The 55,651-nt window shown below is 61.4% G+C and carries 57 protein-coding genes, 3 pseudogenes and 1 riboswitch (1 of these 61 cut by a window edge); of the genes and pseudogenes, 36 read left to right on the forward strand and 24 right to left on the reverse strand.

Features of this window, described 5'->3' with window-relative positions:
- Positions 1–679 precede the first annotated feature (679 nt).
- The 4 genes from DT23_RS07415 to DT23_RS07430 all read left to right on the forward strand — a co-directional run bounded on the left by DT23_RS07415 (position 680) and on the right by DT23_RS07430 (position 3,669).
- The gene (locus tag DT23_RS07415; protein WP_051697114.1) at positions 680–1,225 is read left to right on the forward strand and encodes a type II toxin-antitoxin system PemK/MazF family toxin; all 546 of its coding nucleotides are present in this window, start codon (positions 680–682) and stop codon (positions 1,223–1,225) included.
- A 71-nt stretch (positions 1,226–1,296) separates the two neighbouring features.
- Positions 1,297–1,704: a hypothetical protein gene (locus DT23_RS07420; RefSeq protein ID WP_038130041.1), complete on the forward strand. Its 408-nt coding sequence runs from the start codon at positions 1,297–1,299 to the stop codon at positions 1,702–1,704.
- Between the two features lie 217 nt (positions 1,705–1,921).
- Positions 1,922–2,101, forward strand: coding sequence for a hypothetical protein (locus tag DT23_RS07425; protein WP_038130043.1), 180 nt, complete (start codon positions 1,922–1,924; stop codon positions 2,099–2,101).
- Positions 2,098–3,669 (forward strand): recombinase family protein, encoded by a 1,572-nt coding sequence (locus DT23_RS07430; protein ID WP_038130045.1) that lies wholly within the window; start codon positions 2,098–2,100, stop codon positions 3,667–3,669. Before DT23_RS07425 ends, DT23_RS07430 begins: the two co-directional genes overlap by 4 nt.
- A gap of 379 nt (positions 3,670–4,048) precedes the next feature.
- On the opposite strand, the gene DT23_RS07435 is transcribed toward DT23_RS07430, so the two are convergent.
- The 6 genes from DT23_RS07435 to DT23_RS07460 all read right to left on the reverse strand — a co-directional run bounded on the left by DT23_RS07435 (position 4,049) and on the right by DT23_RS07460 (position 11,978).
- Entirely contained in the window at positions 4,049–5,605 is a 1,557-nt protein-coding gene (locus DT23_RS07435) for a trimethylamine methyltransferase family protein (RefSeq protein ID WP_420804681.1), read from the reverse strand.
- 71 nt (positions 5,606–5,676) lie between these two features.
- Complete coding sequence (locus DT23_RS07440) at positions 5,677–6,765, reverse strand: ABC transporter ATP-binding protein (protein ID WP_038130047.1); 1,089 nt, start codon at positions 6,763–6,765, stop codon at positions 5,677–5,679.
- Between the two features lie 18 nt (positions 6,766–6,783).
- Positions 6,784–8,415, reverse strand: coding sequence for an alpha-glucosidase (locus DT23_RS07445; protein WP_038130049.1), 1,632 nt, complete (start codon positions 8,413–8,415; stop codon positions 6,784–6,786).
- Complete coding sequence (locus DT23_RS07450) at positions 8,415–9,572, reverse strand: carbohydrate ABC transporter permease (RefSeq protein ID WP_038130050.1); 1,158 nt, start codon at positions 9,570–9,572, stop codon at positions 8,415–8,417. Before DT23_RS07450 ends, DT23_RS07445 begins: the two co-directional genes overlap by 1 nt.
- Positions 9,572–10,549 (reverse strand): carbohydrate ABC transporter permease, encoded by a 978-nt coding sequence (locus DT23_RS07455; protein ID WP_038130051.1) that lies wholly within the window; start codon positions 10,547–10,549, stop codon positions 9,572–9,574. The genes DT23_RS07450 and DT23_RS07455 overlap by 1 nt, the downstream gene beginning before the upstream one ends.
- A 64-nt stretch (positions 10,550–10,613) precedes the next feature.
- Positions 10,614–11,978 (reverse strand): ABC transporter substrate-binding protein, encoded by a 1,365-nt coding sequence (locus DT23_RS07460; RefSeq protein ID WP_038130054.1) that lies wholly within the window; start codon positions 11,976–11,978, stop codon positions 10,614–10,616.
- Positions 11,979–12,236: 258 nt separating this feature from the next.
- Here DT23_RS07460 and DT23_RS07465 point away from each other — a divergent pair, with 258 nt between their 5' ends.
- The 12 genes and pseudogenes from DT23_RS07465 (at position 12,237) to tig (ending at position 22,417) form a co-directional block, all read left to right on the forward strand.
- A complete protein-coding gene (locus DT23_RS07465) occupies positions 12,237–13,268 on the forward strand; it encodes a substrate-binding domain-containing protein (RefSeq protein WP_038130055.1) in 1,032 nt (343 codons plus the stop codon).
- 14 nt (positions 13,269–13,282) lie between these two features.
- A complete protein-coding gene (locus tag DT23_RS07470) occupies positions 13,283–14,605 on the forward strand; it encodes a GH1 family beta-glucosidase (protein WP_038130057.1) in 1,323 nt (440 codons plus the stop codon).
- Between the two features lie 2 nt (positions 14,606–14,607).
- A complete protein-coding gene (locus DT23_RS07475) occupies positions 14,608–15,579 on the forward strand; it encodes a glucokinase (protein ID WP_156023884.1) in 972 nt (323 codons plus the stop codon).
- A gap of 105 nt (positions 15,580–15,684) precedes the next feature.
- Positions 15,685–15,960: an STAS domain-containing protein gene (locus DT23_RS07480; RefSeq protein ID WP_038130063.1), complete on the forward strand. Its 276-nt coding sequence runs from the start codon at positions 15,685–15,687 to the stop codon at positions 15,958–15,960.
- The gene (locus DT23_RS07485; RefSeq protein WP_038130066.1) at positions 15,957–16,322 is read left to right on the forward strand and encodes a response regulator; all 366 of its coding nucleotides are present in this window, start codon (positions 15,957–15,959) and stop codon (positions 16,320–16,322) included. The genes DT23_RS07480 and DT23_RS07485 overlap by 4 nt, the downstream gene beginning before the upstream one ends.
- A 10-nt stretch (positions 16,323–16,332) precedes the next feature.
- Entirely contained in the window at positions 16,333–18,546 is a 2,214-nt protein-coding gene (locus DT23_RS07490) for a chemotaxis protein CheA (protein ID WP_038130069.1), read from the forward strand.
- A 4-nt stretch (positions 18,547–18,550) separates the two neighbouring features.
- Positions 18,551–19,021 carry a chemotaxis protein CheW gene (locus tag DT23_RS07495; RefSeq protein ID WP_038130072.1) on the forward strand — a complete coding sequence of 157 codons (471 nt, stop codon included), beginning with the start codon at positions 18,551–18,553 and terminating at the stop codon, positions 19,019–19,021.
- Positions 19,018–19,215: pseudogene (locus tag DT23_RS20300) on the forward strand (hypothetical protein); the annotation flags it as partial. The gene DT23_RS07495 and the pseudogene DT23_RS20300, both read left to right, overlap by 4 nt.
- Positions 19,216–19,251: 36 nt before the next feature.
- Positions 19,252–19,902 (forward strand): CheR family methyltransferase, encoded by a 651-nt coding sequence (locus tag DT23_RS07500; RefSeq protein WP_240473564.1) that lies wholly within the window; start codon positions 19,252–19,254, stop codon positions 19,900–19,902.
- Positions 19,893–20,279, forward strand: coding sequence for a response regulator (locus DT23_RS07505; RefSeq protein WP_038130079.1), 387 nt, complete (start codon positions 19,893–19,895; stop codon positions 20,277–20,279). The genes DT23_RS07500 and DT23_RS07505 overlap by 10 nt, the downstream gene beginning before the upstream one ends.
- A gap of 2 nt (positions 20,280–20,281) precedes the next feature.
- Positions 20,282–20,665 carry a hypothetical protein gene (locus DT23_RS07510; RefSeq protein ID WP_038130081.1) on the forward strand — a complete coding sequence of 128 codons (384 nt, stop codon included), beginning with the start codon at positions 20,282–20,284 and terminating at the stop codon, positions 20,663–20,665.
- A gap of 417 nt (positions 20,666–21,082) precedes the next feature.
- Positions 21,083–22,417, forward strand: a complete 1,335-nt coding sequence (gene tig, locus DT23_RS07520; RefSeq protein ID WP_038130087.1) for a trigger factor — start codon at positions 21,083–21,085, stop codon at positions 22,415–22,417.
- A gap of 96 nt (positions 22,418–22,513) precedes the next feature.
- Here the strand turns inward: tig and DT23_RS19845 are convergent, their stop codons facing one another.
- The 9 genes from DT23_RS19845 to DT23_RS07560 form a co-directional block, all read right to left on the reverse strand.
- On the reverse strand, positions 22,514–22,891 hold the full coding sequence (locus tag DT23_RS19845) for a hypothetical protein (RefSeq protein WP_051697115.1): 378 nt from the start codon (positions 22,889–22,891) through the stop codon (positions 22,514–22,516).
- Between the two features lie 207 nt (positions 22,892–23,098).
- The gene (locus DT23_RS19850; protein ID WP_051697116.1) at positions 23,099–23,332 is read right to left on the reverse strand and encodes a hypothetical protein; all 234 of its coding nucleotides are present in this window, start codon (positions 23,330–23,332) and stop codon (positions 23,099–23,101) included.
- 486 nt (positions 23,333–23,818) lie between these two features.
- The gene (gene rplI / locus DT23_RS07530; protein ID WP_038130088.1) at positions 23,819–24,445 is read right to left on the reverse strand and encodes a 50S ribosomal protein L9; all 627 of its coding nucleotides are present in this window, start codon (positions 24,443–24,445) and stop codon (positions 23,819–23,821) included.
- Between the two features lie 12 nt (positions 24,446–24,457).
- Positions 24,458–24,682: a 30S ribosomal protein S18 gene (rpsR, locus tag DT23_RS07535; protein WP_038130090.1), complete on the reverse strand. Its 225-nt coding sequence runs from the start codon at positions 24,680–24,682 to the stop codon at positions 24,458–24,460.
- A gap of 21 nt (positions 24,683–24,703) precedes the next feature.
- A complete protein-coding gene (gene rpsF, locus DT23_RS07540) occupies positions 24,704–25,057 on the reverse strand; it encodes a 30S ribosomal protein S6 (protein ID WP_038130091.1) in 354 nt (117 codons plus the stop codon).
- A gap of 206 nt (positions 25,058–25,263) precedes the next feature.
- Positions 25,264–25,767: a nucleotidyltransferase family protein gene (locus DT23_RS07545; protein ID WP_205618223.1), complete on the reverse strand. Its 504-nt coding sequence runs from the start codon at positions 25,765–25,767 to the stop codon at positions 25,264–25,266.
- A gap of 201 nt (positions 25,768–25,968) precedes the next feature.
- Positions 25,969–26,967: an LLM class flavin-dependent oxidoreductase gene (locus DT23_RS07550; RefSeq protein ID WP_038130095.1), complete on the reverse strand. Its 999-nt coding sequence runs from the start codon at positions 26,965–26,967 to the stop codon at positions 25,969–25,971.
- Positions 26,968–27,091: 124 nt separating this feature from the next.
- A complete protein-coding gene (locus tag DT23_RS07555; protein WP_038130148.1) occupies positions 27,092–28,693 on the reverse strand; it encodes an APC family permease in 1,602 nt (533 codons plus the stop codon).
- A gap of 206 nt (positions 28,694–28,899) precedes the next feature.
- A complete protein-coding gene (locus DT23_RS07560; RefSeq protein ID WP_051697122.1) occupies positions 28,900–30,333 on the reverse strand; it encodes an aldehyde dehydrogenase family protein in 1,434 nt (477 codons plus the stop codon).
- Between the two features lie 301 nt (positions 30,334–30,634).
- On the opposite strand from DT23_RS07560, the gene DT23_RS07565 reads away from it, so the two are divergent.
- The 5 genes from DT23_RS07565 to DT23_RS07585 all read left to right on the forward strand — a co-directional run bounded on the left by DT23_RS07565 (position 30,635) and on the right by DT23_RS07585 (position 34,545).
- Positions 30,635–31,783: an acyl-CoA dehydrogenase family protein gene (locus DT23_RS07565; protein ID WP_038130098.1), complete on the forward strand. Its 1,149-nt coding sequence runs from the start codon at positions 30,635–30,637 to the stop codon at positions 31,781–31,783.
- Positions 31,780–32,826: an enoyl-CoA hydratase/isomerase family protein gene (locus DT23_RS07570; RefSeq protein WP_038130102.1), complete on the forward strand. Its 1,047-nt coding sequence runs from the start codon at positions 31,780–31,782 to the stop codon at positions 32,824–32,826. The genes DT23_RS07565 and DT23_RS07570 overlap by 4 nt, the downstream gene beginning before the upstream one ends.
- Positions 32,823–33,695: a 3-hydroxyisobutyrate dehydrogenase gene (gene mmsB / locus DT23_RS07575; protein ID WP_038130105.1), complete on the forward strand. Its 873-nt coding sequence runs from the start codon at positions 32,823–32,825 to the stop codon at positions 33,693–33,695. Before DT23_RS07570 ends, mmsB begins: the two co-directional genes overlap by 4 nt.
- 111 nt (positions 33,696–33,806) lie before the next feature.
- Positions 33,807–34,004 (forward strand): YgaP family membrane protein, encoded by a 198-nt coding sequence (locus DT23_RS07580; RefSeq protein WP_038130108.1) that lies wholly within the window; start codon positions 33,807–33,809, stop codon positions 34,002–34,004.
- Between the two features lie 121 nt (positions 34,005–34,125).
- Positions 34,126–34,545, forward strand: a complete 420-nt coding sequence (locus tag DT23_RS07585; protein ID WP_038130111.1) for a hypothetical protein — start codon at positions 34,126–34,128, stop codon at positions 34,543–34,545.
- A gap of 15 nt (positions 34,546–34,560) precedes the next feature.
- Here the strand turns inward: DT23_RS07585 and uvrA are convergent, their stop codons facing one another.
- Complete coding sequence (gene uvrA, locus DT23_RS07590) at positions 34,561–37,428, reverse strand: excinuclease ABC subunit UvrA (protein WP_038130112.1); 2,868 nt, start codon at positions 37,426–37,428, stop codon at positions 34,561–34,563.
- Between the two features lie 267 nt (positions 37,429–37,695).
- Here uvrA and DT23_RS07595 point away from each other — a divergent pair, with 267 nt between their 5' ends.
- From DT23_RS07595 to DT23_RS19965, 4 genes and pseudogenes are all read left to right on the forward strand, one after another.
- Positions 37,696–38,079 (forward strand): rhodanese-like domain-containing protein, encoded by a 384-nt coding sequence (locus DT23_RS07595; RefSeq protein WP_240473565.1) that lies wholly within the window; start codon positions 37,696–37,698, stop codon positions 38,077–38,079.
- Positions 38,080–38,239: 160 nt separating this feature from the next.
- Positions 38,240–40,753, forward strand: coding sequence for a cation:proton antiporter domain-containing protein (locus DT23_RS07600; RefSeq protein WP_038130116.1), 2,514 nt, complete (start codon positions 38,240–38,242; stop codon positions 40,751–40,753).
- Between the two features lie 168 nt (positions 40,754–40,921).
- Entirely contained in the window at positions 40,922–41,155 is a 234-nt protein-coding gene (locus DT23_RS18490; protein WP_051697117.1) for an NAD(P)-binding domain-containing protein, read from the forward strand.
- A gap of 5 nt (positions 41,156–41,160) precedes the next feature.
- Positions 41,161–41,478: pseudogene (locus DT23_RS19965) on the forward strand (class II aldolase/adducin family protein); the annotation flags it as partial.
- Positions 41,479–41,514: 36 nt separating this feature from the next.
- On the opposite strand, the pseudogene DT23_RS20305 reads toward DT23_RS19965, so the two are convergent.
- The 5 genes and pseudogenes from DT23_RS20305 to DT23_RS07610 form a co-directional block, all read right to left on the reverse strand.
- Positions 41,515–42,296: pseudogene (locus DT23_RS20305) on the reverse strand (aldehyde dehydrogenase family protein).
- A gap of 48 nt (positions 42,297–42,344) precedes the next feature.
- Positions 42,345–42,557: a hypothetical protein gene (locus DT23_RS20255; RefSeq protein ID WP_051697119.1), complete on the reverse strand. Its 213-nt coding sequence runs from the start codon at positions 42,555–42,557 to the stop codon at positions 42,345–42,347.
- Positions 42,558–42,567: 10 nt separating this feature from the next.
- Positions 42,568–42,729 (reverse strand): hypothetical protein, encoded by a 162-nt coding sequence (locus tag DT23_RS19975; protein ID WP_240473566.1) that lies wholly within the window; start codon positions 42,727–42,729, stop codon positions 42,568–42,570.
- Positions 42,717–43,028 (reverse strand): enolase C-terminal domain-like protein, encoded by a 312-nt coding sequence (locus DT23_RS20155; RefSeq protein WP_276202213.1) that lies wholly within the window; start codon positions 43,026–43,028, stop codon positions 42,717–42,719. The genes DT23_RS19975 and DT23_RS20155 overlap by 13 nt, the downstream gene beginning before the upstream one ends.
- Positions 43,029–43,054: 26 nt before the next feature.
- The gene (locus DT23_RS07610) at positions 43,055–43,780 is read right to left on the reverse strand and encodes an enolase C-terminal domain-like protein (RefSeq protein ID WP_276202214.1); all 726 of its coding nucleotides are present in this window, start codon (positions 43,778–43,780) and stop codon (positions 43,055–43,057) included.
- A 190-nt stretch (positions 43,781–43,970) separates the two neighbouring features.
- Here DT23_RS07610 and DT23_RS19980 point away from each other — a divergent pair, with 190 nt between their 5' ends.
- The 4 genes from DT23_RS19980 to DT23_RS07625 all read left to right on the forward strand — a co-directional run bounded on the left by DT23_RS19980 (position 43,971) and on the right by DT23_RS07625 (position 46,037).
- The gene (locus DT23_RS19980; protein WP_240473568.1) at positions 43,971–44,120 is read left to right on the forward strand and encodes a hypothetical protein; all 150 of its coding nucleotides are present in this window, start codon (positions 43,971–43,973) and stop codon (positions 44,118–44,120) included.
- 82 nt (positions 44,121–44,202) lie between these two features.
- Positions 44,203–44,478: a LysR substrate-binding domain-containing protein gene (locus DT23_RS19985; RefSeq protein WP_081846993.1), complete on the forward strand. Its 276-nt coding sequence runs from the start codon at positions 44,203–44,205 to the stop codon at positions 44,476–44,478.
- 240 nt (positions 44,479–44,718) lie between these two features.
- On the forward strand, positions 44,719–45,687 hold the full coding sequence (locus DT23_RS07620) for a DnaJ C-terminal domain-containing protein (protein ID WP_038130120.1): 969 nt from the start codon (positions 44,719–44,721) through the stop codon (positions 45,685–45,687).
- A complete protein-coding gene (locus DT23_RS07625) occupies positions 45,684–46,037 on the forward strand; it encodes a hypothetical protein (RefSeq protein WP_038130121.1) in 354 nt (117 codons plus the stop codon). The genes DT23_RS07620 and DT23_RS07625 overlap by 4 nt, the downstream gene beginning before the upstream one ends.
- A gap of 21 nt (positions 46,038–46,058) precedes the next feature.
- Here the strand turns inward: DT23_RS07625 and DT23_RS07630 are convergent, their stop codons facing one another.
- Positions 46,059–46,622 carry a cytochrome b gene (locus DT23_RS07630; protein WP_038130123.1) on the reverse strand — a complete coding sequence of 188 codons (564 nt, stop codon included), beginning with the start codon at positions 46,620–46,622 and terminating at the stop codon, positions 46,059–46,061.
- A gap of 129 nt (positions 46,623–46,751) precedes the next feature.
- Between DT23_RS07630 and DT23_RS07635 the strand changes: the two genes are divergently transcribed.
- The 7 genes from DT23_RS07635 to DT23_RS07665 all read left to right on the forward strand — a co-directional run bounded on the left by DT23_RS07635 (position 46,752) and on the right by DT23_RS07665 (position 54,495).
- Positions 46,752–47,525: a CDP-alcohol phosphatidyltransferase family protein gene (locus DT23_RS07635; protein ID WP_081846995.1), complete on the forward strand. Its 774-nt coding sequence runs from the start codon at positions 46,752–46,754 to the stop codon at positions 47,523–47,525.
- Positions 47,522–49,135, forward strand: a complete 1,614-nt coding sequence (locus DT23_RS07640; RefSeq protein ID WP_038130125.1) for a sulfatase-like hydrolase/transferase — start codon at positions 47,522–47,524, stop codon at positions 49,133–49,135. Before DT23_RS07635 ends, DT23_RS07640 begins: the two co-directional genes overlap by 4 nt.
- On the forward strand, positions 49,132–49,992 hold the full coding sequence (locus DT23_RS07645; RefSeq protein WP_038130128.1) for a lysylphosphatidylglycerol synthase transmembrane domain-containing protein: 861 nt from the start codon (positions 49,132–49,134) through the stop codon (positions 49,990–49,992). The genes DT23_RS07640 and DT23_RS07645 overlap by 4 nt, the downstream gene beginning before the upstream one ends.
- A 63-nt stretch (positions 49,993–50,055) precedes the next feature.
- Positions 50,056–51,048, forward strand: a complete 993-nt coding sequence (locus DT23_RS07650) for an ABC transporter substrate-binding protein (RefSeq protein WP_038130129.1) — start codon at positions 50,056–50,058, stop codon at positions 51,046–51,048.
- Positions 51,038–51,820 (forward strand): ABC transporter ATP-binding protein, encoded by a 783-nt coding sequence (locus DT23_RS07655; protein ID WP_038130132.1) that lies wholly within the window; start codon positions 51,038–51,040, stop codon positions 51,818–51,820. The genes DT23_RS07650 and DT23_RS07655 overlap by 11 nt, the downstream gene beginning before the upstream one ends.
- Positions 51,817–53,400 carry an ABC transporter permease gene (locus DT23_RS07660; protein WP_051697120.1) on the forward strand — a complete coding sequence of 528 codons (1,584 nt, stop codon included), beginning with the start codon at positions 51,817–51,819 and terminating at the stop codon, positions 53,398–53,400. The genes DT23_RS07655 and DT23_RS07660 overlap by 4 nt, the downstream gene beginning before the upstream one ends.
- A 21-nt stretch (positions 53,401–53,421) precedes the next feature.
- A complete protein-coding gene (locus DT23_RS07665) occupies positions 53,422–54,495 on the forward strand; it encodes a glycosyltransferase family 4 protein (protein ID WP_205618224.1) in 1,074 nt (357 codons plus the stop codon).
- Here the strand turns inward: DT23_RS07665 and DT23_RS07670 are convergent, their stop codons facing one another.
- Positions 54,496–54,960 carry a 6,7-dimethyl-8-ribityllumazine synthase gene (locus DT23_RS07670; protein ID WP_038130136.1) on the reverse strand — a complete coding sequence of 155 codons (465 nt, stop codon included), beginning with the start codon at positions 54,958–54,960 and terminating at the stop codon, positions 54,496–54,498.
- Positions 54,961–55,027: 67 nt separating this feature from the next.
- Positions 55,028–55,156: riboswitch (FMN riboswitch) on the reverse strand.
- A gap of 77 nt (positions 55,157–55,233) precedes the next feature.
- A protein-coding gene (gene aroQ, locus DT23_RS07675) for a type II 3-dehydroquinate dehydratase (RefSeq protein ID WP_038130139.1) crosses the window boundary here: on the reverse strand, positions 55,234–55,651 show its 3' portion. It continues 26 nt past the right edge of the window; only the last 418 of its 444 coding nucleotides appear in the window; the start codon falls outside the window, past its right edge — the gene reads right to left on this strand; its stop codon occupies positions 55,234–55,236.

Here is a 55,651-nt window from a genome sequence, read left to right on the forward strand (position 1 = left end):
CCCTCCGGTAAACCCGGGGCGGTTCAATGCTAGATGAGACTGACCTTGCAAATGGTGCTTTCTGCGCATCGCGCACTTCTGTCTGGGCGTAAGCTACTTCTGCTTTATCGCTATCGCGTCGTAGGTCTTTCTTGTGGTCTTCGATCGGTTTCGTGAGACGACGTTTAATTCATGATCTTTTGCAGGATCTACCCCATCGCGCCACACCATTACTCACTAAGCATCTGACACTCCGGGCCGTTGGCCCTGCGTATCATATGCCGTTCGCCGGGGCGCTGCCCCGGACCCCGCGCCGTCCGCGGGACCGTTGGGGCGTCGTTCGCCACTCCCCCTCCGGCCTCCCCCTGGCGTCTTCCGACGGACCATAGGGGCGCTCGCCGCCCCCTCTGGACATCCCAGGCCGCTGTCTGCGCGACCAGAGGGTCGTCGTTCTGCACTCCCCCTCTGGACACCCCCTGCGCCCGGGGGAGGCCGCTTGGGCGCGCCTCCCCCGACCCCCCACCAGCATTGCGCCGAAACCTGACGGACCGCGGGCCAAGGCCCGAGCGGTTGCGCATGAATTGCCGCCGAGGCGTCCGGGTTTTGGTCGCACGGTCGGGATGACGCGCGACCAAAACCCGGACACCCCGTGGGGAACGGAACGGGAGCGTGTCGATCTTTCCCAAAAATGGAGAACCCCATGTTCGACAACCTTCCTGCTGTGTCTGAGAAAGCAACGCAGGCTTGGTCCGAGACCGTGCGCTCTGGCGACATCGTCTCGTTCCGCTTTCCCGCCAACGAGGGCAAGAGCGGCCCCGCACCAAAGGCCCGTCCTTGTCTCGTCCTTGCGGCAGCCACGATTGCCGGGCAGCGCTGGCTCACCATCGCTTATGGCACCTCGGTGACCGAGAAGGTCCGCAAAGGCTATGCGATCCCGCTTGGCTCACGCGATGCGCATCTGGCTGGGCTTGAACGCGCGACGGCGTTTCGTGGCGATCGCATCGTGATTGTGCGCACCAACCATTCCGCTTTCGCCATCAGCCCGATCTTTCGCACCCCGGTTCTGGGGCGGCTGTCCGGACGACCGCTGGCACGGATGCGTGCGATTCAGGCGCGGCTTCAAGCCGAGGCCGATATCGCTGCCGATCGTCGTGCGGAACGCCGCCGTGCCCGCGTCGATGAGCGCAAATCGCTGATCCAGGCAAGAGCCCGGGCTGCGGCGCGCGCGGTCATCACCGGCACCTGACGCTAACTCCTTCCGGCAGCGTCAGCTCGCCCGACGCTGCCGCCTTTCCCTCTCTCAACAGGAGTTCCCAAATGCGCGTTCCCAACATCATCCCCAGTGGAAATACCCACCGGATCATTCTTTCATCCCCCGATCAGCGGACACCGGATATCGACCGGATCCAGGACATCGCAGCCGATGCGACCGGCGCCCTGCGTGCGGCTCTGCAATCGGTCTCCGAGCTATCAGAAGGGGTCGCCGAAGACATCGCCACCGAGCTGACTGCGCTCGAACGCAGACTCGAGTTGCGCGACACGATCCGCGACGGGGCCCGGGCCGAGATTACGCTCTGCATCGACCGGCTCGAAGCCTTCCTTCCCGACGAAACGGTGGAGGCGTTTCGCGATGCTCTCACGAGGGCGCTGACCCTCTCGCAACGCGTCGCGGATCTAATCGCGGCGGAGCAAGATCTCCGCCGTATTCGGTGGGGTGGCAGATAAGCCAAACCACCCAACTTGGGGCGCGGTTTCAGTAAGGGATCTGCGCCCCCTTTCTCGAGGGGTCAAACTCAAAAATCCAAATAATTTCGAATTTTCTTTCGTTATTAAAACAATACTTTACGGCGAAATTAGACGCCTCCGCCCAAGTTTTTGCTTCTGCAACTCGGGGAGCCGAACACGTTCAATCCACCCAAAATTTAGACCACGAGGCGCACCCATGCAGGCACCAAAAACCACACTGACCGCAGCCAACGAAAACCCCGGCGGACCCACCCGGATCGAGATCGCGCCGACCGGCCTTGTCTCGCTTCTCGGCCGGGCTGCCGCTCGCCGTTTTGTCGAGGCCGCCACGCCCGCCAACAGCACCACCGCCCCGACCGAAAGGACCGCCCAATGACACGCGCCGCCATTTACGCCCGCTATTCTTCCGACCGCCAGAAAGCCACCTCGATCGAAGACCAGATCGCCATGGCGCGTCGCGAATGCGACCGCAAAGGTTGGACCGTTGTCGAAGTCTTCGATGACCGCGAGATGACCGGTCGCAACATGCGCCGCCCTGGGTTGCAGAGATTGAAGGACGCAAGTGCGCGCGGCGAAATTGATGTCGTCGTGGTCGAGGCGCTGGACCGCCTGACCCGCAAGGTCGCTGATGCTCTCAACCTATTCGATCTTTACCAGTTCCAAGGCGTGGAGCTTTATTCTGTTAATGAGGGCAAACAGGACTTCATGCGTGTCATGCTGCTTGGCTTTGGTGCTCAGGAAGTTTCGGCGAAGATCTCGGTTCATACGCGCCGTGGTATGCAGGGGGCTATTTCGCGCGGGCGCTTGCACACCAGCGCCTATGGCTACCACAAGCGGGAGGAGCCGGCTAACACGAACCGCGAAATCGCCCCGGAAGAGGCTCGGGTCGTGCTTCGGATCTTTCGCGAAACTGCCGAGGGGCGTTCGGCTATGGCGATTGCAAAAGGGTTGAATGCAGATCGTATCCCGGCACCCAAAGGCGGCACTTGGGAGCCCTCGACGATCCGCGGCCGCAAAGATCGCCAGGAAGGCATTTTGAACAACCGCCTCTATATCGGCGAGGCCTCGGTGTGCAAATTCGGCCGCCGCTACCATCCCGAGACCGGTGCAAAGGCCATCTATTCGACTGAGGAAGATATGGTGCAGAAAACCTTCGAAGAACTGCGGATCATCCCGCAGGATCTTTGGGATCAGGTGCAGGCCGAGCGCGCGACGCGCACGCGCCGCGCAACCGTCTCGGGAAACCCGCAGGCGGCGCGTCGTTCCAAGCACCTTCTGAGCGGCCTGCTGGTCTGCGACTGCTGCGGCGCCCCTTATATCAAGACGAGCAGGAACCGCTTTCAGTGTCGCGAAGCCCGCAAGGGGGCCTGCAACAATAAGGTCACGATCCGTCAGGACCGGATCGAGGCGCGTGTCTTCGACGCACTGCGCGCCGAGCTTCGCAACGCGGATCTGATGGGGCAATTCGAGGCTGCGTTTCAAGCCGAGCTGCGCGCGCTCGAAAGCACCGATTTCGGCGCTGCGATCAAGGCTGCAAAAGCGCAACTTGCGTTGGCTCGCAAGGCGCGCGACGGCATCATGCGCGCGATCGAACAGGGCGCTGATTTTGCGGATTACAGCGCGCGCGACAAGGAACTCAAAGCCGAGATGGCGGCACTCGAAGATCGGATCGCGCATTTGGAGGCCCAACAGGCCGAGAAAGACGCCACACCGCCCGATATTCCCGCGATCTTCGAGGCGGCGCTAAAAGACCTTGAAGCGTTGCTCGGCGATCCCGATCTCGTCGCGCGTGCCAACGAAGAACTCGCAACCTTGGTCCGAAGTATCACCCTCCTACCGGACCCCGAGTCCAAAGACGGCCTGGCTGCCGAGATCCACATGGATCTCGGCAGTTTGCGTTCGAGGGCATGGGATAGGGATATGTCGCAAGGGCAATCGTCGTGAGGCGGGGTCGAGAGATGCAAGGCGGGCCATCGCTCTTCGCCTCTGTCGAAGCGCAAGGGAGGCCATGTGGCGCTTCGATGCGCTGCCTGCGCCCGCACCAGGCCTAAGATGTTCGCCAGAGAGCGATCAACGGGCTGCGCGATGCTTACGGGTTGGCAAACCAAGCCTTCATTGTCATTCTAGCCCTTCAACCATCAAAGCCCGGAGCAAAAACGACAATCAACGGTCGGGCAAGGGGCGCTGCCCCCGCCTGCAGTGCAGGCTCCCCCGGGATATTTGCAAAGAGCGAAATGGGGGGGGCGCGCCTTGGGTTTCGCTCTTGAGAAATATCCCGGGGGTGAATGGCGCAAGCCAGAGGGGGCAGCGCCCCCTTTCCCGCTTACAAAAACGCGTCCGGTACGGCGGCTTTTTTCTGTGCCACATAGGCATCAAGCGCCTCGGCGATCGCGGGGTCAAGCGCCGGGGGTTGGTAGTCGCCCAGCATCTTGGCCACCCGTTTTTCCGCCAGCGCCATCGTGTCAGGTGCGCCCTGCTCGTCCCAAGTCTCGAAGGGGCGGTAATCCAACAGGTTGGTACGCCAGAAGGCGTCGATGTAGTTGGCTTGGGTGTGGGCGCAACCAAGGTAATGCCCCCCCGGCCCGACCTCACGGATCGCATCCAGGGCTTGGGCGTTTTCACTCATATCGATGCCAGCGGCGAGCTTGTGCAGATAGCCAAGCTGATCGGCATCCATCACGAATTTCTCATAAGATGACACCAGCCCGCCTTCGAGCCAACCGCAGGCGTGCAGCATGAAATTCACCCCTGCCAGCAGCCCGGTATTCAGCGTATTGGCGCTTTCATAGGCGGCCTGCGCATCGGGCAGTTTCGAGCCGGTAAAGCCCCCCGCCGAGCGATAGGGCAAGCCTAGGCGGCGCGCCAGTTGCCCCGCACCCAGCGTGATCTGTGCCGCCTCAGGCGTACCGAAGGTGGGCGCGCCGGAGTTCATGTCGATCGAGGTCACAAACGCGCCGAAAATCACCGGCGCACCGGGGCGGATCAGTTGGGAATAGGCGACGCCGGCCAGCACCTCGGCCAGCACCTGTGTCAACGTGCCCGCGACAGACACAGGCGCCATCGCGCCGCCCACGATGAAGGGCGAGATGATACAAGCCTGCCCTGCCCTCGCATAGGTTTCCAGCGCGCCCATCATCGTGCCGTCAAAGGTCAGCGGCGAGTTTATATTGATCAGCGAGGTCATCACTGCGTTTTCGTCAACGAACTGATCGCCAAAGAGAATTTTCGACATCTCGACGGAATCTGCGGCGCGCGAGGGCTCGGTGACCGACCCCATATAGGGCTTGTCGCCCAGCGTCATATGCGCGTGCAGCATATCCAGATGACGCTTGTTCACGGCCACATCGGTGGGCTCGCAAACGGTGCCGCCGGAATGGTGCAGCCATTTCGACATCTGCCCGAGTTTCACGAAATTGCGGAAATCGGTGATCGTGGCGTAGCGCCGCCCGTTCGCACTGTCGCGCACAAAGGGCGGGCCGTAAACCGGGGCCAGCACAAGGTTGCGTCCGCCGATCTCGACGTTGTGATCGGGGTTGCGAGCGTGCTGGGTGAACTGGCTGGGCGCAGTGGCGCATAGCTTGCGCGCCAGACCACGCGGGATGCGCACCCGCTCGCCGTCGATATCGGCCCCGGCCTCGCGCCAGAGCGCCAAAGCATCGGGATTTTCGACAAAATTGACGCCGATCTCTTCGAGAACCGTCTCGGCATTGGCCTCGATGATCTGGAGCGCCTCTTCGTTGAGCACCTCGAGATTGGGGATATTGCGCGTGATGTAGCGGGCAAATTCGATCCGCACCGCCGTGCGTTCGGCACGTCGTGCAGCCCCGCCACCGCCGCGTGCGCGCCGACCCGTGCGTTCACCCAATTCCGAATCGGCCATGCTTGCCTCCGCCCGTTGCTTTCCCCTGAAACTAGCCGGGGCATGCGAGCGCGCATGGCCTGCTTGCGACATCAGCGGTAAAGAAGCGACCGCCCGTCCGCGAAGAGATGGATCTTTTCAGGATCAGCCGCCAGCGTCACCGTGGTGCCGCGCAGCCCGTTATGGATGCCCGGCAGCTTGGCAATCACCGCATCACGCCCGCCTTGGGGTTCGAAATAGAGCAGCGTCACCTCGCCCAGCTTTTCGGTGATCGCGACCTTGCCGGTATAGCAGCAGTTTGTCGCGTCACCGGGGACGAAATCTTCGGGGCGGATACCGATGTTCACCTGACGGCCCATATCGCTATCGACCGTGGCCACATGCGAGCGCGCCTTGACGCCGTTTTCCAGCGTGACCTCGGTTTGCGCGCCCGTCCCGGTGATCTTGCCGGGGATCAGGTTCATCGCGGGACTGCCGATGAATTGCGCAACGAACTCGTTTTCGGGGCGTTCATACAGATCCAGCGGGCTGCCGACCTGCGCGATCCCCTTATTGGCCAGCACCACGATGCGGGTCGCCAAGGTCATCGCCTCGACCTGATCATGGGTGACGTAGATCATCGTCCGGTCTGGCATGGATTCCTTGAGCTGGGCGATCTCGATCCGGGTGGCCACGCGCAGCGCGGCATCAAGGTTGGAAAGCGGCTCGTCAAACAGGAACACCTTGGGATCGCGCACGATGGCGCGGCCAATTGCGACGCGCTGGCGCTGCCCGCCCGACAGCGCCTTGGGCAGGCGATCCAGATAGTCGGTCAGTTGCAACATTTTCGCCGCCTTCTCGACAGCGGCGTTGATCTGATCCTTGCTTTGCTTGGCGATCTTAAGCGCAAACGCCATGTTATCGCGCACCGTCATATGCGGATAAAGCGCGTAGGACTGAAACACCATCGCGATGCCGCGATTGGCGGGGGGCACGTCATTCACCCGCACCCCGTCAATTTCCATCGTCCCGCCGGTGATCTTTTCCAGCCCCGCGATCATGCGCAACAGCGTGGATTTTCCGCACCCCGATGGCCCGACAAACACGACCAGTTCGCCCGATTTGATGTCGAGGTTGATGTCTTTGAGGACATTCACCTCGCCATAGGATTTCGAGATATTTTCCAGTTTCAGATCGGCCATTCTTTCCCCCTCTGCGTCTTATGTATCGAGATGCAGGATGCTTGGTTGCCACGGGCCCAGATGCAGCGTGTGATCACTCATTGGCCGGATCGAGCCAAGCTCCCCGCCAATCGTAACCCAGTTGCCCGGCGGCACGGTGGCATTCACCGGCTGGTCGGACAGATTGAAGTAACACAGGATCGTTTCCTCGGCGTTTTTGCGCGTGAACACCAGCAGGTCGCCCGAGACATACATGTCCTCTAGCGTGCCATCGCGCAGCACCTGATGATTGCGCCGGAACGCGATGGCGCGGCGATAGTGATGCAACAGCGAGGCCGGGTCGTGTTCGGCCTGATCGGCGGCAAGGTTGTAATGCTGCGACGGCACAGGCAGCCACGGCCGCACGGGCGAAAACCCGCCATGCGCGCCGTCGCGTTCCCACACCATCGGCGTGCGACAGCCATCGCGGCCCTTGAATTCGGGCCAGAATTCCTTGCCGTAGGGGTCTTGCAGATCCTCGAATGTCAGCTCTGCCTCGGGCAGGCCCAGCTCCTCGCCCTGATACAGACAGACCGAGCCCTTGATGCACATCATCAAGGTTGCATAAAGGCGCGCGGCGGCAGGCGTCAGGTTCCAGCGCGAGATGTGGCGTTCGACATCATGGTTGGAATAGGCCCAGCAGACCCAGCCATCAGCGGCAACTTTCTCGACCCTGGCGAAGACATCATAGAAAAACTGCGCGCTGAGCGGTTCGTGGCCCGACAGAAATTCGAACGCGTAAGACATCTGCACCTTGTCCACGCCCGAGGTATATTCGCCCAGAATCTCAAGTCCGCGCTGGCTGTCGCCCACCTCGCCCACGGCTGCGGCGTTGTAATTGTTCATCAAGGTGCGCAGCTTGCGTAGAAAGCGCAGGTTCTCGGGGTTGTTCTTGTCGTAGATGTGGTTCTGGTGATTGTAGGGGTTCACCTTGGGCGCGGTCTGATCGTTGCGCTCGTTGGGCGGCAGCGCCGGATTGTCGCGCAGCTGATCGTCATGCATGTAGAAATTGATCGTATCAAGGCGGAACCCGTCCACCCCGCGCTCTAGCCAGAACTGCGCGACGTTGAGCAATTCCTGCTGCACTTCGGGGTTGTGAAAGTTCAGGTCGGGCTGCGACACAAGGAAGTTGTGCATATAATACTGCTCGCGGCGCGCATCCCATTGCCAGCCCGGCCCGCCGAAAATCGACAGCCAGTTATTGGGCGGCGTGCCATCGGGTTTCGGATCGGCCCAGACATACCAATCGGCTTTCGCATTGTCGCGGCTGACGCGGCTTTCCTGAAACCAGAGGTGCTGATCGGACGTATGGCTCAGCACGAGATCGATCATCACTTTCAGACCCAAAGCATGCGCCATCGCGATGACCTGATCGAAATCGGCCAGATTGCCAAACATCGGATCGACATCGCAATAATCGCTGACATCATAGCCGAAATCTTTCATCGGCGAGGTGAAGAACGGCGAGATCCAGACCGCATCCGCCCCGAGGCTGGCCACATGGGGCAACCGGCGCACGATGCCCAGAAGGTCGCCCACGCCATCGCCATTGCTGTCTTGAAAGCTGCGCGGATAGATCTGGTAGATCACTGCTCCGCGCCACCAGTCGTCACTCTTTTGTAGGGTATTCATCAGCCGCCTTTCACCGAGCCCGCCAGCAGGCCCCGCACCAGATATCGTTGCATCGAGAAGAACACCAAGAGCGGCACGGCGATCGACACGAAGGCGGCGGCGGCCAGAATGCCCCAATCCCCCCCGCGCGATCCCAGCAGATCATCGGCGATCTTCACGGTCATCACTTTGGAGCCGTCATTGGCGGGCAAAAAGACCTTGGCCACCAAAAGGTCGTTCCAGACCCAGAGAAACTGGAAAATTGCAAAAGAAGCGAGCGCCGGGAATGACAAAGGCAGCACAATCTTCATGAAAATCTGGAAATCGGTCGCGCCATCGACCTTGGCTCCCTCGATGATATCGCGCGGCAGGCCGACCATGTAGTTGCGCAGCAGATAGATCGCAAGCGGCAGGCCAAAGCCGGTATGGGCAAGCCAGATGCCAAGGAAACTCTGCCCGATCCCGACCTCTTGGTGAAGGCGCAACAGCGGCACCAGCGCCAGTTGCAGCGGCACGACCAACAGGCCAACGACTGCGGCAATCAGCAAGCCGCGACCGGGAAACTCCATCCACGCCAAGGCATAGGCGGCAAAGGCCGCTACGAGGATCGGGATGATCGTGGCCGGGATCGTGACCGTCAGCGTGTTGATGAACGCCTGCCCCATGCCGTCGGAAAACAGCACCTCTTTGTAATTCGATAGCGTAAAGGCCGGCGGCATATCGGCCACGAAATAGACCCGCGGGCCGCTGCCCTCGAAACTCGTGGCGCTGGTGGCGGTGTAGCTGCCATCCTTGTTCACAACCAACGTGCCGCCATCGCCCAAGTCAGCGACCTCGCCCGCCTTGTATTTATCCGGCTTGATCCCCGAGGTGCCAAAGGCCTTGATCACCGTGCCCGATTTCAGATCGGCTGCGTTTTGCCCGTTGGTCAGCAGATCGCCCGTCAGCACATATTTGCCATCCACCTGCGTCTCGCCATCGCCCGGAATACGGTCGCGAAACGCCTTTTCCACCGGAAAGGCCGCATCCCACCAACCCGACTGGCTGATCTGGTCGGTGGTGCGAAACGAGCTGACCAGAAGCCCCACCGTCGGGATCAGCCACGCCACAACCATGATCACGACCGAGATATTCACCGCCCAGGTCAGGCGCGATTTCTGTCCAGCAATAGCGGCCATCAGCGCAACTCCTTACGGGCTTGGATGATGTTCCAGATCATCACCGGCAGCACGATGATCATGATGACAAAGGCCACCGCCGTCGCACGCCCGTCATCGCGGAACATATATTGCATCATGTAACTGGGCAGGATCTGCGTGCCGAAATTGCCCCCCGTCGTCGCGTAGACGATATCAAACACCTTGAGCACAAGGATCGTGATCGTCGTCCAGACCACCACGATTGTAGGCATGATTTGCGGCACTTTGATCTTGAAAAACAACTGAAAGGAATTGGCCCCGTCCAACACGGCCGCCTCGACAGTTTCCTCGGGAATGCCCCGCAGCGCGCCCGACAGGATCACCATCGCAAAGCCGGTCTGGATCCAGATCAGGATCACCATCAGGAAGAAGTTATTCCAAAACGGAATTTGCAGCGGATCAACCGGGATCAGGTGGAAATAATCGCGCACCGCATTGATCAGACCAATCGTGGGATTGTTGGCATAGACGAATTTCCAAATCAGCGAGGCGCCCACAAAGCTGATCGCCATCGGCATGAAAATCAGGGATTTCGCAAGGTTTCCCCATTTCAGCCGATCCGTCAGCTGCGCCGCCATCAGACCGAAAAACGTCGCCAGCGCAGGCACGAACAACACCCAAAGGAAGTTGTTGAATACCGCTTGGCGAAACGTGCCGTCGCCTGCAAGTTTCTCGTAATTGCCCAGCCCGATAAACTGGGACCCATCGCGGTTAAACAGCGAGCGCCAGAACGAGCCGACCACCGGATAGGCCAGATAAATTCCCAGTGCCAAGATCGCGGGCAAAAGAAACAGCCACGGGCGCACCATGTTGGCGCGGTTGATATTGCGCCCCGGATTGGCCCCCTTGGGCGGGAAGATAACTTTGTCGAGCACCAGATTGGAGGCGTAGAAATACGCCACGCACCCCCCGACCCCCAGCACGATCGTAATCAAACCTTGCAAGATCGGTGACATCCGGCCCTCCCCCGAAACCGTTTAAAATACGCCCCCGAGGGTCATCCCCCGGAGGCGCAGCGTCTTATTTCTCGATGCTGTCCCAGCGCTTCTGGATCGCATCGGCGGCTTGCTCGGCGGTCTCGTCGCCAGTGGTGTAAGCGACCATACCTTTCCAGAACGCATCGGTGCCGATTTCGCCCGGCATCTGGTCCGACCCGTCAAAGCGGAAGGTCGTCGCATCCAGCAAGATCTTATTCATATCGCGCTGAACGTCATTGGCAAAGGCCGCGGGGTTGGCCTTTTTGTAAGGCGTCAAAAAGCCCGATTGCGCCATCCAGATTTCCGACGCAATCGGCGTTTCGAGGAACTTCACGAATGCCTCGGCAGCCGGGCTGTCCTTGGTGATGCCAAACAACGTGCCTGCGCCCAGAACCGGCTTGCCCAGATCCTTGCTTGCATAGGCGGGGAAGTAGAAGAAGTTCACGTCCTCACCCACTTTCGTCCCCTTGGGGAAGAAGGTCGGAATAAAGCTGGCTTGTTTATGCATGTAGCATTTGGGCGGGAAGTCGAACAAACCCTTGGGGCTGTCACGGAAATCGGTGGTGGCAACGGCTTGCGGACCACCTTCGACGTATTTCGGATTGGTTGCGAACCAACCGTAATCCTTGATCGCATCGACGACGCGGGGATCGTTGAACTTCACCGTGTTCTTGACCCAGCCATCATAGACCTCGGGGGGCTGGGTGCGCAGCATGAAGTCTTCGACCCAGTCGGTTGCAGGCCAGCCCGTCGCCGCGCCTGACCCCAGACCGATACACCACGGAGTGCCGCCATCTGCGACGATCTTCTTGGTCAGCGCCTGCAACTCTTCCATGGTTTGGGGCACTTTATAGCCCGCTTCCTTGAAGTTTTCGGGCACATACCAGACCAGCGACTTCAGATCGGCTTTGAACGGGAAGGTGTAAGTGTGTTTCTCACCATCTTTGCCGGTATAGGTCGACAAGTCTTCCCAGCTTTGACCGGCAGCGTAATTGTCCTTGATCCACGCGCCAGTGCCTTTGGGCATCGGGGTCAGGTAGCCTTGCTTTGCCAAATCGGCCGCCAGACCGGGCTGGGGAAAGACCGCAATGTTGGGGGGCGTGCCCGCTTTGGCGGCAATCACGATATCTTGCTCAAAGCTCTCCGAGCCGGAATAGTTGATCTTGGCTCCCGTCGCGGCCTCAAAATAGGCCAGCACGCTTTCAAACAGCTTTTTGTCATTGCCCGTCCACGGCCCGGTGATCGTCAGCGTCTGGCCCTTGAGGTCGGTGTCCTTGGCGAATTGGTCGTAGCTTTGCCAATCGAACCGGTCGGGCTGATCGCCCGGCTTGAACTTTAGGTCCTGCGCGCTGGCAAGCCCTGCCGAAAGCGCGAGCGCCGCGATGCCAAGCATCAGATGTTTGGTCATGAATTCCTCCCAGAATGGAGCGCTTCCCGATCGCGACGACTCGCCAGCAATTCAAAGCGCTTTGGACGGGCGAAGCGTTTCAGAGCAAGCCCCGCTTGTCAATGCAACCCCGGGTCGCAGAGATCAATTTTGCTTTAGTTCTCTGACCTTTGTGACGGATCAAATGCTGCATTGCAGAATGGCGCTCGCTGCACACGCATTATTGACGCTCATATCTCGTGCCTCTAACCTCAAAGCCTTCCAAAGCGGTTTGGCGCCATGAATCTCAAGACACTCGCACAAGAATTGGGGCTGTCGCCCACCACGGTGAGTCGCGCGCTCAACGGCTATCCCGAAGTCTCGGAGGCCACCCGCGCCCGCGTCACCGCCGCCGCCAATGCTGCGCATTATCACCCGAATACTCAGGCAAAACGGCTGGCAACCGGGCGCGCGATGGCCATTGGCCATATCATCCCGATTTCGGATCGCCACGAAATTGTGAACCCGGTTTTCGCGGATTTTATCGCAGGCGCGGGCGAGGTCTATGCCCGCTCTGGCTATGATATGGTGCTGACGATCGTTCCCGATGCAGACGAGGCACGCGCCTATGGCGAGCTGCGCTCTAAGGGCAATGTCGATGGCGTGCTGATCCACGCCCCGCGCGTCAATGATCACCGCATCACCATGCTGGAGTCGCTTGGCCTGCCCTATGTGCTGCACGGGCGCATCAGCGGGATCGAGAGCTCGTATAGCTGGGTCGATGTGAACAACGTGCGCGCGTTCGAGCGGGCGACAAATTTTCTTCTGGATCTGCGCCATCGACGGATCGCGCTGATCAACGGCATTGGCGATATGGATTTCGCCCGCAGACGCAGGCGCGGCTATGAGCGCGCGCTTGCGGCCCGTGCGATCGCGCTTGATCCGCAGTTGATCACCGAGGGCGAGATGACCGAGGCGCAGGGCCATGACCAAGCGCGCGCAATGCTGGCCTTGCCCGATCCGCCCACAGCCTTTCTGACGGCCTCGCTGCTATCGGCAATGGGCGCGCGGCGCGCTGTCGAAGAGGCGGGGCTGGTGATGGGGCGCGATGTGTCGATCCTGACCCATGACGACGAGTTGGGGTATTTGAAAAACGGCACCGCGCAAGAGCCGATCTTTACCGCCACGCGGTCGTCGGTACGCGAGGCCGGACGGCGCTGTGCGGCGATGTTGATTGCGCAGATCGAAAGCGGCAACCGCCAGCCCATATCTGAGTTGATGGAGGCCGTTCTGGTCCTCGGACAGTCCACGGGGCCCGCCCCCTCTCGTTAAGAAAAAGGTTTAAGATGCTTCCAAAACGCACTGATTTCCCTAAAGATTTTCTGTTCGGGGTTGCGACATCCGCCTATCAGATCGAGGGCCACGCACAGGGCGGTGCCGGGTCCACCCATTGGGACACGTTCGCGGCCACGCCGGGCAATGTGGTGCGCGCCGAGAATGGCGATCTGGCCTGTGATCACTACAATCGTTGGGAAGAAGACCTCGATCTGATCGCGGGTGCCGGGTTTGATCTTTATCGCTTTTCGACGTCTTGGGCGCGGGTAATGCCCGAGGGGCGTGGCGCGGTAAATGCGCAGGGGCTCGATTTCTACGACCGGCTGGTGGATGGCATACTGGAGCGTGGGTTGAAACCCGCGCTGACGCTGTATCATTGGGAATTGCCCTCGGCCTTGGCCGATCAGGGCGGCTGGCAGAACCGCGATATTGCCGGTTGGTTTGGCGATTTCACGCAGGTGATCGCGGACCGTCTGGGCGACCGGATCTGGTCTGCCGCGCCGATCAACGAGCCGTGGTGCGTTGGTTGGCTTAGTCATTTCCTTGGCCATCACGCGCCGGGCCTGCGCGATATTCGCGCCACCGCGCATGCGATGCACCATGTTTTGCTGGCCCATGGCACCGCGACGCAGGTGATGCGCAGCAATGGCATGACCAACCTCGGGGCCGTGTGCAACTTTGAGGCCGCCCTGCCCGCCGATGACAGTCCTGCCGCCGCGCAGGCCGCGCGCCTCTATGACGCCTATTACAACCGCTTCTTTGCCGAGGGCATCTTCAAGGGCGCCTATCCCGACGAGGTGATGGAGGGCTTTGCCCCCCATATGCCCAAGGGCTGGCAAGATGACTTCGCCACGATCCAGACCCCGCTCGACTGGTTCGGGCTGAACTACTACACCTGCAAGCGGATCGCGCCCACCGGCGGCGCTTGGCCCGCTCATCATGAGGTCGACGGCCCGCTGCCCAAAACCGCGATGGGCTGGGAGATCTATCCCGAGGGGTTGTCCGAGTTCCTCATCAGGGTTGCGCGCGACTATACCGGCGATCTGCCCCTCTATGTGACCGAAAACGGCATGGCCTCGCCCGATCAGGTGATCGGCGGCAAGATCACCGACCCCGAGCGCATCGGCTATTACGCCGCCCATCTTGAGGCCGTGCAAACCGCCATCGCCCAAGGCGTGCCGGTTGCGGGTTATATGGCATGGTCGCTGATGGACAATTACGAATGGGCCTTGGGCTATGAAAAGCGTTTCGGTCTGGTCCATGTCGATTTCGAAACCTTGCAGCGCACCCCGAAAGCGTCCTATCTGGCATGGAAAGACGCGCTGGGGAGCTGATGATGACCAAGGCCGACCACCTGACTCTGCTTGCCGATATTGGCGGCACGAATACCCGCGTGGCGCTCGCGCAGGGCACGGACATGCTGCCTGAGACGATCAAGCGCTATGCCAATGCCGGGCGCGATGCACTTGAAGACATCCTCAGCGACTATATGACGGCCCAAAACGTGCAGGATCTTGCAGGCGCGTGCGTGGCTGCGGCTGGCCCGGTGCGCGATGACGTGGCCACCATGACCAACCTGTCCTGGGTGATTAAAGCCGAGAACATCGCCCGCGTCACCAAGGCGGAACAGGTCTTTGTGCTTAATGACTTGCAGGCGCAGGGCCATGCGCTGGGTTACCTCGCCCCCGATGCCGTGCGCGAGATCGTGCCCGGTCAGCCCGCGCGCGCGGATGCTGCGCGTCTCGTGGTTGGCGTAGGCACCGGTTTCAACGCAGCCCCCGTGCATGAAGGCCCCGGCGGGCGTGTGGTTCCGCCCTCTGAAGCCGGTCACATCACCCTGCCCTGCCAGAGCGACGAGGATTTCGAACTCAAACGCTATCTTGAAGCCAAGCATGAATTTGCCAGCGTCGAGCATGTGGTCTCGGGGCGCGGGATCGAGCGTGTCTATGCCTATATGCAGGGTCAGGACGAGGCCACCGTGTCGGGTGCCGATATTCTTGCCGCGATCAGCCGCGGCGATGTGACGGCGCGCGCGGCGGGCGAGATGTTTGTGCAGGCGATGGGGCGCGTCGTAGGCGATCTGGCGCTGACTCACCTGCCCTTTGGCGGCATATATTTGGTTGGCGGCGCGGCACGGGGCGTGGTGCCATGGCTGGAAGAGTTCGGCTTTTCTGCTGCAATGCATGACAAAGGCCGCTTCTCAGATTTCCTACAAGCCTTCCCGGTTTTCGTGATCGAAGATGACTACGCCGCCCTGCACGGCTGCGCAGCCTTTTGCCAGTCCCGGATTGACGCGCAAGAACTCTGATCTCGTCAAGCTTATTTTAACGGCTGCGCGCTAAACCTCTTTCATCACCGCATGAAAGGGGATGCCAGTGCGTGGAAATTTGCCAGACCGCCCGGGGGCGTGCCGATGAGTGCGCTCTCTTTGCCCGCCAAGCTTGATCTATCCACGGTTGAGGCGTTTTGCGATGCGATCCGGGCACGCAAAGGCGGCGATCTTGTGTTGGACGCAGGCGACGTGACGCTACTGGGCGGGCTTGGGCTGCAAGTGCTGGCCGCGGCCGCTGCTGATTGGCGTCAAGCGGGTCATTCCCTATCCATTACGCCGCGATCCGAGAGTTTTGATAACGCGCTTACCCATCTCGGCGTGACCCTCAATGATTTGCAATCCACGGAGGCCGCATGAGCCTGAAAGTTCTCGCGGTCGATGACAGCCGCACCATTCGTGACATGCTCAAGCTTGCGCTTAGTAGTGCCGGGATTGAGTTGTATCTCGCCGAAGACGGGGTGCACGGGCTTGAGGTTCTTGAGGGGATCGAACCCGATGCCATCATCTCCGATATCAACATGCCACGCCTTGACGGCTTTGGCTTTATCGAGGCGGTGCGCGGTCAAGACAAACACCGCGCAACCCCGATCTTGGTGTTGACCACCGAATCCGCCCCCGAGCTAAAGGCTCGCGCACGCGCCGCCGGGGCCACTGGCTGGATCGTGAAACCCTTCGATCCCAGCAAACTTGTCAAAGCGCTCAATATGGTCGCTGGCTAAGGAGAGAGCTATGTCCAACGATCCGATGGCAGAAATCAAGGCCTCATTCTTTGTCGAATGTGGTGAGTTGCTCGAAAGCCTGCAAGATGCGCTCACCGACATGGATGAGGGCGCTTATGACAACGAAACGATCAACGTTGTCTTTCGCGCCGTGCATTCCATCAAGGGCGGCGCGGGGGCGTTTGGACTGGATGCGCTGGTCGCTTTTGCCCACCGCTATGAAACCGTCATGGATGAGGTGCGTTCTGGGCGCCTAGAGATTGATCACGACTCCCTGAAACTGTTCTTCCACACCGCCGATTTTCTGGCCGATCAGGTCGCGGCTGCGCGCGACGGGCTGCCCGAACCCGACGGATCCGAGGCGTGCCTGCAAGAGCTGGAAGCCCTGATGGGCGATGCCCTTCCCCCCCCCGAGGAAGAGGATATCTCTGATTTCCAACCGATGGGGCTTAGCCTTGATCTGGGCATTTCCGATGCCGAATTCGGCGATTTCGGATTGCCGCCACAGCTCGAAGATATGCCAGATGAAAGCGCTCCGTGGTCTTTGACCTTCACCCCCAGCAGCGCGCTTTATGCGTCGGGCAATGATCCCACACATTTACTGCGCAACCTACGTGATTTGGGCGAGGTTGTCCTGCGCTGTGATCTTGCTGCGCTTCCCGATTTTGACACGCTCGAGTCGCAACACTCCTATCTTAGCTGGCACGCAACTTTGCCGGGCGAGCTGGATGAAGGCGATATTCGCGACATCTTTGAGTTTGTTGAAGACGTTTGCACGCTAGAGCTGACGCGCACCTCACAAGACGCGCGCGCCGAGACCACAGAGTTCACTCTGCCCGACCTCTCTGATCTCGCTCCGCTCGGTGCAGATCCATCCAGTATGGCTGAATCGGTAGAAGCTGGCCCGGCTCAACAGGCCGATCCCGCGCCCGACACACCGGCCCCGGCAGAAACGCCCCCCCCGGCTGTCGATCCCCCCGCCGCCAAACCCACACCTCAAGCCAGTCCCAACGCCGAGGCACCGGGCGCGACCGTGCGCGTCGATCTTGAACGCATCGACCGTTTGGTAAACCTCGTGGGCGAATTGGTGATCAATCAAGCGATGCTCGCGCAATCCGTCGCCGAGGCGGGTCTGCCCCAAAATTCCAAGGTGATGACCGGGCTGGAAGCCTTCATGATGCTGACCCGCGACATCCAAGACAGCGTCATGATGATCCGCGCCCAACCCGTTAAACCGCTGTTCCAACGGATGGGACGGATCGTGCGCGAAGCCTCGGCTGCCGTGGCAAAAGAGGTGCGTTTACGCACCGAAGGCGAGGCGACCGAGGTTGATAAAACGGTCATCGAGCGCCTCGCGGATCCGCTAACACATATGATCCGCAACGCGGTCGATCACGGTCTTGAAACACCCGACATTCGTGAAGCTGCCGGAAAACCGCGCGAGGGGATCATCACCCTCTCGGCGCAGCACCGATCCGGGCGTGTGGTGATTGAGATCATCGATGACGGTGCGGGCATTAATCGTAAAAAGGTGCTGGAAAAGGCGATTTCAAAAGGGCTTGTGCCGGCGGATGTGCAACTCTCGGACGCCGAAATCGACAACCTCCTGTTCCTTCCCGGGTTTTCGACGGCCGATCAGATTTCGGCCCTTTCGGGGCGTGGTGTTGGCATGGATGTCGTGCGCAGCGCGATTCAGGCGCTTGGCGGGCGCATTGCGATCACGTCTGAGCCTGGAAAGGGAACGCGTTTCTCGATTTCGCTACCGCTCACCCTCGCGGTGCTCGATGGCATGGTGATCAGTGTCGCGAACGAAACCCTCGTTGTTCCACTGTCCGCCATCATTGAAACGGCGACCCTGACAACCGAAGATATTCGCTCGCTCGGCCCGCAAACAAACGTGATCCATGTGCGTGGCGACTTCGTTCCGCTTTACGATCTCGGGGCGGAACTGGGCTATCGCGCGCCGAAATCCTCTTATGAAGGCGGCATCGTCTTGCTGACGGCTCAGGATAATGGCGAACGCTCGGCCCTCGTGGTCGACGCCATCATGGAGCAACGTCAGGTCGTGATCAAAGGACTGCAACAGTCCTACGGCCACATTCCCGGCGTCGCTGCCGCCACAATTTTAGGAGACGGGCAGATCGCTCTGATCCTTGATCCCGCCGACCTCGTCCACAACGCATCCGGCCGCACCCGCGGCTTGGAAACCGCCCTTGCAGGATAGGACCATGACCCAAGACACGAGCAAAATAACCAGCGCCTCAGAAGTTGAACTCCTTTCGTTCCGTCTCGGCGAAGAGGAATACAGCGTCGACATCATGTCGGTGCGTGAGATTCGCGGCTGGACTCGCGCAACGCCGCTGCCGCACGCCCCCGCCTATGTTCGCGGCGTGATTAATCTGCGTGGAACGGTGTTGCCCGTCGTGGACTTGTCGGTGCGCCTTGGGATGGCCCCGGTTAAAGGCGACGCGCGAAACGTCATCATCGTCGTGCAAATGGGTGCCCAAACCGCAGGGCTGCTTGTTGATGCCGTCTCTGACATCTTGAATTTGCCGCGCTCAGAGTTGCAGCCACCGCCCGATCTCGCCGCAGATTCCGCGCATAATTATATCTCGGCACTGACCATCGTCGAAGGACGGATGATCCGCGTCCTTGATCTTGCATCGGTCCTTCCCGAAGACGCCGTCGAGGCCGCATGAACGCTCAAGACACATCATCCCCGCCCCTCGGGCAAATCGTTCCAAGCGAAACCGAACTTGGGGCGATCGCGACCATCTTACACGACGCGGCAGGAATCGTCATCGCACCGGGCAAGACCTCGATGGTGCAATCGCGCCTTGCCAAGCGATTACGCGCTCTGCACCTGCCCGATTACGCAAGTTATATCGCGCTCGTGCGCTCGGATGCCGGAACAGACGAGCGCCGAGAAATGGTCTCGGCCCTGACGACGAATGTGACGCATTTCTTTCGCGAAAAGCACCATTTCGACACGTTGCGTGATGCGGCATTGCCCCCTCTTCTCGCGCGCGCCCGCGCCGGCGGTCGCGTCCGAATTTGGTCGGCGGGGAGTTCAAACGGCCAGGAAGCCTACACTATCGCCATGGTTCTCGCCGAGTTGTGTCCCGATTTTGAGCGTTTTGATATTCGAATCCTCGCCTCAGATATTGACCCAACGATGATCGCGCGCGGGCGGGCAGGACGTTATCCAGCAACGGCAGTTGAACCGATCCCAGCGGAATTGCAGCGCAAATACTTTACGCCCTGCGATGGTGATTTCGAAGTGATCGCACCTTTGCGCAAACTGGTGTCGTTCAAAGAACTCAACCTGCATAAATCCTGGCCGATGTCGGGAAAATTCGACATCATTTTCTGCCGCAACGTCGTGATATATTTCGACCCGCCTGCACAAGCAAAGCTCTGGCTACGATTTGAGGCTCAGCTCGCGCCTGATGGCTGGCTGTTCCTCGGCCATTCGGAACGCATCACTGCGCGCCCTGACAGTCAGTTAACATCCGCAGGTGTCACCACCTATCGCCTGCCCGATACGGGCCCCAAAAGTGGAGGCCCAGCATGGCCCTAAGAGACCAAATTCGCGTCATGGTTGTTGATGACATGTCCACAAGTCGCGGACTGATCACGCAAGCGCTTGACGCAATGGGCGTTCGCCAAGTCGGCTCCGCAACAGATGGGCCTGGTGCGCTACAGATACTCGAAAAAGCGCCGGTTCATCTGGTGATTTCGGATTACAACATGCCGGGGATGGACGGGCTGCAATTGCTTCATGCCCTACGCACCAGCGCGAAATCAAAATCTGTCGGCTTCATCCTCATAACAGGACGGGCCGATCGCGAGATCATCGAGACCGGTCGAAAACTCGGAATGAACAACTTCCTCAAAAAGCCATTCACACCGCAAGAACTCAAGGCGTGTATCGAAGCCGTCGTGGGGCGTTTGTGAACATGGAGGAGCGTCAGCGCATCACCCCATCGGGGGATCATAAAGTGGCGCTAAATGCGCTAACTGCACGCGTGGGTGACGAACTAGAGACACTCGCGCGCCTCTCAACCGACGTGCAGCGCGCGCTATCAGCTTGCGGCGTTTCTGAGGGAACGGATGCGCAAGCGATACGCGAACTTCAGGGGATCGACAGGATCACGCAATCATTAGAAGATCTGGGGCGTTTAATGAGTGATATTTCGGCTGAAATTCCCAAAGACGTCAGTCTTCACGCGGAAACTATCCTGTCACGTCTTCGCCTTCACGAATTGATCGAAAACCTGGATCCAGCACACGAAAAAAACATCATGCCGCGCGAAGATGATGGGGAAATCATGTGGCTCTAGTGAAACGCGTGAAGAAAAATGAAAAAACCACTTTTAAAACGCCGAATAGCTACTTGAGCTTTGGGTTTGGCACGGCTGTCGGCTGCATCAAGCCATTTCACTCAAGCGCAAGCCCCCGCAGAGGCAGTTTCACGAATGGCCCTCGGTTTGCTAGGCTCGCCAACTCAAGTCCCGAAATCCGCATGAAATCAATGACCAACACGCCGCGCAGTGTATTTCCGCAATGGGCGTCAGGCACCGGATACTGCGGACCACGCCGCGACACCATTTCAAAACTCTTGCTGTTCACAATCGCCACAAACTGCCCAGCCCCAAACCCGTTTTCGCCTTGCCACCAAGGCACACGACCCCTAGAAGGGCGGCTGAAATTGCGAACCGGCCGCGATCCGCGCGGCGTTAAGAGACAAAGGACATTCCATGCAGGTCACCGAGACCCTCAACGACGGCCTCAAGCGCGGCTATGAAATCACCATCACCGCCAAAGAGCTGGACGACAAGGTTAACGCCAAGCTGGTCGAGGCTCAGCCCGAGATCGAAATGAAGGGCTTTCGCAAGGGCAAAGTCCCGATGGCGATGCTGCGCAAGAACTTCGGGCCGCGCATCCTTGGCGAAGCGATGCAGGAATCCGTCGATGGCGCGATGACCGAGCATTTCGAAAAAACCGGCGATCGCCCCGCGATGCAGCCGAAAATCGAAATGAAGGGCGGCGAAGAGTGGAAAGAGGGTGACGATGTTGTCGTGACCGTCGAATACGAAGCCCTTCCCGAGATCCCCGAAGCCGATCTGTCGGACGTGGAACTGGAACGTCTGGTTGTCAAAGCCGAAGACGCCGCGATCACCGAAGCGCTGGAAAGCCTTGCCAAGACCGCCAAGAATTTCGAAGCCCGCGCTGACGGTGCTGCCTCGGAAACCGGCGATCAAGTTGTGATCGACTTTGAAGGCTTCGTCGATGGCGAAGCGTTTGAGGGCGGCAAAGGCGAAGGTTACCCGCTGGAACTCGGTTCGGGTTCGTTCATCCCCGGCTTTGAAGAGCAGTTGATCGGCAAAAAAGTTGGCGAAGATGTCGACGTGACTGTCAACTTCCCGACCGAATATGGCGCAGAGCATCTGGCGGGCAAAGAGGCCCTGTTCAAATGCACCGTGCATGAAGTCAAAGCGCCCAAAGCTGCCGAGATCAGCGACGAGATGGCCAAGCAATTCGGCGCCGAAGATCTGTCGGGCCTGAAAGGCCAAATCGCTGAGCGTCTTGAGGCTGAATACCAAGGCGCTGCGCGTCAGGTGATGAAGCGCGGTCTTCTGGACCAGCTCGACACCAAGGTGAAGTTCGACCTGCCCCCGAGCCTTGTTGAGGCCGAAGCCAAGCAGATCGCGCATCAACTGTATCACGAAGAGCATCCCGAAGATCAGGGCCACGACCATGCCGAAATCGAGACCACGGACGAGCATAACTCGCTGGCCGAGCGTCGCGTGCGTCTGGGTCTGTTGCTGGCTGAAATCGGTCGCAAGCAAGAGATCGAAGTTACCGACGCCGAGATGACGCAAGCGATCATGAACCAAGCCCGTCAGTATCCGGGTCAGGAACGTGCGTTCTTCGAATTCGTGCAGCAGAACCAGCAAATGCAACAGCAAATGCGCGCGCCGATCTTTGAAGACAAGGTCGTCGACTACATCGCTGGCGTGGCCAAAGTGACCGACAAAGAGGTCACCAAGGAAGATCTGCAAAAAGCCATCGAAGCGCTTGACGAACTTTAAGTCTCGCCGCTTTGGATGAATGAAAGGCCGCCCATTGAGGCGGCCTTTTTGTATGCGTATTTGCGTGTAAATCGGGTGCGACCCGCACCCGCCGGGTCAGGTAAAACCGCCAACCGTTGCGTCATAGCTGAGCGGCGCGCTGACCCCTTGCAAAATTGCATAAGGCGCGTCCGGATCGCCCAACAGCAGTGCCGTGCCATCTGCCGAGACCGTCTGGATCACGCTGCTCGGGTCTATCGCAGACGCCTCATAGCGGTCATCCCAAAGCTGCAAAACATCTTCACCCGGCGTAAAATCAGTGATCACCGCGCTGTCCGACGTTTCGCCAAACTCTGCCAAATATGTCATCACCACCGTATCAGCCCCATCGCCTGTCGCGACATCAGCGCGATCGCCCAGCCTGATCAGATCGTCGCCTTCCCCCGCATCGACGACGCCCTGCGCATCCCCCGTCCAAGACCCGAACGGCCCCACGGTGATTTCATCCTCTCCTGAACCACCCGAAAGCGTCGATCCGCTAAAGAGCGATTGCAGCGTATCGTTGCCAGCGCCCCCGTCCAGAACTGCACCGCGATAGCACGTAAACGAGTCATCGCCCTCTCCACCCAGCAGCGTATCACTGCCGATGGTGTCGGTTGAGAGCAGACCATCATTCCCGTCGCCGCCCTCCAGCAGATCGCCCTAGAAGTCCTCTTTGCCATAGAGTGCATCATCGCCCGCGCCGCCCAAAAGCGTATCGGTGCCATTGCCGCCGTAAAGCACATCGCCGCCCTCCCCGCCCGCGAGCAGATCATCGGAGTCAAACGCCTCTTCGCCATCATACAAGGTATCATTCCCGGCCCCGCCCAGCAGCACATCGGGCGCCGCCACGCCCATCCAGCACACTGGGATCATCGCCCGCCGTAAGATCGTCATCGCCCTCGGTTCCTTCCACGAGCGTGAAATCCTCAATCGGCGTGTCGATCAGATCGGCATAGGGGGCCAGAAGATCGGTGAGCGTGGTATCGTCTGCGTCGTTCGCGCCAGACCTGCCCTCATCCGTTTCAGTGTCAGGAACGGCGTCGGTGTCCTGCCCGCTATCGACCAGACGGCGCTGAGAGAGACAAAGCTGAGCAGCAATAAAACGCTTGAAAACATGGCGTTACCTGAGTGTGAAATGTTCCGAAACAGTCGGCGCCATTCACAAACCTGCCAACGTCGATCACCCCCGCGAAAGGGAGGCGTGATAGCAGCCGCGCCATCGTTTTAGATTTCGCAACAATACTGGCGATGCGCGCCGATTTACCCTGATATCGGAAACACGCCATATCCGGCACCAGGATACCCCCGCAAGCATATATGCGAAAACGGCGCAGGGTTTCCCCCGCGCCGTTTCCCGATTTTCCTTGCGATGCGAAAGACTTAGTTGTCGTCTTCGTCGGCCGCAGCGGCCTCGGGGGTTGCCACGGGGCCACCCTCGTCATCGTCGTCCGCGGCTGCGCCCATATCGTCGAACAGCTCGGAGATCTCGAATTCGGCAGCTGCGTCTTCTTCAGCAGCCAGATCCTGGATCGATTTGCCCGAAGCCTGCAATTCGGCCTCTTCCGCCGAACGCGCCACGTTGAGCGTGATCACAGCCATCACCTCGGGGTGCAGATGCACCTCAAGCTCGTGCAGGCCCAGCACTTTGATGGGCTGACGGATGATGATCTGCTTGCGATCAACCGAGAAGCCCTCGTCGGTCGCAATCGTTGCGGCATCGCGCGTCGTGACCGACCCGTACAGGTTGCCACCATCGGATGCCGAGCGGATCACGATGAACTGCTGACCGTCAAGACGGGTCGACAGCGCTTCGGCCTCGGTTTTGGTTTCAAGGTTGCGTGCCTCAAGCTGTGCCTTGCGCTCTTCGAAAGAGGCAATGTTGGAGGCATTGGCGCGCAGCGCCTTGCCTTGGGGCAGCAGATAGTTGCGACCGTAGCCGTCCTTGACGGTCACGACATCGCCCATTTGGCCCAGCTTGGCCACACGTTCCAGAAGGATCACTTCCATTGGTCGGTCTCCTTATTTCACGGCATAGGGGAGCAGCGCGAGGAAGCGCGCGCGTTTGATCGCACGGGCCAGTTCACGTTGCTTTTTCGCCGAAACGGCGGTGATACGGGCGGGCACGATCTTGCCACGCTCGGAAACGTAACGCTGCAAAAGACGGGTGTCTTTGTAGTCGATCTTGGGCGCGTTATCGCCCGAGAACGGGCAGACCTTACGGCGACGGAAAAACGGTTTTGCCATGGTGTTGCTCCTATCTCTCGATCAACGGCGCTCGCGACGGGTGTCGCGTTCGTCGCGTTTCTGCATTTGGACCGAAGGGCCCTCTTCGTGAGCGTCGACCTTGATGGTCAGCACGCGCATCACGTCGTCATGCAGGCGGCACAGACGCTCCATTTCCTGCACGGCAGCCGAGGGGGCATCCGTTTTCAGGAAGGCGTAATGGCCTTTGCGGTTCTTGTTGATCTTATAGGCCATGGTCTTCACGCCCCAGTATTCCTGTTCGACGACTTTGCCGCCGTTATCGGAAAGGACCGTGGAGAAATGTTCGATAAGGCCTTCAGCTTGCGTGTTGGACAAGTCCTGACGCGCAATGAGGACATGCTCGTATAGCGGCATGCGAACTCCTGTTTTCAAGGCGGCTTCATAGATGGGCGTATGACTTCCGCAACCCATCACGAGAGGCTCCGCCGGTTCAATTCAACGCGGAAGATGGGGCCTTATAGGGGAATAGGCGTGGCGCGCAAGGGAAAAGGGGGCGCGGGGAACGGGGGGCGTTTCGGTTGGAGGGTGAAAAGGGGCTTGGAGCCCACAGCGAGCGGTCGTTAAGCTTGGTTGTTGTCGCCAACGACTTGTACCTTCGGCCATCGAGTTCGCCAGTTCTTGGCCCTAACTCGCGCAAGAAAAGCCGCGACCTTGTGTGGCGCTGCGGACGTGGGCCGTAGGATCAGCCTGTCTAGGTCGGAAAGGCCAAACGGCGCGATGATGATACAATCGTTGCCGGAACGCACGGCCGCGATAGCTGTGGCGGTTTCAGGCCAGAAGCGCATGGCGTTCTCGACCGAGATGTAAGGCGCGTCCTGATTACGTAAATGCATCCTAGCTTGATTTTTGACCGACCAGTTAAGGTCAGGTGCGCTCTCGCGGAGGGTAGCTTCGATTTCGGCGTCATATTCTGCATCGGTGATGTCCTGATCGTAGAATAGGACATCAATGTCTTCTTGGCGGCAATCACGGGCACCTCCGTGACGATGATCCCAGACAAGGTTGCGCACGAAACCGGCACCGATGCACCCTTGCGGCAGATCGAGAGCTTCCACTAGCCCCATTGCCTGCCACCGACGCCGATCACGCATCAATAGGTCGGCAACCCGGTATGTATCAGAGGCTGACATCCTTGGATTGTGGCGGAGACGCCGCAGGTATTCAATGGCAGCAATGAGTCTATTCCCCTGCCAACCTCACTCGCGCTGGCATATCGGTCAACGGCAGCTTTGTCCGCACTCCCGACACTCCCCGCTCCGCACATCTCAACGCGCGCCGGCATTGATGCGCCCCATCGCCTCCGCGCCGATCCGAAAGCTCTCGCGCCGCGCCTCTTGGTCGAAAATATGCCCCGTCAGGATCACCTCATCGGGACGATAGCGCGTGATCAGGTCGCGCAGTTGCGTCTCGATTTGATCGGGCGTGCCTACGGCTGCCACGCGCAGGGCGGCCTCGGCCATCTTGATTTCGGGCGCGCTGGCCACGGATGTCAGATCATCGACCGGGGTTGGCAGCGGGCCGGCCATGCCACGGCGCAGGTTGATAAAGCCCTGCACCATTGAGCTGCGCATACGGTAGGCATCGGCCTCGGTATCGGCGGCAAACAGGTTCACCGCCAGCATAAATCGGGGCGCATCGGTCACGCCGGGGCGAAAGCGGTCGCGATAGATCGCCACCGCCTCGCCCAACATATCGGGCGCGAAGTGGCTGGCAAACGCGTAAGGCAGCCCCAGATGCGCGGCCAGCTGGGCGCCAAACAGCGACGAGCCCAGCATCCAGACCGGCACATTCGTGCCCATACCGGGCACGGCACGCACGCGCTGCCCGTCGTGTTCAGGGCCCAAGAAACCCAGCAATTCCACCACATCCTCGGGAAAACGATCACCGCCCCCCATCCCGCGCCGCAACGCCTGCATCGTGGCGGGATCGGTGCCGGGCGCGCGCCCCACGCCCAGATCAATGCGACCGGGATAAAGGGTTTCGAGCGTGCCAAACGCCTCGGCCACCTGCAAGGGCGCGTGGTTGGGCAGCATGATGCCCCCTGCCCCCACGCGGATGCGATCAGTGTGGCCCGCCACGTGACCAATCACCACCGCCGTTGCGGCACTCGCGATTCCGGTCGAGTTGTGATGCTCGGCCAGCCAGAAGCGGTGATAGCCCAAGCCCTCGGCGTGCTGCGCCAACGCAACGGTATTGGCCAGCGCATCCGCCGGGCTGGACCCTTGCGGGATCGGGGAAAGGTCGAGAATGGAAAAAGGGATCATACGGGCGCTCCTGTCTTGGCTTGCCTCATCTAGTGCGCGATCCCCTCCTGCACACCCCCCTTGCCGCGACGAAAATAGCGCGCGAGGCTTCCCCCGCGCGCCGTCATACCCGATGGGCCTTGGCTTAGTTGCCAAGCTGCATCCGCTCCATCACCTCACCCGTTTCTTCTGCGGGCAGCGACGAGTTGAGCGCAAACCAGATCACCACCAGCGACCAGATCGCGACAAGGATCATGCCGGTCCAGAACCCGACCAGCGCAAAGCCATGCCCCGTCGCCCCCAGCGCCGAGAGCACCCACATGCCGCCAAACCATGCCAGCAGCCATGTGATGTGATTCCAGCCAAATTCGGCGGCGGGTTTTTTCTGCACGATATGGAAGACAAGCGCATAGATCACAAAGCCTGCCCCCAAGATCAGGAACAAGACCGAATTGGTGTAAAACCCGGTCCAGTAGATCACGAGGTTGGACGCAATGAACGCCAGTGGCGCCAGAAGCCCCGCGCCCGCCAGTTTGAACGTGCGCGGCGCATCGGGCTGGCTGCGACGCAGCACCATCAACACGATCGGCCCCAACCCGTAGGTCAGCACGGTGATCGAGGTGATATAGCCCACCAGCAATTGCCACGCGGGGAACGGCAGCAGGAAGAACACGCCCACCGCCCACATCACGATAACGGCTAACCACGGAACGCCCGAACCTGTCGTCTTGGTCAACGATTGCGGCCCGCTATCGGTTTCGCCCACCGCATAAAGGATACGTGAGCCGCCGGTGATATACATCAGCCCCGTGCCGCCGGGCGAGACATAGGCGTCAATATATAGCAGCGTGGCCAGCCAACCCATGCCCAGTGTCGCCGCCAGACCTGCAAACGGCCCTGCCGAGCCGACAAAATTCAGCTTCGACCAGCCGTCCTTAAGATCAGCGGGCGACAGCGCCATGATGAACGCGACTTGCAGCAAAACATAGATGAGCGCCGCCAGCAGCACCGAGCCAATCACCGCAAGCGGGATATTGCGCCCCGGATTGGAACTTTCTCCGCCCAGATCAATCGCCGTGCGAAAGCCAAGGAACGAGAACACAATGCCCGCCGCCGGGATCGCGGTGAACATGCCTTGCGAGCTATAGGTGCTAGCAGCCGCATGCCATACGCCCCAATGCGAGGATGCCGCAATCAGCCCCACGACGGTGATCAGCGGCACGGCAATCTTCCACCATGTCACGGTATTATTGACCCGCAGCAAGGCGCGGATCGCCAGCATATTGAGCAGCGCGAGCACGCTTAGCAGCACCGCCGAGGCCAGAAACCCCATCCCCGTCAGCGTGCCCGACCCGTCTGGCTTGATGAAATAGGGCAGATAGTTATTGGCGTAAGTGACAATCCCCTCGGCCTCGACCGCAGGCACGGGCGCGTAGCTGAGAAACAGCATCCAGCCCCAAAGCCGGCCCAGCGTCGCGCCGTGGCTGGCATGGCTCATATGGACCAGCGCGCCCGATTTCGAAAACATCGTCGACAGCTCTGCGAAACACAAAGCGATCAGCATCACGATTGCCGCCCCGATGATCCAGGACCAAACGCTCAGCGGCCCTGCGATCTTTGAGGCGTGATAGGCCCCGAACAGCCACCCCGATCCGATCATCGAGGTGGTCGAGGCAAACAGCAAACCGATCACCCCCGCGTCTCGGCGCAGCTTGCCGGTTCCTTTGCCAAAAGCTGTTGCTGTCATGTTAATTCCCCCCATTGATGAAACCTTTTCAAGATTCATCGTAGGGCAGGCATTCATTTTTCCTTGTGAATACACGCATTTGTGCAAGGTCGCGATTGCCCGTGACGAAACCAAATTGTGATTTCATGGTGAGAAACCGGTCGCGAAATCGATTCCCTTAGCGCAGCACGCAAGAAAATTCCCTGCCCCAACGTAAGGTTAACGCCCTAGCGCCCCAGCACACGCGCCATCACGCGCACCAGCTTTTTGCGCGCGCCGCGATAGGGCGGCATCAAGGGCGCAATCGGGGCAAATCGGTTCTCCATCACCGATTTTTCATAGCTAAACGCCTTGAACCCCCAAATCCCATGCGCCGCTCCCAGCCCGGAATTGCCAATTCCGCCGAAAGGCAGGTTGAGATGCAGGAAATGCACCAAGGTCAGATTGACCCCCAACGCCCCCGAAATCGACGATTGCGTGACCTTGTCGATCGCCGCGCGGTCGCGTTCAAATACATACAGCGCCAGCGGGCGCGGCCCGGCCTCAATGCGCGCAAGCACCGCCTCAAGATCGTCAAACGGGATCACCGGCAGGATGGGGCCGAAAATCTCATCGCGCTCGACATCCATCTGCGCATCCGTACCCATCAAAACCGTAGGCGCGATATAGCGGCTGTCAACGTCACTCTCCCCGCCCGTCAACTTGCGCGCGCCGCCGGTTTCGGCCTGCGCGATCATGCCCGAAAGACGGTCAAAATGGCCGGGGCTGATGATGCGGGCGAAATCGCGCGAAGCGGCTTGGGCAGCCTCATCGCGGCCATACATTTTCGCGATGGCAGATTTCAGTTCAGCCAGAAACCGCGCCTCGACGGATTTCGCGACGAACACATGATCGGGCGCAATGCAGGTCTGCCCGGCATTGGCGAACTTGCCCCAGGCAATGATGCGCGCGGCGCGTTTCAGATCGGCCCCCGCGCCCACGATCACCGGCGATTTGCCCCCGAGTTCAAGCGTGACTGAGGTCAGGTGCTTCGCCGCCTGCCCCATCACGATTTTGCCGACGCGCGGTGAGCCGGTGAAAAAAATATGATCGAAGGGCAGTTCCAGCAAAGCCTCGCTGACCTCGACCCCGCCTTCGCACACGCTGACCAAATCTTCGGGCAGCGCCTCGGCCACGATCTGGGACACCACGGCGGCACTGGCGGGTGCAAGTTCCGAGGGTTTGATCACCGCCGCACAACCCGCCGCCAAAGCCGACACCAGCGGCCCCAGCGCCAAGGTCACCGGGTAATTCCACGGCGAGATGATCAGCGCCACGCCCTTGGGTTGGGGCAAGATGCGCGCGCGGGTGCCAAAGGTCGCCAGCGTGGCAGGGGCGCGACGCGGACGCATCCAGCGTTTGAGATGGCGCAACGTATGCGAGATTTCAGCCTGCACCGGCATGATCTCGGTCAGGCGCACCTCGGTTTCGGGTTTGCCAAAATCCTGCGCCAAGGCGGCAATGATCTGACCCTCAAATTCACGCAGGGTCTTGCGCAACGCGATCAGCGCCGCACGCCGCTCGCTATAGCCAAACTGCGCGCGCCGCTCGGCATTGCCCATGCTGAGGCGTGAAAACATCTTGTGCAACTGCGCCTGATGGGCCTGCGTCTCAGCGTTCATACTCACTCCTGGGATCTTGCGCGTCGGCGGCTCATTTTCAGTGATTTCAACGCTTTCCAGATCGGTTGCGCCCACGCTAACAGCGCGCAGACGCGATCTCAAGGCGCATCGTTGACCCGCATGGCCTCGTTGTTTTTGCACAGCGAAATAGCTAAACACCACAGCCTTGTGCAAAACCGCCCATACCGTTCTGCGCGATTAGGTGCTTGCCCGACACCCCTCGCCCTTGCAAAACTTGTGCAAGAATCGGAGATTAAATAAACAAGCGTTCAATTTATCGAAGCTTCCGGGGAGGACTATCATGGATTTCGCACTTAGCGAGGAGCAGCAGGCCATTTTCGATATGGCTTATGGCTTTGGTCAGGATGAGATCGCCCCGCATGCCCGCGATTGGGAAGCCCAAGGCACGATCCCCAAGGATTTATGGCCGAAAGTGGCCGCGCTGGGATTGGGCGGCGTCTATGTCAGTGAGGAATACGGCGGCTCTGGGCTGTCGCGCCTTGATGCGACGCTGGTCTTCGAGGCGCTTGCGATGGCCTGCCCGGCGGTCGGCTCGTTCCTGTCGATTCACAACATGTGCGGCGGCATGATCGACAAATTCGGCACTGAGGAAAACAAGGCGCGCTGGTTGCCAGACCTTTGTTCGATGGAGAAAGTCTATTCCTACTGCCTGACCGAGCCGGGATCGGGATCAGACGCCGCCGCCTTGCGCACAAGCGCGAAACGCAGTGACGACGGCTGGGTGGTGAATGGCACCAAGGCGTTTATCTCGGGGGGCGGCTATTCAGACGTCTACATCGCAATGGTGCGCAGCGGCGAAACCGGCCCCAAGGGGATCTCCACCGTCATCGTCGAGGACGGCACGAAGGGCCTAAGTTTCGGCGCGCTCGAGGACAAGATGGGCTGGCGCGCCCAACCCACCGCGCAGGTGCAGTTCGATGATTGCGAAATTCCCGCCGACAATCTGCTGGGCGAGGAAGGGCGTGGTTTCACCTATGCAATGGCAGGGCTGGATGGCGGGCGGCTGAATATCGCGGCCTCGGCCCTTGGGGGCGCGCAAGCTGCGCTTTCCCAGACGCTCGATTACATGGGCGAGCGCAAGGCGTTCGGAAAATCGCTCGATCAGTTTCAGGCGCTGCAATTCCGCCTCGCCGAGATGGAGATCAAACTGCAATCGGCGCGCATCTTCCTGCGCCAAGCGGCGTGGAAACTCGATCACAAAACGCCCGATGCGACGAAATTCTGCGCGATGGCGAAGATGTATGTGACCGATGTCGCCTTTGACGTGGCCAATCAATGCCTGCAACTGCATGGCGGCTACGGCTATCTTGCCGATTACGGGATCGAGAAAATTGTGCGCGATCTGCGGGTGCATCAGATCCTTGAGGGAACCAATGAGATCATGCGCCTGATCGTCTCGCGCACAATGCTTGCGGAGCGCGGCCAATGAGCGATGCTACCATGATTGCGCGCATCGAGGGGCGCGCGGGGCGGCTGACCTTCAACCGCGAAAAGGCGCTCAATGCGCTCGATCACGATATGGCGCTGGCGATTGAGACCGCGCTGGATGCGTGGCGCGACAATCCTGCGGTCGATCTGGTGATCATCGACGCGCGCGGCGATCGCGCGTTCTGCGCCGGTGGCGATATTGCCGCCGTTTACCGCGCGGGAATCGCGGGCGATTACGCGCCGGGACGTGAATTCTGGCGCGACGAATACCGCATGAATGCCAAGATCGCGGAATATCCCAAGCCCATCGTGGCCTTCATGCAGGGCTTTGTGATGGGCGGCGGCGTGGGTGTGGGCGGTCATGCCAGCCACCGTATCGTGGGCGAATCCACCCAAGTTTCGATGCCCGAAAGCGGCATTGGGCTGATCCCCGATGTCGGCGGCACGCTGCTGCTGGCGCGTGCCCCCGGTCATGTGGGCGAATATCTGGGGCTGACGGGCACGCGGATGGGGGCTGCGGATGCGCTTTATACCGGTTTTGCCGATCTGTTCTTGCCCGAGGCCGAATGGGAAGACGCCAAGGCGCGCCTGATCGAGACCGGCAATATCGACACGCTGCCAATGGCGCGCACGCCGCCCACGCCCGGCACGCTGGCCGAGCTGCGCCCCGATATCGACCGGATCTTTTGGGCCGATGATCTGGCCGCGATTGTTGCCAAGCTGGAAACGGCTGGCTCGGATTTCGCGGCGCGCACGCTGAAAACGCTGTATCGCAACTCGCCGCTGTCGATGGCGGCCACGCTGCGGCTGGTGCGCATGACGCGCGCTAACCCCACGATCCGCGCCGCGCTGGAACACGAGTTCCGCTTTACCTGGCGCGCGGCAGAGATGGGGGATTTTCTCGAAGGGGTGCGCGCGCAGATCATCGACAAGGATCGCGACCCGCACTGGAAACACACATTGGCAGAGCTGCCGCAAGAGGACGTGGCAGCGATGCTTGAACCGCTAGGCCCAGAGTGGGCCATCTGGGAGGAGAGATCATGAAAATCGCATTTATCGGATTGGGCAATATGGGTGGGCCAATGTCCACCAACCTGCTGGCTGCGGGCCATGAGGTTGTGGGGTTCGACCTGAGCGCCCCGATGCCCGAGGGCGTGACGCGCGCCGACAGCGCGGCTGCTGCGGCTAAACAGGGCGACGTCGTCATCACCATGCTGCCCAACGGCGCAATCCTGCGCGATGTGGCCGCCGAGGTGATCCCGGCGATGCAAGCGGGCGCTGTGTTTTGCGACTGCTCCACGGTTGATGTGGACAGCGCGCGCGCCGTCGCCGAGATGGCCGCCAAGCGCGGCCTTGGTGCGCTGGATGCACCGGTTTCGGGCGGCACGGGCGGGGCCGTGAATGGCACGCTGACTTTCATGGTCGGGGGCGATGATGCAGCCTTTGCCACGGTCAAGCCGCTGTTTGACATCATGGGCCAGAAGGCCGTGCATTGCGGCGCCGCAGGCGCGGGCCAATCGGCCAAGATCTGCAACAACATGATCCTTGGCGTGACGATGATCGCCACCTGCGAAGCCTTCGCGCTGGCCGACAAGCTAGGGCTGGACCGGGCGAAAATGTTTGACGTGGTGTCGACCTCGTCAGGGCAAAGCTGGAGCATGAACACCTATTGCCCCGCCCCTGGTGTCGGGCCGCAAACCGCTGCTGATAATGACTACCAGCCCGGTTTCGCGGCCGAGCTGATGCTCAAGGATCTGCGTCTCAGCCAGCAAGCCGCCGAAAGCGCGGATGCCGACACGCCGATGGGCCAGCTGGCAGCGGCGCTTTATGCGGCCTTTGTCGAGGCAGAGGGCGGCAAGGGGCGCGATTTCTCGGCCATGCTGCCCCGGTTCGAGAAACGCGCGCGCGCCTGACGCCCACACGCCTGAGAGGAATCGCCGCAGCCCGCAAGTAATCCTTGCGGGCTGCACCTGCGTATATGTATGCAAGCTCACAGGGAGCGATCAATCCGAAAGGGATTCATTATGTTCAAAAACAATGTTGGCGGTATTGACCGCGTGGTGCGCGTCGTGGTGGGGCTGGCTCTTATCCTGTGCTTCTTCCTGTTTCCGACCGCAGCCTATCGTTGGCTGTTTCTGATCGGGATCATCCCGCTGGCCACCGGTCTGCTGGGCACCTGCGCGCTGTATTCGATCATCGGGATCAACACCTGCAAGCGTTGATCGCGACAGAGAAAATAGCAAATCCCGCCAAGGCCCTGCGTGGTTTTGGCGGGATTTTCTTATGCGTCACATGGGGATGCGCGCGGTTGACCGAAGCGGCGGCGCTGGCTAACACAGGGGTATGAAACGCTTTTTGCTTGCCCTGCCCCTGATCGCCTGCACCCTAAGCGGTGCTGCGTTTGCGCAATCCAGCCTTCCCGAGGTGATGCGCGCGGGCAAGCGCCCCGCCCCCGACGGTCCCAGCGCGCAAACCAAGCCCGATGAACCCGAATGCAAGACGCTTACCACCGGCAGCACGTTTTGCAAGGTCACCGAGGATGGCGTGTCGCGTTGGGTGCTACAAGGCAAACTGCGCGCCGATTTCGGGGTTGGCGACGCATTTCCCGTCTACAAGCACTCGATGCTGATGGATCTGCGCCGCTACAAGCTGCCTTCGGTGACCGGACCTTGGCGCTATTATGTTGTGCGCGGCATGATTTACCGCGTTGATAATAAAACCAAAAAAGTGATCGAAGTGGTTGGCCCGACCTATGCCCGCTAGAGCCTGTGGCGCGCGCTATTGCGCCGCCATCTTCGCCCCGAGCATCGGCAACAAATACTGCCCGGTGTAGCTGCGCGGGTTTTGCGCAACCTCTTCGGGGGTGCCGGTTGCCACGATCTCACCACCGCCATCGCCACCCTCGGGGCCAATGTCGATGATGTAATCTGCGGTCTTGATCACGTCGAGATTGTGCTCGATCACCACCACCGTATTGCCCTGCTCGACAAGGCTATGCAGCACCTCCAGCAGCTTGCGCACATCTTCGAAATGCAGCCCCGTCGTGGGTTCATCAAGGATGTAGAGCGTCCGCCCCGTTGCGCGTTTTGACAGTTCTTTGGACAGTTTCACCCGCTGCGCCTCGCCGCCTGATAGCGTCGTCGCCTGCTGGCCGACCTTGATATAGCCAAGGCCCACCTCCATCAGCGCATCCATCTTTTCGCGGATGCTGGGCACGGCCTTGAAGAACTCTTGCGCATCCTCGACCGTCATATCAAGAACGTCCGCTATGCTCTTGCCTTTGAACAAAATCTCCAAAGTCTCGCGGTTGTAGCGCTTGCCCTTGCAGGTTTCGCATTCGACATAGACATCGGGCAGGAAATGCATCTCGATCTTGATCACACCATCGCCCTGACAGGCCTCGCAGCGCCCCCCTTTGACGTTAAAGCTGAACCGCCCCGGCTTATAGCCGCGTGCTTTGGCTTCTGGCAGACCGGCGAACCAGTCGCGGATCGGGGTGAAGGCCCCGGTGTAAGTGGCTGGATTGGAACGCGGTGTGCGCCCGATCGCGCGCTGGTCGATGTCGATCACCTTATCCAGATGCTCCAGCCCCTTGATCGTGTCGCAAGGCGCGGGCGTTTGGCGCGCACCGTTCAGCCGCATCGAGGCCGTCTTGAACAGCGTTTCGATCGTCAGCGTGGATTTCCCGCCCCCCGAAACACCCGTCACACAAACGAATTTCCCAAGCGGGAAATCGACCGTCAGATCCTTGAGGTTATTCCCGCAAGCCCCGACAACTGTTACCTTTTTCTTGTTTCCCTTGCGGCGTTTTGCGGGCACCGCAATCTCACGTGTGCCCGAAAGATATTGCCCCGTGATCGAGGCCGGATCGGCGGCGATTTCATCGGGCGTACCGCGCGCGATGATCTGCCCGCCATGCACCCCCGCGCCGGGGCCGATATCAAAGACGTAATCGGCATGGCGGATCGCATCTTCGTCATGCTCGACCACGATCACCGTATTGCCCTGATCGCGCAGGTTTTTCAGCGTTTGCAACAGGCGGTCATTGTCGCGCTGATGCAGCCCGATTGAGGGTTCATCGAGCACATAAAGCACCCCCGTCAGCCCCGATCCGATCTGGGAGGCCAAGCGAATACGCTGGCTTTCCCCGCCCGAAAGCGTGCCCGCCGCGCGGCTCATCGTGAGGTAATCCAGACCGACATTCACAAGGAATCCAAGACGTTCGCGAATTTCTTTAAGAATAGCCGCGGCGATTTCGTTTTTCTGTTTGCTCAGCGCGCCGGGCACGCTTGCGGCCCAGTCATGCGCCTCGCGGATCGACATTTCCACGACCTGACCGATATGTAGACCACCGATTTTCACGGCCAGCGCCTCGGGGCGCAGACGGTAGCCGCCGCAGGTGTGACAGGGACGGTTGTTCTGATAACGCTCCATCTCTTCGCGCGACCAGGCGCTGTCGGTTTCGCGGTAGCGACGCTGCATGTTGGGGATGATCCCCTCGAAGGTACGCGACACCTCATAGACGCGCCCACCCTCGTCGAAACGGAACTTGATTTCTTCGTCCCCCGAGCCGCGCAGGAACAGGTTTTGCACCTTTTCAGGCAGGTCTTTCCACGGCGTCTTCCGATCAAACCCGTAATGTTTGGACAGCGATTCAATGGTTTGCGTGTAATAGGGGCTTTTGGAGCGCGCCCAAGGCGCCAATGCCCCGCCTGCAACACTCAGCGTGACATCAGGCACCACGAGGCGTTCGTCAAAGAACAGTTCAACCCCCAGCCCGTCACAGGCCGGACAGGCCCCGAACGGCGCGTTGAACGAGAACAGCCGCGGCTCGATCTCGGGGATGGTAAAGCCCGACACAGGACAGGCGAAGTTTTCCGAAAACGTCACGCGCTCGGGCTCGACGCCCTCTTCGGCCTCACGCGGGGCGGCCTCGAAAATCGCGATGCCATCGGCCAGATCAAGCGCAGTGCGGAAACTATCGGCCAGCCGCGTCTCCATCCCCTCGCGCACGACGACGCGATCCACCACAACGTCGATATTGTGGCGGAATTTCTTATCCAGTGTCGGCGGATCTTCCAACTCGTAAAACGCGCCATTCACCTTGACGCGCTGAAAACCCTGCTTGCGTAAATCAATGAATTCCTTTCGATATTCGCCTTTTCGGTCGCGCACGATGGGGGCCAGAAGATAGCCGCGCGTGCCCTCCTCCATCGCCATGATGATATCGACCATATCCTGCACCTGCTGAGCCTCAATCGGCTCACCAGTGGCGGGGGAATAGGGCGTGCCTGCGCGCGCGAATAGCAGGCGCATATAGTCGTAAATTTCGGTGACCGTGCCAACCGTCGAGCGCGGGTTCTTGCTGGTGGTTTTCTGCTCAATCGAGATCGCAGGCGACAGGCCCGAGATGTGATCGACATCGGGCTTTCCCATCATATCAAGGAATTGGCGCGCATAGGCCGACAAGCTTTCGACATAACGGCGCTGCCCCTCGGCGTAGATCGTATCAAACGCGAGGCTCGATTTGCCCGATCCCGACAGCCCCGTGATCACCACGAACTGATCGCGCGGAATATCAAGACTGATATTCTTGAGGTTATGTTCGCGCGCGCCGCGCACTTCGATGAACTTCTGCTCAGCCATTCATGCCCCCGGGGTTTCCTGCCCCTAGATAGGGGTTGGCGGGCGAGTCTCCAATGGAAAAACGCGAACGAAGCGCGAACTTTCGCACTTTCTCGCCTCTTTGGGGGGCCTGCGCACGCCGCTCCGGTTCAAATCCCGCTCAAATTCCCGGCACTTTCGCAACAAATTCGGAATTTTGAATGTATTTTTAACCCATGCCCCCCTAAATACTCTTGAATGCAAGACATGATCTGCCACATCAGGCAGGACCGGGCTGCGGCCCCAGAGATGACAAGAGGTATCGAGATGTTCAACTTCCTACGCCCGTCGGGCTCTCAAGTCGGCAAGATCGACCCCAAGGCCGCTGTCGCCCAAGCCAAAGCGGGCGAATTGGTGGTGATCGACGTGCGCGAAGGCATGGAGGTCAAAAGCTCGGGCAAGGCCAAAGGCGCGCTGCATATCCCGCTGGCGACCTTGAAAATGAAATGCGACCCGTCCAGCCCGGAAAAACACCCCGATCTGGATACGTCCAAGCCGGTCGCGCTGTATTGCGCTTCGGGTGCGCGCTCGGCAGGCGCTGCGCAAATGTTGGCGCAGATGGGCTATGAAACAGTTTACAATATCGGTGGCCTGTATGACTGGCATGGCGCTGGCGGCGAAGTCGAGCGCTAGGTTCGCGCCATCCACAGACCGTAAGAAGGGGCCAATCGCGGCCCCTTTTTTATGGCGCTCTCCCTGCGCAACTGATCGTGCGCCCTGACGCGCGCCCTGCTAAGGCAAATCACCCAAACTTAGGCGATGCATAGCGCGGTCTTTGTGCTATTTCCCCCCTATGGACATCGTCGTCGTCATCACCGTTATCGCGTCACTCTTCGTCGTGATCGCCGCAGCCGAGCCGCTGGCGGCGCGTTTGCGCCTGCCCTATAGCGTGATCCTCGCCATGGTCGGCGTGTTGATCGGGATGGGCGCGATCTTTTTCCTGCGCACCGATCTGACCGACGCGCTTAACCCCGTGGCCGAAGCAATCGTCGGCCTTCCGACCCGCTCGAACGTCTTTTTGTATGTTTTCCTGCCAACGCTGCTGTTTCAGGCCACTCTGGGGATGAACCTGCGCCGGATGCTGGATGACTGGGTGCCGATTCTGGTGCTCGCGGTCGTGGCGGTGGTGGTGGCCACTGTCAGCGTGGGCTATGCGCTGTCATGGGTCAGCGCGCTGCCACTGGCGGCGTGCTTGCTGATCGGGGCCATCGTGTCCACCACCGACCCGTCCGCCGTGGTGTCGATCTTTCGCTCGATCTCGGCGCCGCGCAGGCTGGCGCGCATCATCGAGGGCGAGAGTCTGCTCAATGACGCCGCCGCCATCGCGATTTTCGGCCTATTCATGGGCTTTGTGATGCTGGGCGTGCCCGATCCCAGTTTCAGCGATGCGCTGGCCCGCTTTCCCGTTTTGATCGCGGGCGGGGCATTTGCGGGATGGCTGGCGGCGCGGATCGCGGTCTGGCTCATGGCGATGTTTGGCCGCTTCGAGTTGGCGCAGCTTTCGATCTCGGTCGCGCTGCCCTATCTCGCCTATATCGGGGCCGAGCAAAGCATCGGGGCCTCGGGGGTGATTGCGGTCGTCGCGGCGGGCCTGTCGCTGAACCTGACCGCGCCGGGGCGGCTGCCACCGCAAGCGTGGGTGAACCTGCGCGAGTTGTGGGATGTGCTGGCCCATTGGGCGGGGGCGCTGATCTTTATCCTTGCTGCTCTGCTGATCCCGCGCCTTTTGGAAGAGGTCCGGCTGTCGGATTTCGGTCTGGTCGGTGTGGTCGTGCTGGCCGCTATCGCTGCGCGGGCGGTGATCTTATTCGCGCTGCTGCCGCTTTTGACGTGGTTCAAACTCTCGCCCGAGATCGAGCGCCCCTATCGCGTTGCGATCCTGTGGGGGGGCTTGCGCGGGGCGGTGACGCTGGCGCTGGCGCTTGCCGTCACCGAGAGTTTCCGCGTGCCCCCCGAAACCAAGCGCCTTGTCGGCATCCTCGCCACCGGCTTCACGCTGTTCACGCTGATCGTGCAAGGTACCACGCTGCGCTCCGTGATCGGCTGGCTTGGGCTGGACCGGCTGTCTCCGATTGACGAGGCGCTGTCGCGTCAGGTCGTCGCGGTGGCGCTGCAAACCGTGCGCGAAGACGTGGCGCGTACCGCCGAGAATTACGACCTCAGCGCCAATATCGTGCGATCCGAGGCCAAGCGCTTTGGCAAGCGGTTGGACGGGGCCGTGAAGGGGGCCGAGGCCAGCGCCGATATTCTGGATCGCGACCGCGTCACCTTGGGGCTGATCGCGCTGGCCGGCCACGAGCGCGACACCATCCTTGCCCGCCTGAAAGAGCGCACGATCTCCTCGCGCATGGCCGAGCAAATCCTGTCCGATGCCGACCGTCTGATTGAGGGCGCGCGCAGCGGCGGGCGCAGCGGATACCAGCGCGCAGCCCGCAAAAGCGTCGCTTATGGCCGGGCGTTTCGCGGCGCGGATCTGGCGCATCGCCGGCTTGGCCTGTCCGGCCCGCTGGCGCGCATGACCGCAGACCGCTTTGAACATCTCTTGGCGCAACGCTTGATCCTGCGCGATCTGGGCACCTTCATCCGGGGCCGGATTTTGCGCATCCACGGGCGGCGCGTGGCGGACCTGCTGCAAGAACTGCTGTCGCGGCGCATTGAGGCGGTCGAGACCGCGCTGGAGGGCTTGCGCCTGCAATATCCCGGATATGCCGAGGAGTTGGAGCGCCGTTTCATCCGACGCACCGCCCTGCGCCTTGAGGAACGCGAATACACTGCCATGCGCGAGGACGAGCTGATCGGGGCCGAGGTCTACACCGCGCTGATGCAGCAAATCACCACGCGGCGCAACAAGGCAGAGCAACGCCCGACTCTTGATATCGCGCTGCAACGCACCGAGCTGGTCCGTCAGCTCTCGGTCTTTGCAGATCTCGACGAGGCTGCGCTAAGGCGACTGGCGCGCGCGCTTCGGACGCGACACGTCAATGCGGGCGATCTGATCATTCGCAAGGATACCGCCGCGAAATCTGTGTTTTTCATTGCCTCCGGCGCGGTTGAGATTGAGGCCGCAGGTCAGACATGGCGGCTCGGGCGCGGTGAGATGTTCGGTCAGATGGCGATCTTGATGAAAAAGGCGCGCCGCAACGAGGTGCGCACCATTGCGCCCTCAACGCTTCTGGTGCTAGACGAGGCACGGTTCCGCCGCCTGCTCAACCGCAGCAAAGCCTTGCAAGAGGCGGTGCGGGCCAGTGCGCAAAAACGCGGGATTGTGTTGTCTGCGCTGAGCGAGAAAAACCCCGAGAAGACCTAGCTTATCCCCGATCTGCGCGGGCGCGCATCACCCCCGCCCTTGCGCGGTAACCCCCAATCGTCAACAGAACCGCCCCCAATGGGCAAAATGCTATTGCTTTACTGACTCTGCGATCTGCCCCAGCCTTGTGGAAACATTTTCACCCATGGCAAAAGGGCACATCCTCAGATGAGAATCGGCTTTATCGGACTTGGCAATGTTGGCGGGAAACTTGCAGGCCGCCTGCTGCGCAACGGGGTTGATCTCAGCGTACATCATCTCAACGCAGCGCATGTCGCCAGGTTTGTCGCCCTCGGGGCCAAATCCAGCAGCACCCCGCTGACGATAATACGCCCGTGCGACGCGGTGATCCCGACCGGGCGCGCGGCCCCCGCCGCCAAACCCGCGATGGCCGGGGAGTAGGCGCGATGGTAGAGGCATCCCCCACCCCGCCCGCAGGCGCCAACCTTGACCATTGGAGCGAACGAGCAGACCTGGCCGCGACGTTCCGCTGGGCAGCACGGCTGAATATGCATGAGGCGGTGACAAACCATTTCAGCCTTGCGGTCAACGCCTCGGGCAGCGGATTCCTGATCACCCCCAACCAGATGCCTTTTTCGCGCATCAAGGCGTCGGATTTGCTGCTGCTCGACGCCAACAATCCAGACGCGCCAGAGGCCGCCAATGCGCCCGACTCGACCGCTTGGGGGCTGCACGCCGCAATCCACCGCACCTGCCCACAGGCGACGCGAAACGCGGGCGGCGCGCTCGGCGCTGCCGGTCTAGATATAGACGACGGCAAGGCCATAGTCGGTGTCATTGGCCATCGCGATGCCCTCGGCGTCGGTATCAAAGGGCGTGATCACCAGCACGGGGCCAGAGTTTTCCTCACGCCAGATCGCCATATCCGGCGTAACATCGCAAAATACCGTCGGGCGCACGAACCAGCCGGATTGTAGAGCCTCAGTTAGGCCGTCGGGACGGCCCAGACTACCTGCCAGCAACCGCGCGCGGCCCTCAATGCCCTTGGCGATCATGACTTGCACGTGCTCGCATTGGACGGCGTCAAACAGCGGCCCGATGTGATCGCCCTCCTCGGCAGGGTCGCCTATCGCCTGCGCGTTGGCTGCGGTGCACGCGATTTCCAGCGTCCGCGCATAAACGGGGCGTTCAACCAGCATCCGCGTGGGTGCGTCACATGACTGGCCGGTATTGTAAAAACACGCAGCGCCCCCTTCGCACACACGAGTTTCCAAGTCGCAATCGGCAAAGACCAGATTGGGCGATGTGCCCCCAGTTTCAGCCTCACACGCTTGATCAAAGGGGCCGCATCACGCGACACGGCGCTGCCTGCACAGGTCGATCCGGTAAAGGACATCATCGCCACATCGCGGTGGCGCGAAAGGGCCACGCCGACCGTCGGGCCATCGCCATGCACGAGGTTGCACACGCCAGCGGGATAGTCCGCCTCATACACGATCTCGGCGTAGATTTGCGCCGGTAAGGGCGTGTGTTCCGAGGGCTTTAAAACGCAAGTCGCCCCCGTCGCAAGCGCTGGCACCACCTTGAGCGCGATCTGTTTGATCGGCCAGTTCCACGGCGTGATCAAACCTCACACGCCAATCGGTTCGCGGCTGAGACTATCGCCATTTGGCGGGGTTTCTTGCTCTCCCAGCGCCTCGAGCGCGGCGATGAACTCCTCAGGGTGGCCAATTCCGGCATCGGCCTGCACCTCGCGCGCCATCGTGGCGGGTGCGCCTATTTCCGCCGTGGAATCTGGCGCAACCCACACCCCGTCGATGTAAAATTTATCAAACGTAATCATGTCGGCTCCCCTACGGCGCCACATGGCTCTGGGCTATGTCCAGATGCAATGCGTCACTGCGATAGGCCATTTTCGCGACCGCTTCGTCGTCGATTTCGATCCCCAGACCGAGGTTGGGCGAGGGCCGGATATAGCCGCCGTCCCAGTCAATTTCCCCCTTCACGCCTTGCATATAGGGGCCATCAACGTGCCGATGCTTTCGAGGATCAGGAAATTGGGCGAGCGGGCCGCGATCTGAATATTGGCGGCGGCCACAATCGGCCCGCAATACAGATGTGGCGCGATCTGGACCTGACGGGTTTCCGTCATTCCAGCGATCTTCTTGGCCTCTAGCAATCCGCCAACCCGACCCAGATTCATTTGCAAGATCGAGGCCGCGCCGGTCTCGATCAGACGGGCAAATTCATACTTGGTGCACAGCCGCTCTCCCGCCGCGACTTGGATCGAGGTAAACGCCGCCACCTGCGCCATATCGGCGAGGCTGTCGGGGGCACCCGCTAGTCACACCACAGCGGATCATAGGGTTCCAGCGCGCGCGCCAGACGTTGCGCACCCGACACGGTGAACTGGCCATGCGTGCCAAACAACAGATCCGCGCGGTCACCAACTGCGGCGCGGATTTCGCGGCAAAACGCGACAGAGCGGGTGATATCCTCGCGCCGGGGCTGGTGACCGTCAAAGATCGCAAACGGCCCGGCGGGGTCGAATTTTAACGCGGTGAACCCCTGCTCCACCATGCCCAGCGCGACCTCTGCCGCCATCGAGGCATCATTGTAAACATTGGGCGTATCGGGATCGGGATAGACATCGCCGCTTGCGGGATACACATAGGAATAGCTGCGCAGCCGGTCATGCACGCGCCCGCCCAGCAACGCGTGAACCGGCTTGTCCGCCGCCTTGCCCAGAATGTCCCAGCACGCCATTTCCAGCCCGCTGAACGTGCCCATCACGCTGACATCGGGGCGTTGAGTGAACCCAGCCCCATAGACCTTGCGAAACAGCAATTCCAACTGGCTTGGATCGGCGCCCTCAAAGTGGCGCGCAAACATATCGCGCGCCATCGCGCAGCACACATCAGGGCCGAATGTGGCGTTGTAAATCTCGCCCAAGCCGGAAATCCCGCACGCGGTCGTCAGGCGCACAAAGATGAAATACCGCCCGCCGTGGCGCGGCTGGCGGGTTGGCGTGATTTCATAGGACGCGGGATTACAAAACAACTGCATATCGGGCGCAGCGGCGTCGGGACGTGATCACACCTCATATGCTTTTGAGCAGCTCGCATGGCCCGGGCATCGGCAAGGGCTTTGGCAGGAAAGAAGGCGAGGCTTCCTGCGCAGATTGCCCCATGTCACTTGGCTGCGCGCCTTCGAGGCAGCGGCGCGTCACAGCGCGTTCATCTCGGCGGCGGATGAGTTGCACCCGACCCCGGCAGCTGTCAGCCAGCAAATCCGCCTGCTGGAAAAGCATCTGGGCATTCAGCGGTTCAAACGCTTCGCCAAAAGGGGGCGAGCTGACCGATCTCGGGCAGGCCTGCGCGCAGTCGATCCGCAAATCGTTTCTTAAGATACAAACGGCGACCGACGGGCTATTCAGCGATCAGAGCAAATCGACGATCCGCGCGGGCTCGGAAACCGGTTGGGACCGGATGCTAAAGCAATGCGGATTTAATGGCCCACGTCCCGCGCATTGGATCAAAGCGGATACGTCCTTGATCGCGCTGCAACTTCTGGGCGGTGGACAGGGCTGCGCGATCATCAGCCGGAGCCTTGCAAAACAGGCGCTGGATGCGGGCCATCTGGTCGCGCCGTTTAATCTGGACATCGCGATGGCGCAAAGCTTTTTCGTGGTCGAGCGTGACGATCCGGGCCATCGCCGCGATGTGCGCGCCTTCGTCGACGGGATCTGTGCGCAACATCTGTAGCGCGGTGTAAGCATTCTGCGCTTGACGGCGCGCGTTTACAGGCGTGAAACTGGCGCCGAAGCGCGGCGCGTGTCTCCATCATCCGGGGATGATCGCGAACTGTCTGCGCAGCTTAGGCCAAGGCACGGGCGTGCATCGCCTGCCCCCTTGGCATCGTTTAGTAAGGAGCCCTCCCATGCGCCCTATTCATCCCCATCAACCTGTCACACAGCGCCACCGCGCGCTTGAGGGCACCCACTGATGGCCAAGAACACAACCGACACCGCCACAAGCGCCGATCCCTATGAAACGCTTGGAGTTAAGAAAACCGCCACGCAGGCCGAGATCAAGAAAGCCTATCGCAAGCTGGTGCGCACCAGCCATCCCGACATAAATCCCGATGATCCGGGGGCCGAGGCGCGGTTTGTCAAAGTCTCGGCCGCCTATGACCTGCTCAAAGACCCCGAGACGCGGGCGCGCTTTGATGCAGGCGAAATCGACGCCTCGGGGCAGGAAAAACCGCAACGTCAATATTATCGCGACTACGCCGACGCCCAGCGCTCAAGCCGTGACAGCGCCGGATTTGATGGCTCAGGGTTTGAGGGCATGGACCCGCAAGATATCTTTGCCGAGATGTTTCGCCAACGCGGCGGCGGCGGCGGTCAACAAACCCACGGGTTTTCCGCGCGCGGGCGCGATCTGGGCTATACGCTGGAGGTGCCGTTTCTGGATGCGGCGCGCGGTGGCTCGGCCCATATCACCCTGCCGGGCGAAGGCCAGATCGATCTGAAAATTCCGGTCGGATTGCGTGACGGTCAAACCCTGCGTCTGCGCGGCAAAGGCGGCGAAGGATTGGGCGGTGGTCCGCGCGGCGATGCGCAGGTCAAGATTCACGTCAAGCCCCACCCGCTGTTTCGCCGCGAGGATGACACCATCCTTCTGACGCTGCCAATCACGCTGGCCGAGGCCGTTCTGGGCGCCAAGGTGACGGTGCCCACGATCCACGGCGATGTGGCGCTGTCGATCCCGAAAGGATCAAGCAGCGGCAAGGTTTTGCGCCTGCGCGGGCGCGGTGTGGAGCGCAAGGGCAAAGCAGGCGATCAGCTTGTGGAGCTGCGCATCGTTCTGCCCAAAACGATCGACGACAAACTGGCGGCCTGCATTGAGGACTGGGCAAAAACCAACAGCGACGACCCCCGCGCAGCGATGCTGAAAGGAGTGCCGAGATGACGCAAGTGTTCACCCTGACCGAGACGGTTTCGCAAATCACCCGGCTGACGGAAATCCGCCTGAGCGCCTATATCGAGGCCGAGGCCGTCACCCCCGCCCAAAGCGAGAGCGGCCCGCTGTTTGATCGCGCCGATCTGGCGCGGCTGGATCTGCTGTGTGAGTTGGATGATCTTTATGATCTGGGTCCCGATGGGCTGGCGGTGCTGATCTCGGTGCTGGATCAGTTGCACAGCGCGCGCGCGGATCGCCAAGCTCTGCTGGATGCCATCAGCACCGAGCCCCCCGAGGTGCGCGCGCGGATCGCAGCGGCACTGATTGCTGGGGACGGTGAGCCAGAGGGCGAAACTTAGGCGCGGCGCGCCAAGCGGGGTCTATTTCGCAGACCGGCGCGGCCACATCCGCGCCATCACCCCGTCACGCAGCCAAAAGGCGTGAAACAGTGCCGCGCAGATATGAACCGCAATCAGCGCCACAAGCGCAATTCGCGTAATCGCATGCGTGGCCTGCGCGGCCTTTTCCAGCCCCTCATGACGGCCCACGAGATGAGGAACCCCAAGCGCATCCAGCCCCTCAATCGGATAGCCCCCCGCGATCACGCGCAGATAGCCAGAGCCGACCATGACAAAGATTAGCGCATATAGCAGGAGATGCGTCAGCCCCGCGATCTTTGCCTGAACAGCCGGAACCGAGGGCGGTAGCGGTGGCGGCGGATAGATCAGGCGATAGCCCAGTCGCACGATCATCAACAGACCGATCACAACGCCGCCATTCTTATGCAGCAGGAACAGCGCGTCTTGCAGCTCGCGCGGCAGCCCCTTGAGGATCATGATCTGACCCGCGGGGATGGTCGCCAAAACCAGCGCCGCGATCAGCCAATGCAAAACCCGCGCCGTCGGGCGATAGGAAGGTGTGGCGGTGATATCCTTGGTTGGCATATTTCTGCCCCTTCTGCATCTTATTGCGCCGCACGGCGTGACAAAGTGCTGCATGCGAGAAAAACGTGAACCAAAGTCTACGCGATCACGTTTACTTGACAACAGACAAGGCGCAATACCTATCCTCGCATGAATACACCCGTCATCACCCCCAACCGCGTGAAGCGGATTAAGCCGACAGAGGCGCAATTGCTCTCTGGCGCGGGCGCGCGATTGGTTTGGCTTGCGCTGCCGCTTGGGGCGCTGAGCGCTGCGCTGGCGACGCGTCTGGCTCCGGGCGGGGCGGTTGTGTCTGTGGGGCTGTTTGCGCTGCTGGCCGCTGTGGTCGCCTATTTGATGCGCGCCCATTATCCCCATGCGCGCCTTGGTCCTGCCAACGCGGTGACGCTGCTGCGCGCCGCCTTGGTCTGCGCGCTTGTGGCACCGCTCGCGGCGGAGGTATTTGCCCCCGCGCCGATCCCGTCGCGGGCACGCTGGCTGATCACAGCGATCGCAACGCTCGCGCTGGCGCTGGATGGTCTGGATGGCTGGCTGGCACGGCGCAGCGGGCTGTCATCGAGATTTGGGGCGCGCTTTGACATGGAGGTCGACGCGGCACTTGGTCTGATCCTGGCGCTGCTCGTGGTCGTTTCAGGCACAGTCGGGATCTGGGTGCTGGCCCTCGGGGCGATGCGCTACGCCTATGTTCTGGCAAGCTTTGCCCTGCCTTGGCTCAACGCCCCCCTGCCCGAGCGGTTTCGCCGCAAACTGGTATGCGTGGTGCAGATCGTGGCGCTGGTCGTGCTAACGCTGCCGGGTCTGGGCGCGCTGACCGCGACGTTTATCGCAGCCGCAGCCACGCTGGCGCTGACCGGATCGTTCACCGCCGATATTATCTGGCTCGCACGGAGACGCGCGACATGAGCGCTATCCGCCGCGCCGTCTGCCTGATCGCGGCGGCGGTGATTTTGGATCTCGTGCTGGTGATGCCAAACCAAGCCAAGGGACTGGTGATAGGGGCGGTTTTGCGCCTGCCACTGGAACTGCCCGTGATCTTGCTGGTTCTGGCCGCCCTGCCCCGTGGCGCGGCGATTAGCAAGGCCGTTCGCGTTGGTCTCGTCGCGGCGCTCGTCGCGATGGTCGCCCTGAAACTGGCCGATATCGGCACGTTCACCGCCTTTGCCCGCCCGTTCAATCCGGCGGTGGATCTGTTCATGATCGAGGCCGGCACGCGTCTTGGCATCAGCACCATCGGCCTGCCCTTGGTGATCCTCGCGGCATTGGGCGGCGCGCTTGTCTTGGCGGTGCTGATCATGGCGCTGTGGTGGGCCAGCGGGCAATGGGTGGGGTTTGCGCGCGGACGCATCGCGCGACCCCTAACGGGCATCGCGGCGGGTCTGGGCGTGTTGGCGATTAGCGCGCAAGTCAGCCAAACCCTGCCCCTGCCGTGGCACGCCTCAACAACCTATCTCGCCAAGGCACACTGGCGCAGCTACGTCCAGACAGTCGCCGATCTAAAGCGGTTTAGCATCGCGGCTGCCAACGATCCGTTCGCGGGAACACCCGATTTGTTTGACCGCCTTGAAGGGCGCGATGTGCTGATCGTGTTCATCGAAAGCTACGGGCGCGCCAGCTTTGAGAACCCGCTTTATGCGCCCACCCATGTCGCGACGCTTGAAAACGCCGCGCCGAAACTGGCAGCTAAAGGGCTGGCGATGCGCTCGGGCTGGCTGACCTCGCCCACGGCGGGCGGGCAAAGCTGGCTGGCCCATTCGACGTTGGAATCCGGCCTGACGATTTCCGATCAAACCCGCTATCGCGCGCTGCTCGCCAGCCCGCGCCGCACGCTGTTTCACCTTGCCGCCTCTGCCGGTTTACGCACGGCCACCGTGATGCCCGGCATCACACTCAGCTGGCCCGAGGGCCCGATGCAGGGGTTTCACACTATCCTTGCCGCAAAGGATCTGGGTTATCAGGGCCAGCCGTTTAATTTCGTCACCATGCCCGATCAATATACGCTGTCGGCTTTTGACCGGAGGGTCGCGCGCGGGCCAGACGCGGGGCCGCTATTTGCCCAGATCGTGCTGCTCTCCTCGCATGCGCCTTGGGTGCCGGTGCCCGAAATGATCGACTGGGATCAGGTCGGTGATGGGCGCATCTTTGACCGCTGGGCCTTGTCGGGCGATCCGCCCAAAGTGGTCTGGCGCGACCGTGACCGGGTGCGCGATCAATACCGTCAGGCGGTTGATTATTCCTTGCAGGCGATCCTGTCTTACGCAGAACGCCACTCGGACAATCCGCCACTGATGGTGGTGCTGGGCGATCATCAAGCAGCCCCGTTTGTCGCCCAGAACGACAGCCGAGATGTGCCCGTGCATCTGATCGGCCCGCCCGATCTGATCGCGGATTTCGACGCTTGGGGCTGGACGCCGGGGCTGGTGCCCGATGCGCAAACCCCGGTCTGGCCGATGCGCGATTTCCGCGACCGCTTTATCAAGGCGCTCTCCACGTTGCCGATTGAGGTGGCGCAATGATCGGCCTCGCCCTGCGCGCGGGGGCGGCCTTGGTGCTGCTAGCGCTGGTCTGGCATTTCGCCAATGGGCGCGCCGCGCTGGATCGCCTTGCGCAGGCCGATTGGCGCTGGCTGGCGGCTGCGGTGCTGGCGGTAAATTTGCAAACGGTGCTGTCGGCGCAGCGCTGGCGGCTGACGGCCGGGGCACTGGGTCAGCGGATCGGTCGGGGGCATGCGACGGGCGAATATTACCTTGCCCAACTGGTGAACCAGACCCTCCCCGGAGGCGTTCTGGGCGATGCCAGCCGAGCGGTGCGCGCGCGCCACTCGGCAGATCTGTTGCGCTCAGGTCAGGCCGTGGTGATTGAACGGCTGGCGGGGCAAATCGCGCTGGGGGCGGTGTTGCTACCCGCGCTGGTGGTGACGGGGCACGGGCTTTGGGCGCTGGGGATCGTGGCGGTTGTGGCTGTGGGCACCGGTGTTGCAGGCGCGCTGCCCAAGCTGCGCGCGCTTGTGAGACCGCTGCAACAGGCGCTGCTGGGTCGCGCGGTGCGCAACCGCCAGATCGCGCTGGGTCTTTCCATCGTGGTCTGCAACCTCGCAAGCTTTGCCTTTTGCGCCTATGCCATTGGCGCGGCGCTACCACTTTCGGCCATTGTGACGCTGGTGCCGCTGATCCTGTCGGCGATGCTGGTGCCCCTTAGCATTGCAGGTTGGGGCTGGCGCGAGGGGGCGGCGGCGGCGCTGTTTCCGCTGGCCGGTGCCGCCCCCGAGGCCGGGCTGGCCGCGAGTGCCGCCTTTGGTGCGGTCTTGCTGATCTCGGCCCTGCCGGGGCTGACCTGGCTGACACGACGACAAGAAATCACGGGAACGCGATGAGGCCGCGCGGCGTTGTAGCCAAAAGTCTGCGCCATATTTAGACACGAAGGAATGAAGATAAACATGACGCGTAACAGCATTTCACGGCGCGGATTTCTAGCCACAGGCGCGGGCGGCGTGCTGGCGGCCTCGTTTGGGGCAAGCCCGGCGCGCGCGGCCACGGACGTTGCGTTTCAACTGTCATGGCTGCCCTCGGTGCAGTTCGCAGGCAGCTATATTGCAAAATCGCGCGGCTATTGGAACGATTTGGGGCTAAGCGTGTCGCTGAACCCCGGCGGGCCGAACGCCCCCGTCGAGCCGCCCGTCGTCGCAGGCAATGCGCTGCTGGGCATCTCAGCCGCCGATTACACCGCCGCCGCTGTCGCCCAAGGCGCGCCCTTTCGCATCATCGCCGTCGCGATGCAGAAAAACCCCTTCGTGATTGCCTCGCTGCCCGACAAGCCGGTCAATGTGCCCAAAGATCTGGAAGGGCGCAAACTTGGCATGGCGCTGGCCAATACACCGGTTTTGAAGGCGCTCTGTAGCCTCAACGATGTCGATTTTGACGCGATCGAGATCGTGCCGACGCAATATGATGCCGCCCCCTTGCTCGCCGGTCAGGTCGATTGCCTGCTGTGCTGGGAGACCGATTTGCCCGTTGCAATGATGATGCGCGGGATCAAGCCTGTCACGATGCTGATGGCTGATTACGGCTATGCGCTGCACTCCCAGACCTATATCGCGACGCAAGACAGCATCGCCAATCGGCGCGCCGATCTGATCGCGTTGCTGCGCGGGGAAATCCATGGCTGGAACGATTTTCACGCCGATCCCGATGCCGCTGCCGCGCTGACGGTGGACATGTTCCCCGATGTGGGCCTCAATCTGGACGCCCAAAAGCTGCAAGCCGCGCTACAGGTGCCCTTGATGTTCACCGATGTCACCCAAGCGCACGGTTTCGGCTGGTTCACCGATGATAGTATTGCCGCCAATATCAAGACCTTGGCGCTACTGGGTCAGGATGTCAGCGCCGATCTTTGGGACCGCTCGCTGCTTGAAGAGATCCATGCAAGCTAACGCCCCGCCCCCGATCCAATGCCGCGATCTATCGCGCAGCTTTGGCCACGCAGGTGCGCGGGTCGACGCGCTTGAGCCTGTGGAGCTGCATTTTGCAGCCGGAGAAACCACCGCGATTGTCGGCCCCTCGGGCTGTGGCAAATCTACGCTTTTGCGCCTGATCGCGGGTCTGGATACGCCAAGCACCGGCTCGGTGCGCATCGGCGGCGAGACGCCGTTGCAGATGCGTCAACGCGCAGCCCTTTCGGTGGCGTTTCAGGATGCTGCGTTGCTGCCGTGGCGCACGGTGCGGGGCAATATCGCGCTAGCGCGTAAGCTGGCGCGCCTGCCCCCCGATCCTGCCAGCGTGGATCGGCTGATTGCGCTGGTCGGCTTGGCCGGATTTGAGGACCGCCGCCCCGCCGATCTGTCGGGCGGGATGCGCCAACGCGCCGCGATTGCGCGCTGCCTTATCAGCGATCCGCGCGTTTTGCTGCTGGATGAGCCGTTCGGTGCGGTAGATGAGTTGACCCGCGCGCGGCTCAATCACGAATTGCCCGCGCTGTGGCAGGGGCGCGGCGTGACGACCCTGCTGGTAACCCATTCCGTTTCTGAGGCCGTGATGCTGTCAGATCGCGTCATCGTTCTGTCACCCCGCCCCGCGCGTGTTGTGGCCGATATCGCGATTGATCTTGCCCGCCCGCGTGCTACTGGCGCAGAGGCCGATGCGTTGATCGCGAATGTAACCGAGGCCCTCGCCCAAAGCGCCCCCCCGCGCCCGCAACCCGCATGACCATCGCGCTGCATCAGCTGCGCCGACGGGGTGCGGATCGGTTCTATCCGGTGCTGAGCGCGCTGGTCGCCCTGCTCATGTGGGAGTTGCTGGCGCGCGTCTTCGCGCAGACCTATTTGATCGCGGGTCCGGTCGAAATCAGCCGCTATCTTTGGGATCACGCGGGGCTGGTTGCGCGCGCGGCGGGCATCACCACATTTGCAGCGGCGATTGGGTTTGTGCTGGGCAACGCGGTGGCGATTGCGCTGGCGGTGGCGGCGGTGTTGCTGCCCTCGCTGGCGCGGCTGATCTCGGCGCTGGCACTGGTGGTGTTTTGCCTGCCGCTGGTGGCAACCGGCCCGATTTTGCGCGTGATCTGGGGGCCGGGTCTGGGGCCGCAGATCACGCTGGCCGCTTTGGCCGTTTACTACACCACGTTTTTGCCGCTGATGGTGGGGCTGCGCGCCGCGCCGCCTAGCTGGTTTGATCTGGTGCGCAGCTATGGGCGCGGGCGGTTCAGCGCGCTGGTTGAGGTGCGCGCGATGGCCTCGCTGCCCTATCTGTTTGCGGGGCTGCAAATCGCGGCGCCTGCGGCGTTTCTTGGCGCGATGTTTGGCGAGTTCACCGGGGCCGAGCGCGGCATGGGCGTGCTGACAATCCGCGCGATGCGCAGCCTCGATGTGGCGGGAACTTGGGCGCTGGCCAGCACGGCGGCGGCGATTTCGATGCTGGCTTACGCGGGGCTGGGGCGGTTGAGCCGCGCGCTGAATAATGGCCCGCCGCCCCTGATCCTTGCGCCGGTTCTTGAGGGCGAGCGGCGCGCAAGATGGCGCGCGCTGTTGCACCCGATCCTTGTTACGCTGATCCTGCTTGCGATCTGGTGGCTGTCGATGGAGGCCGCCAATCTCAGCCCGTTTTTCGCCAAACGCCCCGCTGATGTCTGGGCCTTTCTGATCACCGCCCCCGAGGCCGCCGCCCATCGCGCCACGCTTGGTGCGGCGCTGCTGGAGACGCTGGTCTTGGCGCTGCCCGGTTATCTTTTGGGGCTGGCACTGGGCTTGGGGCTGGCCATCGTGCTGGTGCTTGCGCCAAAACTGGCACGCGGCGTGATGCCGGTGGCGATTGCCCTGCGCGCGATCCCGATTGTGATCACCGCGCCGCTGATCGTCGTGGCCCTTGGGCGGGGGCCTGCGGGCACAATCACCATCGTCGCCTTGATGATCTTTTTCCCCAGCCTTGTCGCATGTTATCAAGGCCTTGCGCGCACGCCCCGTCAGGTGCTCGACCTGTTTGACAGCTACGCCGCCAGCCCGTTGCGCCGTATGGCCAGTGCGCAATTCCCCGCGATGCTGCCTGCCTTTTTCGCCGCCGCGCGGATGGCCGTGCCTGCCGCTATTCTGGCCGCGACCACCGCCGAATGGCTGGCGACCGGGCGCGGAATTGGCGGGCTGATGGCGCTCACAGCCTCGACCTCGGGCTACAAGATGCTCTGGAGCGCGGTGGTCGTTCTGGCGGCGGTGGCCGTGGCGGGCTATGTCGTGGTCGCGCAGATCGAGCGCGCGGTTTTGCGTATTTATGGCGCGGAACAACTTACCCGCTAGGCGCACCAACCGGAGGCAAAAATGATCCCTGCCGCCTTTGCTATTCCCGGCGATATCGCGCAACTGACGGGCGGTTTTCTGTATGAGCGCCAGCTTCTTGAGGCGCTGCAAAGCTCGGGGCGCGCGGTGCGCCATCTGCAACTGCCCGCCGGGTTTCCCGATGCCAGCGCAGAGGAAACGGCTCGGGCCGCTGCGATTTTGGCCGGCGTGCCTGCCAACACGCCCGTGATACTCGACGGGTTGGTGTTCGGCGCGATCGACCCCGCCGCGTTACGGGCGATGCGCGCGCCAATCATCGCGATGCTGCATCATCCGTTGGGGTTGGAAACGGGCCTGTTGCCTGCGCGTTCGCGTCACCTGCTGGCGCGCGAGGCGGAAAACCTCACCCTCGCCGCCCATGTCGTCGTACCAAGCCCGCACACCGCGCAGATCCTGCAAGCTGACTTTGGCGTCGCCCCCAATCGCATCACCATTGCGCTGCCGGGGTTCGCGCGCCCTGCCCGCATCGCGCCCCCGCCGCTGCACCCGCCGCTGATCTTGTCGGTTGGGCTGCTGGCCGCGCGCAAGGGCCATGACGTGCTGCTGCAAGCGTTGTCGCAGATCACCGATCTGGACTGGCAGGCCGAGATCGTGGGCAAGGCGCATGACCCCGAAATCGCCGCCGCGCTGAGCGCACAGCGTGACGCGCTTGGGCTGGCGGATCGGGTGCGGTTTTGCGGTGCCGTGTCGCGCGTTGATCTGCAATCGCGCTACCGCGCCGCGCATATCTTTGCGCTCGCCACGCGCTATGAAGGCTATGGGATGGTCTTTGGCGAGGCGATGCTGCATGGCCTGCCCATCGTCACCTGCCGCACGGGTGCGGTCCCCGACACAGTCCCCGAGGGCGCAGGTCTGCTGGTGCCAACGGACGCCCCCGAGGCCTTCGCGCAAGCGCTGCGCAGCGTGCTAAGCGATGCGGCCCGGCATCGCGCGATGTCGCGCGCCTCTGCCGCCGCGGGCGCGCGACTGCCGACGTGGGACGACACCGCCGCCGTAATGGGGCGGGTATTGGATGCGGTGGGCGCCGAGCATAAAGATCGACGCCCAAGCTCTTGATCAGGCAGCCGAAACGGCGTGCACGTCTGCGGCGTTGATTTGGCAAAGTTGCAACGCCGCCTGCGCAGCCTCGCGGCCCTTCTCTACGAAATGCGCATGGAAGAAGGCGTGGTGTTGACCTGTCGGTTGATAGTGATGCGGCGTGAGCGAGACCGACAGCACCGGCACCCCGGTTTTCAATTGCACCTCCATCAAGCCAGACACGACTGCCTGCGCGACAAAGTCATGGCGATAGATGCCGCCATCCACCACCAGCGCCGCGGCAATAACCGCATCATATCGGCCCGAGCGCGCCAGTGTCTGCGCCAGCAGCGGCATCTCAAACGCGCCGGGCACGTCAAAGACCTCGACCTCTGCGTTTGCTGCCGTCTCGGCCAAGGTCTCACGAAACCCGACCAGCGATTGATCGACGATATCACCATGCCAACCGGCCTTGATGAACGCGAAGTTTGGGGATTTTGTCATAGCTCCAGATCCTTTCCAACATGACAAGATCCCAGAGCGTGAGAAACGCCCGGCCTAGGCCGTTCGCTCTCGTTCTCTACCATCCGGACTATACCGTCGGCCCCGGAATTCCACCGGATCTGCTGACCCACCCACCGGATGGCGCTCGCGGGCTGTGACCGCCGGTCGGGAATTGCACCCCGCCCTGAGAACGCCTTTGCGATAGCCAAGGCGGGCGGCGCTGTCAAATCTGATCGGGTGGGACGCTGTGGCAGGCCAAGGCGGCCAGCTAGATCAGATGCCTTGCAGCAGCGAGATCACGCGGCGGGTCGCGAGTGCATAGCCCTCGATCCCGAAGCCCGCCAGCACCCCATCGGCGCGCAGGCTGACATAGGAGTGATGGCGAAACGCCTCGCGCTTGTGCACGTTGGAGATATGGCACTCAAACACCGGCCCCTCGAAGGTGTTTAGCGCATCCAAAATCGCCACCGAGGTATGGGTGTAGGCGCCCGGATTGATCACGATGGCGCAGGCGGTGTCGCGCGCTTGCTGGATCTGGTCGACGATCTCGCCCTCGTGGTTGGACTGAAACAGCGCAATCTCAAAGCCCGCAGGGGCGGCCACATCGGTGCAGATGCGTTCCACATCTTCAAGCGTGTCAGAGCCGTAAATCTCGGGCTCGCGCTTGCCCAGCAAGTTCAAATTCGGCCCG

The organism is Thioclava indica (genome assembly GCF_000714545.1).
GTDB lineage: Bacteria > Pseudomonadota > Alphaproteobacteria > Rhodobacterales > Rhodobacteraceae > Thioclava > Thioclava indica.

Bases quoted from the DNA above. Each gene is read 5' to 3' on its own strand.
- DT23_RS07620 (WP_038130120.1), top strand. From the start codon at position 44,719: ATGGCCAAGAACACAACCGACACCGCCACAAGCGCCGATCCCTATGAA.
- DT23_RS07490 (WP_038130069.1), top strand. From the start codon at position 16,333: ATGTCCAACGATCCGATGGCAGAAATCAAGGCCTCATTCTTTGTCGAA.
- DT23_RS07625 (WP_038130121.1), top strand. From the start codon at position 45,684: ATGACGCAAGTGTTCACCCTGACCGAGACGGTTTCGCAAATCACCCGG.
- DT23_RS07455 (WP_038130051.1), bottom strand. From the start codon at position 10,549: ATGTCACCGATCTTGCAAGGTTTGATTACGATCGTGCTGGGGGTCGGG.
- DT23_RS07600 (WP_038130116.1), top strand. From the start codon at position 38,240: ATGGACATCGTCGTCGTCATCACCGTTATCGCGTCACTCTTCGTCGTG.
- DT23_RS07610 (WP_276202214.1), bottom strand. From the start codon at position 43,780: ATGCAGTTGTTTTGTAATCCCGCGTCCTATGAAATCACGCCAACCCGC.
- DT23_RS07560 (WP_051697122.1), bottom strand. From the start codon at position 30,333: ATGAACGCTGAGACGCAGGCCCATCAGGCGCAGTTGCACAAGATGTTT.
- DT23_RS07505 (WP_038130079.1), top strand. From the start codon at position 19,893: ATGGCCCTAAGAGACCAAATTCGCGTCATGGTTGTTGATGACATGTCC.
- DT23_RS07460 (WP_038130054.1), bottom strand. From the start codon at position 11,978: ATGACCAAACATCTGATGCTTGGCATCGCGGCGCTCGCGCTTTCGGCA.
- DT23_RS07665 (WP_205618224.1), top strand. From the start codon at position 53,422: ATGATCCCTGCCGCCTTTGCTATTCCCGGCGATATCGCGCAACTGACG.
- DT23_RS19850 (WP_051697116.1), bottom strand. From the start codon at position 23,332: ATGACGATCTTACGGCGGGCGATGATCCCAGTGTGCTGGATGGGCGTG.
- DT23_RS07585 (WP_038130111.1), top strand. From the start codon at position 34,126: ATGAAACGCTTTTTGCTTGCCCTGCCCCTGATCGCCTGCACCCTAAGC.
- DT23_RS07500 (WP_240473564.1), top strand. From the start codon at position 19,252: ATGGTCTCGGCCCTGACGACGAATGTGACGCATTTCTTTCGCGAAAAG.
- DT23_RS07650 (WP_038130129.1), top strand. From the start codon at position 50,056: ATGACGCGTAACAGCATTTCACGGCGCGGATTTCTAGCCACAGGCGCG.
- DT23_RS07425 (WP_038130043.1), top strand. From the start codon at position 1,922: ATGCAGGCACCAAAAACCACACTGACCGCAGCCAACGAAAACCCCGGC.
- DT23_RS07445 (WP_038130049.1), bottom strand. From the start codon at position 8,415: ATGAATACCCTACAAAAGAGTGACGACTGGTGGCGCGGAGCAGTGATC.
- DT23_RS07670 (WP_038130136.1), bottom strand. From the start codon at position 54,960: ATGACAAAATCCCCAAACTTCGCGTTCATCAAGGCCGGTTGGCATGGT.
- uvrA (WP_038130112.1), bottom strand. From the start codon at position 37,428: ATGGCTGAGCAGAAGTTCATCGAAGTGCGCGGCGCGCGCGAACATAAC.
- DT23_RS07415 (WP_051697114.1), top strand. From the start codon at position 680: ATGTTCGACAACCTTCCTGCTGTGTCTGAGAAAGCAACGCAGGCTTGG.
- DT23_RS07430 (WP_038130045.1), top strand. From the start codon at position 2,098: ATGACACGCGCCGCCATTTACGCCCGCTATTCTTCCGACCGCCAGAAA.
- tig (WP_038130087.1), top strand. From the start codon at position 21,083: ATGCAGGTCACCGAGACCCTCAACGACGGCCTCAAGCGCGGCTATGAA.
- rpsR (WP_038130090.1), bottom strand. From the start codon at position 24,682: ATGGCAAAACCGTTTTTCCGTCGCCGTAAGGTCTGCCCGTTCTCGGGC.
- DT23_RS07630 (WP_038130123.1), bottom strand. From the start codon at position 46,622: ATGCCAACCAAGGATATCACCGCCACACCTTCCTATCGCCCGACGGCG.
- DT23_RS07640 (WP_038130125.1), top strand. From the start codon at position 47,522: ATGAGCGCTATCCGCCGCGCCGTCTGCCTGATCGCGGCGGCGGTGATT.
- DT23_RS07450 (WP_038130050.1), bottom strand. From the start codon at position 9,572: ATGGCCGCTATTGCTGGACAGAAATCGCGCCTGACCTGGGCGGTGAAT.
- DT23_RS07480 (WP_038130063.1), top strand. From the start codon at position 15,685: ATGAGTGCGCTCTCTTTGCCCGCCAAGCTTGATCTATCCACGGTTGAG.
- DT23_RS07655 (WP_038130132.1), top strand. From the start codon at position 51,038: ATGCAAGCTAACGCCCCGCCCCCGATCCAATGCCGCGATCTATCGCGC.
- DT23_RS19985 (WP_081846993.1), top strand. From the start codon at position 44,203: ATGCTAAAGCAATGCGGATTTAATGGCCCACGTCCCGCGCATTGGATC.
- DT23_RS07565 (WP_038130098.1), top strand. From the start codon at position 30,635: ATGGATTTCGCACTTAGCGAGGAGCAGCAGGCCATTTTCGATATGGCT.
- DT23_RS07470 (WP_038130057.1), top strand. From the start codon at position 13,283: ATGCTTCCAAAACGCACTGATTTCCCTAAAGATTTTCTGTTCGGGGTT.
- DT23_RS07570 (WP_038130102.1), top strand. From the start codon at position 31,780: ATGAGCGATGCTACCATGATTGCGCGCATCGAGGGGCGCGCGGGGCGG.
- DT23_RS07510 (WP_038130081.1), top strand. From the start codon at position 20,282: ATGGAGGAGCGTCAGCGCATCACCCCATCGGGGGATCATAAAGTGGCG.
- DT23_RS07495 (WP_038130072.1), top strand. From the start codon at position 18,551: ATGACCCAAGACACGAGCAAAATAACCAGCGCCTCAGAAGTTGAACTC.
- DT23_RS20255 (WP_051697119.1), bottom strand. From the start codon at position 42,557: ATGATTACGTTTGATAAATTTTACATCGACGGGGTGTGGGTTGCGCCA.
- DT23_RS07440 (WP_038130047.1), bottom strand. From the start codon at position 6,765: ATGGCCGATCTGAAACTGGAAAATATCTCGAAATCCTATGGCGAGGTG.
- DT23_RS07485 (WP_038130066.1), top strand. From the start codon at position 15,957: ATGAGCCTGAAAGTTCTCGCGGTCGATGACAGCCGCACCATTCGTGAC.
- DT23_RS19975 (WP_240473566.1), bottom strand. From the start codon at position 42,729: ATGCAAGGCGTGAAGGGGGAAATTGACTGGGACGGCGGCTATATCCGG.
- DT23_RS07660 (WP_051697120.1), top strand. From the start codon at position 51,817: ATGACCATCGCGCTGCATCAGCTGCGCCGACGGGGTGCGGATCGGTTC.
- DT23_RS07435 (WP_420804681.1), bottom strand. From the start codon at position 5,605: ATGGCCGATTCGGAATTGGGTGAACGCACGGGTCGGCGCGCACGCGGC.
- DT23_RS18490 (WP_051697117.1), top strand. From the start codon at position 40,922: ATGAGAATCGGCTTTATCGGACTTGGCAATGTTGGCGGGAAACTTGCA.
- DT23_RS07645 (WP_038130128.1), top strand. From the start codon at position 49,132: ATGATCGGCCTCGCCCTGCGCGCGGGGGCGGCCTTGGTGCTGCTAGCG.
- DT23_RS07580 (WP_038130108.1), top strand. From the start codon at position 33,807: ATGTTCAAAAACAATGTTGGCGGTATTGACCGCGTGGTGCGCGTCGTG.
- DT23_RS07555 (WP_038130148.1), bottom strand. From the start codon at position 28,693: ATGACAGCAACAGCTTTTGGCAAAGGAACCGGCAAGCTGCGCCGAGAC.
- DT23_RS07465 (WP_038130055.1), top strand. From the start codon at position 12,237: ATGAATCTCAAGACACTCGCACAAGAATTGGGGCTGTCGCCCACCACG.
- DT23_RS07595 (WP_240473565.1), top strand. From the start codon at position 37,696: ATGACAAGAGGTATCGAGATGTTCAACTTCCTACGCCCGTCGGGCTCT.
- DT23_RS07550 (WP_038130095.1), bottom strand. From the start codon at position 26,967: ATGATCCCTTTTTCCATTCTCGACCTTTCCCCGATCCCGCAAGGGTCC.
- DT23_RS20155 (WP_276202213.1), bottom strand. From the start codon at position 43,028: ATGGCGCAGGTGGCGGCGTTTACCTCGATCCAAGTCGCGGCGGGAGAG.
- rplI (WP_038130088.1), bottom strand. From the start codon at position 24,445: ATGGAAGTGATCCTTCTGGAACGTGTGGCCAAGCTGGGCCAAATGGGC.
- mmsB (WP_038130105.1), top strand. From the start codon at position 32,823: ATGAAAATCGCATTTATCGGATTGGGCAATATGGGTGGGCCAATGTCC.
- DT23_RS07475 (WP_156023884.1), top strand. From the start codon at position 14,608: ATGACCAAGGCCGACCACCTGACTCTGCTTGCCGATATTGGCGGCACG.
- DT23_RS07420 (WP_038130041.1), top strand. From the start codon at position 1,297: ATGCGCGTTCCCAACATCATCCCCAGTGGAAATACCCACCGGATCATT.
- rpsF (WP_038130091.1), bottom strand. From the start codon at position 25,057: ATGCCGCTATACGAGCATGTCCTCATTGCGCGTCAGGACTTGTCCAAC.
- DT23_RS07635 (WP_081846995.1), top strand. From the start codon at position 46,752: ATGAATACACCCGTCATCACCCCCAACCGCGTGAAGCGGATTAAGCCG.
- DT23_RS07545 (WP_205618223.1), bottom strand. From the start codon at position 25,767: ATGGGGCTAGTGGAAGCTCTCGATCTGCCGCAAGGGTGCATCGGTGCC.